Here is a 56,908-nt window from a genome sequence, read left to right as displayed (position 1 = left end):
GGTCTTCAGCTCTCCCCCGTCGGCGCGGGACGAAGTGAGCAGCCGTAGGACATCCGCGGGCACGACGGCCCGCAACGGCCCTGTCGGTCACCCGGACGCGGTCCTCGCCTCCGGGTGACCGACAGGGCCGGCGGCCGTGATACCGGTCAGTCACGATGCTGGCGCATCCGTGCCGCCGACGGGGCACATCCCGGCCGGTCGCCCGCGGGCAGCTCAGGTGCCCGGCTCGGTCGTGGCCCGCTCGATGTCGTACAGGTCCTCGAATCCGGCGAGCTCCTGCATCTGCTCGAAGACGGCGAAGGGCTCGGCCGCGGGACGCGCGCTCGGCCGTCCGGACCGCTGTACCCGGTAGGCGTCCCGCAGTGCGCTGAAGGCGGCGGCCTGTCCCGTGACCGGGTCGATGACCAGTGAGTACCCGAACTCGGCCCACTCCCCCGGCGCGTGCAGGTCGAACGAGGTCAGCAGGGCCACGGGACCGGACAGACGCCGCGGCGCGGCGGCTCGCTGTTCGCCGTTCTCCGGCAGCAGCATGACGACGTCGGCGCCGGAGGCGAAGTACGCCTCGCAGCGCTCGATGGCCGCGTCGAAGCTCTCGTTCTGGACCGCGCCGGTGCGGGCGATGAGCAGCAGGTCCGGGTCCCGCCGTGCCGCCACCGCGGCCCGGATCTTCCCCAGCATCACCTCGACGGGCACCAGGTGCTCCACATGGCGGTGATGACTGGCCCGCTTGGGCGCCACCTGGTCCTCCAGCTCGATGGCATGGACACCGGCGGACTCCAGATCCCACACCATGCGGGTCACGTGCACGGCGTCGCCGAAGCCGACTCCGCCGTCCACCACCAGCGGCAGCCTGGAACGCCGGCGGATGGCGGCCGCCGTCTGGGCCAGCTCCGTCGTCGTCAGCAGCGCTTCGGAGACGGCGAGCGACAACCCGAGGCCGCCGCCTCCGAGGTATCCACCGTCGAAGCCCAGGTCCTCGCACAGGCGGGCGGTCAGCGCGTCCGGACAGTGCGGGATCATCAGGGGACCCTCGTTCTCCACACGCCGCCGGAACGCCGCGCGTGCCAGGTTGTCCATTTCTCACTCACATCCTTCTCGTACGTGCAGTCCGGCACACCGATGCACACGCGCACACGGACACCGCTACCTGATGGCTCGTCAGCTACGGAACGCGCCGCCGCGGCGGGAGTTCCGGCCGACCGGTCCCTGGGTGCACCGTCGTGGCCACGGGAGGGCGTGTGGCTGCGGACAGTCGGGAAGGCCGCAGGGACCGAGCGCACCCCCGTCGCATCGCGGCCGACGCCGGCCCCGCACCTCGCTCATGACACACCCGAAGCCCCTGGCAGCGCGGCCCGTGCGCGGACCGTCACCTGCCGGAACTCCTGGACCATCATGTATGCAACTGTAGACTTACCTCGTCGGCTTGACTACACTGGCCGTGTGAAAAGTGACTTGACTCATCGAGGCCCCCCTCCGCGGAGGGGGGCCGGCCGCGCAACGCGTCGGCTACGCGTGAGGCGATCCTCAGATACGCGGTCGGGGCCTTCACCCGTTCCGGCTACGACGGCGCCGGTGGGCGCGAGATCGCCAAGGGAGCCGGCGTGAGCGCGATGATGGTCAATCGCTACTTCGGGTCCAAGGAGAACCTGTTCGCCGAGGTGGTGGACACCTCCTTCACCCCGCGGACCGTCGTGCCCGACGACTTGACGAGTCCTCGGCCGAACTGGCCCGGCAGGGCATCGAACGACATGTGGAACGTCACCTGGCGGGGTTACTCAGCGGTGATCGGGCGCGGGAGCGCTCCGCACTCGCGCTCTCACTGATCCTCGGCGTCTGGCTGATGCGAAGCATCATCGGCAACACGGCCCTGGCGGCGGGCCCCGGCGGGCTCGAGCGTCAACTGGAAGGCCTGCCGGCCAGCTGCTGGAAGACACCCCACCGAGGACCGGGCCCACGCCCGGCACGACCCCGTCCCGAGCAGGCAGGCTCCGACGCCGTAACGACGCCGACGTGCCGACAGCCTGACACTCCGGCAGCTTCACCGGCAGCGAACCGGGCGTAGCGGCCATGACGGTCGAACAAGTACATACGTATGCAGGAGCAGGCCTATGATGGACTTGGGTCGGTGAGGCGATCGACCCCCCGGCTTCGCCCCCTCACACCGCGACCGGACTCGGTGACCACTTCGAGCCTCGGTGCGGGATCGGGCCACTGACGACATATCAGTTGCCGCGGAACGCAGAATCACGGCTTGTCGCCCACTGCGGCACCGGCCTCCGAGACCCGGCAGCCGGCAGCCCGGCGGGATCCTGTTCCCGCTCGCTGCCGACGCACGGTGCGGCAACCGTTTTCCGGTCCGCGGGACCAGCTCACGCTCATCGGCGCGCGTAACGCCGTACTGAGCCCAGGCGCTGCGCGCTGAAGCCTTCGAAGAGCGCGCGAACCACCATTTCGCGCAAGGAGGAAGTTTCATGACGGAACGAGGACCGCTGGACGGCCGTGTGGCCATCGTGACCGGTGCCGGACGTGGCATCGGCCGAGGTGAGGCGATCGCGCTGGCGGCTGCCGGGGCGAAGGTCGTCGTCAACGACGTCGGTGTGCGGGCTGACGGCCACGGGGCCGCCGCGGGCCCGGCCGACGAGGTGGTCGAGTACATCCGTGCCCAGGGTGGCGAAGCGGTTGCCAGCTATGAGTCCGTGGCGGACTGGGAGGGCGCGGGCCGGGTGGTCGCCACCGCGGTCGAGCAGTTCGGCCGGCTCGACATTCTGGTCAACAACGCGGGGATCGTCCGGCAGCACAAGATCGAGGAAGTGACGGAGGAGGACTTCGACCTGACCGTCGACGTCAACCTCAAGGGCACCTTCGCGATGTGCCGCAGCGCCATTCCGGTGCTCCGGCAGTACGGCGGCGGACGCATCGTCAACACCTGCTCCAACCAGTGGGCGGCGCCGATCGGCAACCCCGAGTATGCCGCGTCCAAGGGCGGCGTCGTGAGCCTGACCTACGAATTGGCCTGGGAACTCGACAACGACGGCATCACGGTCAACGCCATCGCGCCGTTCGCCCTGACCAGGATGACCGAGGACGCCAAGCAGCGCGACGCCGCGCTGGTGGCCTCCGGGGCCATGAGCGCGCGCCGGGCGAAGGCCAAGGAGGCGCGGGCCGACGCCGGTCTGGTCGCGCCGATCGTCGTCTACCTGGCCTCGGACGTGGCGGCCGACGTGACGGGCTGTGTCTTCCGGGCCGGCGGAGGCAAGATCGGCATCTACAGTCACCCCGTCGAGACGCGGACGATCTTCCGGGACGAGCAGAACGGCCCGTGGTCGCACGACGAACTCGTCGATCTGCTGCCCCGGACCGTGCTCGCCGGCGGCAGCAAGGCCCCTCACATCCTGTGAGGTGAGCGCTCGTCGCCGGACCACTCGCGGACCCTGTCCGAGTGGCCCGGCGAGTCCCGCGGCGCGCGGCCGGACGGCCGGCGCGCCGATCGTGACGGCGGTCACCGAGCCGGCGGGCACCGCCCGTCGGGAGCATCGCCGCTCGGCGAGGAACCAACCAGCGCATCTCCTGCCCCCGCAAGGCGATACGCGACCGTCCGCGCGCCGGAGGGCAGGAGGACACGGTCGGCGAGACTCCCCGCGCTCTGCTGCTGCTCCAGGCACACCTTCTTGACCGGCGGGTACCGGCCATTCCGCAGGCGTCTCGGGGCAGGTGCTCGCGGGGTCTGCCGTGGGCCTGCGCCTCCCGGCTCTCCTGCACGGCCAGCGGCTGGGACTCGCCGGGATGGTCAACTCGCTCATCGCCGAGTGCGACACCGACCTGTGGCAGTCGTCCCCGGCGGCAACGGCCGACGTCCTGGCCGGCAGCCGTACGGCGTTGGCCCGTCTGATCAGCGGCCTGGAGAGCGGATCGGTCCGGCGCGGACCGTCACGCCCTGGAGGCCGCCGTCACCCGGGACGTCCCGGTCCTGGGCACCACGGGGACCGGCCGCTCGGGCAAGCGCCGGCTACGACCTGGTGATCGTGGAGACGCCCGGCATCGGGCAGGGCGACGCCGCGATCGTGCCGTACGCGGATGTCTCGCTGTACGTGATGTCCCGGAGTTCGGGGCGGCCTCCTAACTGGAGAAGATCGACATGCCGCGCAGGCGGTCGCGGAGTCGATGTACGCGGAGTTCAAGGATCCGCTGTACGCGCCGCCCGCTCTGCTGCGGCGCGTGGTCGAGGCGCGGCAGCTGGGCCGCAAGAGCGGGCGGGGCTTCTCCACGTACGACGGGTGAGCGGTGCCGACGGGACGGTGCGCGGCGCACGCCGTCACTTCGGCTCGGGGTCTTCCAGCAGGACGCGCAGGACTGCCTCCACGCGGCGGGTGAGGTCGTCGGCGTCGGCCTCGACCAGTGCGGTGTCGCCGATGACCTTGCGCATCAGCCATACTCCGGCGATCACCGACAGGGCCAGCGCGGAGCGCTCTTCGACGTGCTCGCCCGTGAGCATGCCGGCCAGTTCCCGTTCCACATGGCGCTCGATGCCGTCACGGGCGATCTCGGCCGTGCGCGGGTTGGGCGCCGAGCGGAGCATCAGCAGGAACGGACTGAGGTGGTCGGCTTCCGGGGCGGTGCGTTCCACGAGCGACCTGGCGATGTCGCGGCTCAGCGTGGCGGGATCGTCCGTGACGACGGTGCGCGGGGCGAAGGAGACGTCCACCGTTTCGGCGAAGAGCTGTTCCTTGGATCCGAAGTAGCGGTTGACCAGCATCGCCGTCACACCCGCGTCCTTGGCGATGTCCCGCACGCCGGCCCCGTCGTAGCCGAGTCGAGTGAAGGCCTCCACCGCGGATCTGAGGATCGCCTCACGGGTCGCCGCGGCGTTGCGCGGCCGCTTGGTCGCGGGCGGACCGGGTGGCGACTGAGGCGTCTCACTTTCCATGGCCCGCAGTGTAGCCACACGCAACATGGGAGTCTACGGTCGTAGACGAACCGGCTCTGGGCGGCTTGCGCGCACCGCAGGCCGCGAAAGGAGGCGACGCCCCGCGTCCCCCCTTGTGACGCCCCCGTCGCGTGGCTGACGACCTCACGGCCCGCGCCGGCGCCGTGAAGCCGCACGTGAGGCCTGTGCGGGCGGCCCATGGGGTGGCCACAGCGGTGACATGAGCCCGCACGGCACGCCGGTCGCCTGCGCCGTCGAAGCGACCACCATCCTCCCGGCCCTGTCTTCCGGACCGCGCCCCGTGATCGAGGGGTTCGACTTCCTCGACGACAAGCAGAAGCGGGCGGTCCTGTCGGACAATGCACTCTCCGTCTTCCGGCTCCCCGGTGTGGGCGGCACCGGGGCGGACTGGGGTGGTCTCGCGGCCGATGTCTCAGGGATGTCCGGGAGCGGGCCGGGCGCCCCGGCGCGCGGCGGCCGGGGCGCCCGCGTCGGCCAGGCGCTCCAGGATGTTCACCAGAGCGCTCAGTCCCTCGCGTTCGCTGGTGGTCAGCGTCCGGTCGATCGCGGCGGTGAGCCAGGCCTCCCGCGCTTGGAGCCAGCGCTCGGCCTCTTCCCGTCCGCGCGGGGTGGCCGTGATCAGGATGCGGCGGCCGTCGTCGGGGTCGGGGCTGCGTGTGACCAGGCCGTGCTTCTCCAGCACGGTCAGGGTCTGCGCCATGGACTGCGGGCGCATGTACTCGGCGGCGGCGAGGTCGCTCGTCGTGGCGGGTGGTCCGTGGACCACCCGCTGCAGGGCGGCCAATTGGCTGCGGCTGTAGGGACTGGCGCCCATACCCGTCTCCGAGCGGATGCGCCCGCGCAGGCGGTCCATGGAACGGACCAGTTCCAGAGCCAGGTTTGCCGAAGGGTTGTCGTTCAGCGCCACCCGTAAATAATACAGGTTACCTGCACATTAGGGGCGGGAACTCCCGGACCTCCGGCCGGCTGGCGAAAGTCTCAGCGCCGCAGGAAGCCCTCGACGGCGTCCTGGCCCTGGCCCGAGGACGCCAGGGAGGAGATGAGGCCGCTCTCACGGACGAGCTGATGAGGCACGTGGTGGCGGCGAGGGCCTCCGCCGGCGCCTCGGCCAGCGTCCGCGTGATGGCGCGGGCCCGTTCGAGCAGGTCGGCGTCGTCGACGACATCGCCGGCCAGTCCGCAGGTGACGGCTTCCTCGGCGCTCAGTGTCCGGTTGGTGAGGGCCGGCTCCACGGCTCGGCGGGGGCCCAGGAGGCGGGGCAGAATCCAGCCGCAGCCCATGTCGGGGCTGCGGCCCACGGCGGTGTAGGCCATCCGGATCCGGGTGGAGCGCGCCACGACGACGTCGGCGCAGAAGGGGGCCGGGGCGCCGGGCCGGGGCGACGGCGTGGGGGAGCAAGTCCCCTACAGGGCGCTGAACTCGCTCTGCTCGGCCCAGATGGTCTTGCCGCTGGCGCTCTGCCGCGTGCCCCATCGCTGGGTGAGCTGTGCGACCAGGAGCAGCCCTCGGCCCCCCTCGTCGAACGTGCGGGCCCGGCGCAGGTGCGGGGCGGTGTTGCTGGCGTCCGAAACCTCGCAGGTCAGCGAGTCGGAGTTGATCAAACGCAGCTGGATGGGGCCTTGGGCGTGGCGGATCGCGTTGGTGACCAGCTCGCTGATCACGAGTTCGGTGACGAACAGGGCGTCCTCCCGCCCCCAGGCGGTGAGCTGTTCGGCGGCCTTCTGCCGGGCCACCGCCACCGCTGCCGGGTCGACGGGTACGTCCCAGGTGAAGACCTGTGAGGCGTCGAAGGCGCGGGTGCGGGCCACCAGCAGGGCCACGTCGTCGTCGGGACTGTCGGGGAGCACGCGGTCGAGGATGGTGTCGCAGGTCTGCTCCAGGGACGGGCCCGGGTGGGCCAGTGCCTGGCGTAGACGCTGGGTGCCGATGTCGGTGCTCTGGGAGCGGGAGCCGACCAGTCCGTCGGTGTAGAGGACGAGAAGCGATCCTTCGTCGAGGGCGGCTTCCACGGACTCGAACGGTAGGCTGCCCAGGCCCAGGGGCGGCCCGGCCGGCAGGTCGAGGAAATCCACGGTTCCGTCCGGGCGCACGACCGCGGGCTCGGGGTGTCCGGCCCGGGCCAGAGTGCAGAGACGTGTGGTGGGATCGTAGACCGCGTAGAGGCAGGTGGCCCAGATCCCCGTGTCCGGTTCCGTGCCCTCCGCGGGTTCGAAGCTCTGTTCCTGCTGGAGCCTCAGCACGACGTCGTCCAGGCGGGTGAGCAGCTCGTCCGGGGCGAGATCGACGTCGGCGAGGGTGCGCACGGCGGTGCGCAGGCGGCCCATGGTGGCCGAGGCGTACAGACCGTGGCCGACCACGTCCCCCACGACGAGTGCCACGCGGCCCCCGGACAGGGGGATGACGTCGAACCAGTCGCCGCCGACTCCCGCGGTCGTCCCGGCGGGCCGGTAACGGGAGGCGACCTCCACGGCGGCTTCCCGGGGATGGTGCGCGGGCAGCAGACTGCGCTGGAGGACGAGGGCGGTCTTGTGCTCGCGCGTAAAGCGGTGCGCGTTGTCGAGGCAGGTGGCCGCGCGGTTGGTGATCTCCTGGGCGAGCAGCACGTCGTCCTCGTCGTAGGCGTCCGGGTTCCTGTGCCGGTGGAAGCAGGCGACGCCGAGGGTGGTGCCGCGGGCACACAGCGGAACCACCAGAGCGGAGTGCACCGGGCCTGCGCCGGCCCTCTCGGCGTGCACGGATTCGTCGGCCGCCCAGGGCGCCTGGCCCAACGGGCCGGCCGGCCGGCCCGTATCGAGGGCGCGCGCGGGGGGCGAGCCGTGCGGGAAGCTGCACGGTTCTCCCGCTTCGGTGTCCCGGCCGGGAACCGCCCCGGCCAGCACGGATCCCCGGCCCGCGCGGCGCAGCACGACGGGTTCGTCCGCACGGGGCAGAGGCGAGGGCGCCTCCGCCCGGAAGACGGGGTCCAGCAGATCGACGGTGACGAAGTCCGCGAAGCCGTCCACGGCCACGTCTGCCAGTTCCTGCGCGGTACGGACGATGTCGAGGCTGGTTCCGATACGCCGGCCGGCCTCGTCGAGGAAGATGAGCCGCTGCCGGGCTCGGTACTGCGCGGTGATATCGAGGCCGACCGAGGACACGCCGCGCACGGTGCCCGTGGAGTCCGTCAGGGGCGTGACGTGGACAGACCAGGCCCGGGGGCGGGCCTCACCCGGAGCACGGACGGAGATCTCGTGGTGTACGGCGACGCCGCTGCGCAGCACCTCCCGGTAGGCCTTAGCCAGGTCCTGATACGGCTCCCCCGGCAGGATGTCGACCAGTCGGCGGCCACGGGCCTGTTCTTCGGTGACCCCCAACAGGCGCAGCCACTCGCGGTTGGCGCCGACAAGACGCGCCTCTTGGTCGTAATAGGCGGCGGGATAGAGGAGTTGGGACAGGGTCCACTGACTGAACTGCCCGGCCTCGGCGCCCGTGTCCGGCGGCGGGTCCGCCTGTTCGGCCGTCACGATCCATTCGGGGTCTCCCCCGGCACGCCTCAGCGAGTGGGCCCGCAGCCGGGCCTCGACGGTGTGCCCGTCCTTGTGGCGCATGGCCGTGTGGACGGCCTCGCAGGCGCGGTCGTCGGGGACCTGCGCCGTCAGGTCGGACAGGGAGCGGTTCAGCAGGTTCCGCAGGGGGCGGCCGACGGCTTCCGTGTCGGTGAATCCCAGTAGTTCCTGGGCGCCGGGACCCCAGGCGGTGATGGTGCCCGCCGCGTCAGCCGCCACGAAGGCGGAGACGGCCGGGTGTCTGTCCGGCTGGCGTTCCCAGGCATCCGATCCGAGCATGCAGTAACCATCGACAGGGGAAATGGTGACAATTCAGTCAAGCGTATACCGGCTTCCGCGGACGTTGCCCCTCCCCGCGCGAGGAATCCCACGACGGCCCGTTCGGCCTACGGCACCCCCTCCGGAGCTTTGCTCCGGCACGACGGAGCCCGCCTCGACCCGCGGCAGCCTGGCGCCGTGACCCGGGTGCCCGGCCCCCTCGCGTACGCTCGACCCACGCTTCGAGGACGAGTCGGCGCTGCCGGCCTCGCCGGAGCGCTGACTTCGTTTCACCGCCGCCCGGGGTCATGAGTCGAGCGCCACCACCTACGCCGAAGGCATAGGTGGAGATGTTGCCGGGTGGAGCCGACGTGCCGGCGAGACGGCACGGGACCACGTCAGGACGGGCGTCGGGGCGCCGCCAGCGGACGGAAGAGGTCCCATTGCACCGGGGGCCGCGTCAGACCGCGGCGCTCCACGTAACGGTCGGTGGCACGGCTGGTACGGCGCAGCAGCCGCAGCCCGTCGAGCCCCTTGCCCGAACCCATCGGCTCCAGCACCGAAGCCGGGACCAGCAGCCAGCCGTCGTCGGTCTCCTTCAGATCGCCCCGCACCACCGCGTTGGTCAGGTTGTTCAGTCGCTCGTCGTGCCGGTGCACCAGCAGCGAGGCGGGACCGGCGGTCACCGCGCAGTCGGCGGTCACGCGCACCGCGAAACCCTCGGCCGTCGCCACCGGCCGGGTCCGGGCCAGGACGGGCGCGCCGGTCACGTCACGGGCGGCCAGCACCGCCGTAGGGTACTCGGCGAGCTGTGCCGCACCGCGCAGGGGCGCCCCACCGGGCGCGACCGGCCGCACCCGCGGCAGCGGCGGCTCCGCCGAGGGACGCACGAGGACCTCCTCGGGCGTGATGGTGATGACGAGCCGCAGGTAGTACCAGTCCGTCAGACGTCGCAACGGGCGGGCGAGATAGGACTTGCTGTGCGGCTGACGCTCGAACAGCATCCGCCAGTATTCCTCCAGACCCTCGGGCCCGGTGTGTATCTCGTCCGGGCACTCCGCCCGACCGCTGACGAAAATCTGCGGCGGGTTGTCCAGACCGCTGCCCGTCGGGTCGGAGAAGAGCAGGGCGACGCGTGCGTCCCGGCGTACGTTCAACGCCTTCTGCGCGAACGCCAGACACGTGGTCACCACGAGCTTCCCGTCCTCGCGCCGCCACACCGCCGTCGGCCACGCCGTCGGTGTACCGTCGCGGCCCAGGGTCACGAACTCACATGTCCGGTAGGCGTCGAGGACGTCCAGGGGGGCGGATTCGAGTGCCGTCATCATCCTGTTCCTTCGTTCAGCGGGGCCCGCACCGCACGGCAGGCCTCGGCATACTGTCGTCGTCCCACTCCGCGCCACACCAGGCGGACGGACAGCGGGCCCGGCCCAGTACATGGGCCTTCTCCTGCTCGGTGTCCTCCTCCAGGACGGCATCGAGGGCGAGCAACAACCTGTCCTTCGGCATGCCCACCAGCCCCGGCGTCCTACCTGGGCCCTCGCGGCGGCGCTCAGGTGCTCGGAGACCAGGGGAAGGACCAGCCGCTCCGTGTCGTCGAGGTGGTCGCCGAGGACGAGGCGGTGCTGTGACGACTTGGCGTCTCTCCCGTGGCACGGCCCCTCGCCGGAGAAACAACTCCCGACCTCTCCAACACATTTCGACAGTACGCTGAGTATACGTGTGCGGCGCCACGTGTCCGCCGGCATCGGGGGCGAACCGGTGGGCCGACCCCCGCGGCACTTCCTCTCCGGGCCTCAATGCGCGCACACCTTGATCGATACGTACGCCATGCGACTGTTCTGGCTCGTGCTCGCGCTCTTCGCCGCGATTCTCGTCCCGTTCCTCCTCTTCGGGGACCACTTCCAAGGCATTGCCTCGCCGGCAGCGGAGCACCGGCTCTCCACGCCCGGCGCTGTCACGGTGATCGCCGGCCTGCTCGCGCTGGATGTGTTTCTCCCTGTGCCGTCCAGCGTCGTCTCGGCCGCGAGGGGAGCGCTCCGCGGGTTCTTCTGGGGTACGGCCGTCGTCTGGGCGGGTATGACGGTCTCCTGCGTGCCGGGCTGTCTCGTCGGGGCACGCTCGATGTCGCTGACCGGCGGCTGGTGGGCGAGGCGGGCCTGGCCCGCGCCGCCGGCACCGCGCGGCGCCACGGCCTGATCGCCCTCGCCCTGTGCCGCCCCGTGCCGGTGCCGGCGGAGGCGGACGTGGAGGGCGGGGGGCCACCTTCTGATCAGGGGGCCGGCGTCGAGATCGAGCCTCCGTCGACGGGCGGCGGCCACGGCGGACAACGTCTCTTCGTGCCGTACGGCCGGCGCTGCGCGGGCACGGGCACGAGCCGGCGGCGTGCCCCAGACAGTTGAGGGCCACGGCCCACGCGTTCCGTCCGCAGGGGGAGGCTGGTGGTCGCGGCGGATCCGGTACGACAGCCGGCAGGCGGTCGGCCATCTCGTGTGGAACGCGGTTCGTCACACCCCGAGAGGCGGCACCGCACTCTTGAGGCTGCCGATGACCCACCCGTCCCTGCTGCCCAAGCCGGGATGGCGGCTATGGCCGCCCCGGTGGCGTGCATACGGATCGAGGTCTCCGGCACAGGCTCGGGGATCGTGCCCGAGGACCTGCCCCACGTCTTCGACCGTTCCCGGCGGCCGAGAAGTCTCGCTCGCGCCGGACCGGTGGCGGCGGCCTTGGCCTGTCGATCGTGCGCGGTGCCCCATCGCGCTGCGCCGCCCCACGAGCGCCTGCGGTGTAGAGGGAGTCGTGTGGCTCCCGATGAGGCAGAAGGACGGGGAGGCGGGCGCGTGGGCCTGGGGTCCTGCCGCCGCAGGACCCCAGGCGGTGTGCGCTGTCAGAGCGTCGGGCCAGTTCCCTTGACCAGCGGAGTGATGTCGATGCGGCCCTTCTGGAGAACGTCACCCAGCTTCCACGGGGTGGTCAGGTGGTGGAACGAGTCGGGCGGGGTGACCTCCAGACGGGTGGGGTCCTTCTCCGCCTTGGTCGGTTCACCCACGGCCGGCACGTCTCCCCAGTGCAGCCGGGTGTAGGCGCTCTGCCCGGGCTTGAGGGTGATGAGCTCAGCCCGACCACGGTCACGGACGACAAGCGTGGGGACGTCCTTTCCACGGGAGTTGAGAAGTTGCAGCCCCACATACCCCTGGGTCCGGACGGTCTTGTGGGTCTTGTTCGTGAGGACCACCGTCGCGTAGCGCTGCCCCACGCCCGAGTCCAGCCCGTGAACACGTACCGACAGCGAGGAGGTGTCCGCCCACCCCGGCCGGGTCGCCGCTTGCGACGGACCTGCCGTGATGCCGATCAGTGCTACTGCGGAGAGCGCAGACAGAGTGACAGGGGTGAGGAGGTTGCGGGTTCGCTTGCCGAAGAACATTGTCTTTCTCCTTCCAGATGCCTTGTTCAGGCCTTTCTGTAATGTATGAGGCCTTCTGGGGGGAAATGGTTCGGGCACCTGCCTGGTCTTTACGTGACGGAAGACGCTGTTGACCTGCCGTTGGCTACCTCGTGACCATGACGGGTTGCTGCGCAGGCCTACCTCGGCGGTTCGACGGGTCAGTGGAGGAAACCCTCGTAGCGGCGCTGCTGAAGCTGGCTCTCGATCTGCCGCACGGTTTCCAGGCCGACACCGACGATGATCAGGATGCTGGTGCCCCCGAACGGAAAGTTGTTCGTCGCCCCGAACCCGACCAGCGCGATGGTTGGGACGAGGGCGATCACTCCCAGATACAGAGAGCCGGGCCAGGTGATCCGGGTGAGCACGTACGACAAGTACTGCGCGGTCGGCCGGCCGGCCCGGATGCCGGGGACGAAACCGCCGTACTGCTTCATGTTGTCCGCGACCTCGTCCGGGTTGAAGGAGATGGAGACGTAGAAGAAGGCGAAGAAGACAATGAGCAGGAAGTAGAGACTGAGGTAGATCGGGTGGTCGCCCTTGGTGAGGTTCTGCTCGATCCAGGTCTTCCAGCTCGAGTTGCCGCCGGAGAACTGGGCGATCAGCGCGGGGATGGAGAGCAGCGACGAGGCGAAGATGACCGGGATCACACCTGCCTGGTTCACCTTGAGCGGGATGTACGTGGACGTGCCACCGTAAGAGCGCCGGCCGATCATGCGCTTGGCGTACTGCACCGGGATGCGGCGCTGGGCCTGCTCGACGAAGACCACCAGGCCGACCATGACCAGGCCGACGAGGATGACCGCGCCGAACTCGATCCAGCCGTCGGCCAGCGTGCCCTGCTTCTTGATGGCCCACAGCGCGGACGGGAAGGTGGCGGCGATCGAGACGAACATCAGGATCGACATGCCGTTGCCGATCCCGCGGTCGGTGATGAGCTCGCCGAGCCACATGACGACGGCCGTACCGGCGGTTATCGTGATGACCATGACGATGGTGGTCAAGATCGCGTGGTCCGGGACGATGGACGACGCGGCCGAGCAGCCGGAGAAGAGGGCGCCACTGCGGGCAGTGGCGACGAGGCCGGTGCCCTGGAGGATGGCGAGGGCCACGGTCAGGTAGCGGGTGTACTGCGTGATCTTCGCCGTGCCGACCTGGCCCTCCTTCTTGAGGGCTTCGAGGCGGGGGATGACCACGGTCAACAGCTGAAGAATGATGCTCGCCGTGATGTACGGCAGAATGCCCAGCGCGAAGATCGTGATCTGAAGCAGCGCGCCGCCGCTGAAGAGGTTGACCAGCCCGAACAATCCCTGGCTGCCGGAAGTCTGCGACACACATTCCTGCACAACCCGGTAGTCCACGCCCGGGATCGGAACATGCGTGCCAACCCGGTAGAGCACGATGATGCCCAGGGTGAAGAGCAGCTTCTTGCGCAGGTCGGGCGTCTTGAACGCCTGGGTGAACGCGGTGAGCACGGAGAGCCTCCTGCGACGAGCGGCATGACAGCGACGGTTACCGCTCTTGATCGGCGGGAGACACACCTACGTCCACATGCGCCCCCGGTGCCTTTTCGTCAGAAATTACACCAGATAGCTTCAAACATGTAGTCGTGTCTGGAGGTGTGAGGTGGCGACTCAGTCACACATGGTTCCGGGCTCTCGCCGCAGTACCGCGTCGCCCGGGGTCATGACGGGGGGGTGAGGCCCGGCGCGCCCTCCGAGAGCATGGCGAGTTGGGCGAGCCACAGGCGAGCAGCCACGCCTGGTACAGCTGAACACCGGCACCGATACCCAGCCAACCGATCCGGTGCGGCGGCACGGACTCCCCCACGAAACCTCGAAAAGGTGTCCGGCCCATCTCACGTCGGCGAGCAGATTGAATGATCGTTCCGGCGGACCATGCACAACAGCCTGCGCACGGTGGAAGCTGTGTGCTTCGGCAGGTGAGAACCCGGACGGCCAGTGGATGTCCGGATGACTGTCCGAGGTGTCGTACACCCGCATTCTCTCTCGCGCTGTTGTTCGGCTTCGGGTGTTCCCTCGCTCAATGTGAGGGGCGGCACTCGAAGAGTGCATACGTCATCTGACCGGTCGGTCGGGGCTTTCCGTCAGCCGGCGTCCTCCAGCCCCAGGGCAGCCAGGGCGTCGCGCAGAGCGGCTCGGGAGTTGATGCCCAGCTTGGGATAGATCTGGTACAGATGTGTGCCGATGGTCCGATGCGACAGGAACAGACGCTCGCCGATCTGCTTGTTGGTCAGCCCGGTCGCCGCCAGTGTCGCGATCTCGAATTCCTGGGCGGTCAACGCTCCCTTGCCCTGCACGGTGGCCGATGTCGCGCGCCCGCTCGCGTGCAGCTCAGCCGTGGCACGCGCTGCCCAGGGCGCTGCCCCCAGCTTCTCGAACGTCCGGGCCGCCTGGACCAGCTGCTCGCGGGCCTTCTTCGTCACGCGCCGGCGCCGGAGGCGTTCGCCGTAGAAGAGGCGTACTCGCGCGACGTCGAAGGGCCAGTCGTCGACGTCGAGCAGAGACAACGCCTGCTCGAACAGGCCCAGGGCGTCGCCGTCGGACGTTGTCAGGGCCTCGCATGCCAGCACGTGCATGTGGAGGCGGGGAGAGAGCCGCGCCATCGCGGACTCGCGCAAGGCTGCCGTGTGCGTGGCCGCATCGGCGGACCGTCCCGATCTGACAGCCGCTTCCACCAGGTCCAGGGCGCCGGTCATGGCGTGCGGCAGGTACGGAGCCAGAGGTGTGAGCGGGTTCATCGCGGTGGCGTGCCGGAAGGCGCCATCGAAGTCGCCGCTGCCGAGGGCGGCCAGGCACCTGGCGTGGAAGGCAAGCGCGCGGGCGCCGTGGGCACCGCGGGGAACGGCCCAGCCGACGATCTCCTCGGACAAGGCGTTGCTCGTCACCGCATCGCCGCGCGCCCCGGCCACCAGGGCCTGCACGAACTGGAACTTGCAGGCGAAGAAGGGGTATCCGTAGTCCTCGCACAGGCTGAGCCCCTCGGCGGCCAGCTTCACGGCCTCGTCCCAGCGGCCCTTGTAGTAGTCGTCCAGACACAGGTGGATCAGGGCAGACAGATGCCTGCGGACGGGCGCGGTACCCGCACGGCCCTGTTCGACCAGACGCAGGGACGCTTCCCGTACATCCGCCAGCCGGTCCGGGTAGACGGCGCAGGTGCTGACACGGACGACTTGGGTGGCGTCGCCGATGTCGTCGAGCAGAGTGTCGAGGAGTTCCAGTGCGCGGTACCCGGTGCGGGCGGGATCGGCGAAGGTCTGTGCACACACCCACAGCAGGTCGGGGGGTGCAGGTGTCATCCGGTCGAGGGCCCTGAACAGTGGCGCCCACTTCTCTGGGTCACCGCTGTACCAGCACAGCGTGATCAGGGTGAACAGGGCCTCGACGAGAGCGTCGTCGGAGGCGGCGTAGCCGTGTCCGCCCGCCTCGATCGCGCCGACCAGCAAGCGGTGGGCGGTGTTGACGTCGCCCTCCTCGTTGATCAGCAGGAGTGCGGAGGCGGCCGCCGCGTGCAGCGACTCCTCCCGGGTGGCGGGGTCAGCGCGGCGGGCTCCGACCAGCAGGCTCGAGGCGTCCGCCATACCTCCTCCGGCGTCTGTTCCGATGTAGGCGGCCTCCGCCAGGCGGCGACTCTCGTCGGCCGACGACGGACTGAGTCCCGCGGCACGGGTGAGGGCCGCCATCGCGCCCAGCGCGTCACCACGCCCAAGACGCAAGCGGGCTGCCTGCTCGAGAAGTTCGGCGACCGTCTCATCCGGTCCGGTCGTCGCTTCGCCCAGGTGGTGGGCGCGGCGCTCAGGCTGATCGGTGAGGACGGCAGCGAGCGCCCGGTGCGCCCTGCGGCGGTCGGCGGTCGACGCCTGGGCCACCACAGCGAAACCGATCAGGGGGTGCCGGAACGACAGCCTGCGGGAGGCCGCCGAGATCGTCACGAGTCGGTCGCGCTCCGCGGACTCCAGGAGGTCTACGGCGGCACGGCGGCCCGCAGCGGCCTCGATGACGGCGAGGTCCCCGATGCCTTCGAGTGCCGCGATCAGCAGGAGTTCGCGGCTGGCGTCGGGCAGATCGGCCACGCGTGCGGCGAACAGCGCCTGGAGCCGCTCGCTGAGCGGCAGGACCGAGGGTACCGCCGTCGGCGCCGTACGCTGCTCGCGGTCGAGGGCGGTGGGCAGCTCCAGCAGCGCGAGCGGGTTACCGTGTGCCTCCGCGGCGATACGTCGCCGTATCGTATGCGACATGTCCGGGTGTGCTTCGGCGAGCAGCTGGGCCGACGACGCTTCGTCCAGCGGCTGGAGGCGGTACTCGGTGAGACCGCTGGACTCGAAGAAGCTGTCGGAAGTGACCCGGGAAGCCGCGAGAAAGCTGATGCGGCTGCCGACGAGTCGGCGGGCGACGAAACCGAGTACGGAGGTGGTGGGCCGGTCCAGCCACGGCAGGTCGTCGACGACGATCAGCAGCGGGGTGTCCTGGGCGATCCGGCGCAGCAGCAGCAAGGCCGCGGTGGAGGTCAACAGACGGTTGGGCGGTGGACCGCTGCCGATCCCGACCGCGACCTTCAGCGCGTCGCGGTGGCTGGGTTCCAGCAGGTCGAAGGATTCGAACAGCGGAACGAGCAACTGGTTGAGGCCCGCGTAGCTGACGTCCGCCTCGAACTGCACGCCGCTCGACCGCAGTACACGGGTGCCCTCCGACCTGGCCTGCGCCGCGACGGCGTCGAGGAGGACGGTCTTGCCGATGCCGGCTTCGCCCGACAGCAGGAGGGCCGCGCCGTGGACGGAGCCGGAGAAGTGGGACCGTATGAACTCCAGGTCCTTGTCCCGTCCGATCAGTCGCGCCGACGCGGTACGGAACGGGTGGTCCAGGCCGTGCATCGTGGTCCGTGTCTCCAAAGGCTGCGCTGACTAGGGTCTGAGCGCTGTACGTCGTTGCCCGGGTCAACGCTCGGCTCTCCAGCGTATGCAACCAGCTGACGTAAGTGGCGTCCACGTATCGCCTTGGGCCTCTCAGGACACAGCCGACTCGCGCCGTACGGGCTTCACGGCCCTGGACGAGGACTGCGCCAGGTCGGCGACCTGATAGGTCCGTTCAGCGGCTCGGCGCGCGTACCGCGCAGCCCGTCGATGAGGCGATGTGAGCGTCGCAGCGCCAGGACGGGGCGTGCTCGTGCAGCCAGTCGCCGCGGACGGCACCGAAAAGGAGTATCCGGGCGGCCCCGTTGATGCCGACGAGGCCGCCGTGCACGTCGCGCCGACCGTGTGGTCGGCATCGGGCGGAGGTACCGGGGGAAGCGCGGGCGCACCACGGATTCCGGGCATGAAAGCGGCGTCTCCGGGAAGGCGACTCGCAGTCGTGGCCGCGGAACGACCGAGCGTCAGGGGTGAGAGCATCCGCCTCATGGAGAACGCAGACGGTCGTACGGCCCGGTGGTGGGTGGCGCTGCGCCGGACGCCGGTGGCCGTCTGGGACGACGACGTCACCGACTGGGCCGCCGCGCTGACGTACTACGCCGTCCTGGCCCTGTTCCCGGTCCTGCTGGTGATCCTCTCGATCGTGGGGCTGACCGTCCCGACGGCCGAACCGGAGGTCATCGACCGCTTGTCGCAGGCCGCCCCGGTCGCCTCCCGCGCTCTGCTGCGCAGCACCTTGCTGGAGATGGCCGGACAGCCGTCGTCGGCATGGACGCTGATCTTCCTGGCGGGGGCGGGAGCGCTGTGGTCGGGCTCCAGCTATCTGAGCGTGTTCCGCCGGGCGCTGCACGGAATGCACCGGATCAGTGCGGATCGGCCGGTCTGGCGCACCGCTCCGCGGATCATCGCCACGGCCCTCGTCCTGATCTCGCTGCTCCTGACGACCACGGTGGCGCTGTTCCTCACCGGCAGCCTGGCCCGGCGGCTCGGCCGGGTGCTGAACCTGGGCACCGGGCCACAGGTCGCCTGGAACGCGGTGCGCTGGCCGCTCGTGGCCGTGATCGCCGTGGCACTGGTGCTGGTCCTGTACCGCTCGGGCCCCGCGCCCTCCCGCCCGGTGCGGAGGATGGCGCCGGGCGGCGCCCTGGCGGTGGTGCTCCTGCTGGCCGTCTCCTTCGGGTTCGCCGTCTACACCTCGCACGTCACGACCTATCACCGGCTGTACGGTTCGCTGGCCGGTGTCGTGGTCTTCCTGGTCTGGCTGTGGCTGTCCAACCTGGCCCTGCTGGTCGGCGCCCAGTTCAACGCGGAGCTGGCGAAGCCCGCCCGGCGGAAAGGAGCCGAGCGTGCAGCACCTGCCCCTCAGCGCCCACAGTCGCCGCCCGCAGCCTGAGCAGGCCGCTCAGGCGTACCTGTCGGCACGGCCGGGTGGTCCCGCACCACCGACGCTGCTTGCCCCCCGGCCCCTCGGGTACAGCGAGAGATTATGGGTAGTCCGCAGCACCCGGAGCTTACTGAAAGTGATGTGTTCGTGACTCTTCCCGGCGGCGCCGACGATCGCGCTGAGGGCTCGGGTGACGAGCCGAGTACCAGCGCGCGTGAGATCGCCGATGCCGTGGAGTGTCTCGCGAACCTGTGGTCCATGGCCGCTCAGGAGGCGGCTGTACGGCTGTCCCTCCACCAGTTGCGGGCGCTCAGGGTGCTGGAGGCGGCGCCGGAGGTGAATCTCACGGGACTGGCGGAACGACTGGACATAGGACTTCCCACCGCCAGCCGGCTGTGTGACCGGCTGGAGGCGGCCGGGATGCTGGAGCGGGCGCTGCACCCGCGCAACCGCCGTGAGGTGCAGCTGAGGCTCACGGGTCAGGGGCGCAGAGTGCTGGCAGATGTGGCCCGTCGGCGCACCCAGGCCCTGGCCGCTGTGCTGGCGCGCATGGCACCCGTGGACCGAGCGGCGCTGGTCCGCGGCATGAAAGCCTTCTTCACGGCACAGGGCGATGCACCTTCCCGGCCACCGGAGACACCGTAGGTTCAGCGGTTCGGCCGCGCCTCTCAAGGCGTCCCGGCAGGGCGGCCGTTCCAGTCGACGCAGACGACGGCGGCGTCGGCGAGCAGACCCTCGTGGCCCACGTGTTCGAGCAGCCCGGCGACGACCGATCGTGCCGTCTCGTGAGGAGGTGTCCGCCGGGTCGCGCTCAGGATCTGACGCAGGACGCTCTCGCCGAACATCGCTCCGGTCGCCGAGCGGGTGCCGTGGACGCCGGTGCTCAGGACGACCAGGCGGTCGCCCGCTTCGACATGGAACGTCTGCTCTTCGTAGAGGGTCTCCTCGAACACGCCGAGGGGCAGCTGAGCCTCGAGTTCGACGCGTTCGATCGTGGTGCCGCGGAGGCGGTAGAGCTGGGGGGATCCGGCGTCCACGGCGCACACTCTGCCGGTGGCGAGGTCGAAGCGCAGCAGGAGGGTGGAGGCGTACGACTTGCCTCCGTACTGGGAGTAGACGGCCTGGTCCGCGAGGCACGCCTGGTCCGCGAGGCCGATGCCGGCGCGGCGGGCGTTGCGCAGTGCGCCGACGGCGAGGTTGGTGAGCAGCGAGGCGTCGATGCCCTGGCCCATGCCGTCGGTGACGGTGAGGGTGAGGTGGTCGGCGCTGGTGGACCAGTCGAAGTTGTCGCCGCCGATGGCGTAGGCCGGCTCCAGGTGGGCGCCGATGACGTACTCGTCGCGTGCGCACCCCCGGCCCGGGAGGAGCTGCCACTGCATTTCGGCTGCAAGGGTGAGACGACGGGTGCGGCGGGCCTGGAGGTACAGGTCGGTGTCCCGGCCGGCCGTGGTGAGCTCGTGGCCCAGCGCGGTGGCGAAGTCGCCGAGTCGCAGGACCGTGCCCGGGTCGGCGGAGGTGTCGGGTACGCGCACACAGAGCACGCCGAGACGATCACCGCGGACGGTGATGGGCAGGTGGACCAGCTCGGTGGCCGGATCGGTGATGACTTCGACCACCGGTTTCTGCGTGGTGAAAGCGGTACCGGCGGGACCGTCCTGCGCGGAGACCGGATCGCCGGTGTGCGGCAGATGGGTCACGGGTTGCAGGGCGGTGAGACCGTAGTCGGCGAGGAGGAGCATCACGTCCCGGGCGCCGAAGCGCTGCGCCAGCAGGCGGCCGGCGGTGGCCACCAGGGCGTGGGGCGGAGCCGCGCGTAGCTGGGCTTCCACGGACGGGACCGGTTCAGAGGCATTCACTGCGTCTCCATCCTCTCCCCTTGTGACGTCCACGCTATCGCGGTCGCGGGCGGCCTCCGGCCGGATCGGCGCCGCGGTGAGCGACGCGCGCCCTCGGCCCTGCCGGCAAGTGCCTCGCGTGCGTCGCCTTCGGGCTGTGGGCAGACCGGCCGTGCGGCCCGGTGTCCGAGGGGCAACCGCCGCTCCTGGACGTGAGGTCGATCAGCAGGCGGCCGCGACCGGCGTGCTCGGGCGGGGCCGGTCGCCGGCTCGGGGCCGTCGGGGCCGCGACCGCGGTGGGACGGGCGTCGAGGCGGCCTGGCGGGCCTCCCGGTCGCCGCTCGGACGACCCCCGTCGGGGCGGAGCCGTGCCCTGGGAGGTCACGGATCCGCGTCATCCGGGTCCCGCACGAGCGGTGGGCTCGCCGGTCACCCAGGCGACGACGGTGACGACGGCGCCCCGGCCGGGCCGGGTGTCCAGAGTGAAGTCGTCCACCAGCCGCTTGGCCCCGCCGAGGCCCAGTCCGAGACCGCACGCGCTGCTGTAGCCGTCGGTCATCGCGAGTTCCACATCGCGGATGCCGGGTCCGGTGTCGATGAAGGCCAGCCGGAGTCCCCGCCTCGGGCCGTCGGCGAGTGAGGTGACCTCGACCTGCCCTCCTCCGCCGTGGAGCAGGGTGTTCCGGGCCAGCTCACTGGCCGCGGTGACGAGTTTCGTCTGCTGGACGAGCCCGAACCCGAGCCCGGCCGCGAACCGCCGCACCCGGTGACGGACCCACGGCAGATCCTCGTCGCAGCCGATGGGCAGGCTGGTCCTGGCGGTGGGATCGGGGGCCGGCATCATTCGCACCCCTGAGGAACGAGTCGACGGCCCCGGAAGGCCGGGAAGGTGTCCTCGGGCGCCGGGAGCCGCACCGCGGCCGGGCCGCCCGGGAGGCGGGTGGTCATCGCGGTGTCGCACCGGCCGTACGTCGGGGGACCTCGATGCCCTGCCGGGCGAGCGCGTACGCCGGGGCGTCGGCCAGCGAGCTGCGTGTGAGGACCGGGCTCAGGTCGATGCCCAGGTGCACGATCGTCTGCGCGATGGCCGGGCGGATGCCGGAGGCGATGCACTCGGCGCCCATCAGCCGAGCCGCCGCGCACGACGGCCTGGAGCAGCGACTCCATGACCACCTGGCTGCAGGCACTGTCCGAGGTGCCGATCATGGGGATCGCGACGACGCCTTCCCACAGGTTGATCGCGGGGTTGGCCACTTCGAGCAGTTGCCGCCGCCGGCGGCCTATCAGTTCCTCACCGGCCAGGACGGTCGTCTCCGTGATCATCAGTCGCAGCGTGCCCATCAGCAGGGTCAGCGCCAGCAGGGCTTCCTGCGCGTCGTGATCGGGCAGATCCTCGCCGCGCCGCAGCTCGGCGGTGGCCGCCGGCAGGCCGGCGGCCTCGTGCGCGATCCGAGCCGTGCTGACGCCCCTGCGGGCACGTGAGGCGACGATGCGTCCCAGTTGCTCGCGCACCGAGTCGAACCCGGCAGCCGCGACGTCTTCCAGCCGACCGCTCGACGCGACCTCGCCCAGAGCGTCCACCACGACCTTGCACGCCTCCACGGCCTCGTCGCACGAGACGGTGAAGACGGGCCGGAACAGCGGTGCGTCCGCCCTCCGTTGGGCGATCTGTTCGCGACGGCGCTCCAGGAAAGCTCCCTGCGCCCGCGTCACCGCCCCCTCCACGGCCTGCTCCGACACCCGCATCGTCTCCCTCCGCGACAGGCCGCTGCGCCGAGAGGGACGCAACTCCGGCAATTATTGCCTCATGACAAGTATTGGCGTTGCGGGCGCGGTGGAACGACACAGCATCGACACATCCGGCTCGGAACGCGACGGCCGGAGCGACGCGTCAGCGCCCGTGCCAGTCCAGGCACACCACCAGGGCGTCGTCGTCCGGAACGGACCGGCCCCGATGGCCGGTCAGCTCGCGCAGGATGGCACGCGGCACCTCGGCGGCCGGCAGGAGTCGAGTGGACGTGATCGCCCGGGCCAGAGCGGCATCCCCGTAAGCCTCCCCCTTGGGCGAAGCGACCGCGTGCACCCCGTCGCTGACGAAGACGAGCCGGTCGCCCGGCTCGACCTGGAAGTCCTGCGCCACGTAGTCGGTCTCCTCGAACATCCCCAGCGGGAGCTGCGCCTCGAAGTCGACGCGCTCGACCGCTCCGTCACGCAGCCGCAGCAACTGCGGTGAACCGGCGTCCACGACCTTCGCCCGGCCCGTCGCGAGCTCGAAGTCAAACATCAGTACGGAGAGATAGCAGCGCCCCTGGTAGTGCGCGTACACCGCCTGATCGGCCAGTGCTGCCTGGTCGTCGATGGCGATACCGGCTCGCCGGGCGTTGCGCAGGGCGTTGATGGCCAGGTTGGTCAGCAGGGAGGCTTCTATGCCCTCCCCCATGCCGTTGGTGACGTAGAGCATGAGGTGGTCCCCCGTGGCGGACCAGTCGAAGTTGTCACCGTAGATGGCGTAGGCCGGCTCCAGCTGCGCGCCGAGTTCGTACTCGGGGCGGGAACAGGCACGGCCGGGCAGGAGCTGCCACTGCATCTCGGCGGCCAACGTGAGCCGGTCCTTGCGTCTCGCCCGCAGATACACGTCCGTGTCCCGCTCGGCGACCACGATCTCGTGCCCGAGCACCTCGGCGATGTCCGCGAGCTCGCCCAGAAGGCCGGGCGCACCTTCCCCGTCCGGCAGGGTCACCGACAGCACGCCCAGCCGGTCCCCGCGCACGGTGACCGGCAGATGCACGCGCGCGGAGTCACCGGGAACCACCTCCACGAACGGCTCCTGGGCACCGAAAGCACGTCCGGCGGCACTGCCGTGCACCGACACCGGCTCCGCCGTGGATGGCGGCACCGACAGCGGTTGCAGGACGGTGAGGCCGTAGTCGGCCAGATACAACTCGACGGAGCCCGCGGCGTACTCCTCGGAAAGCACGCGGCGCACGGCGTCGAACAACTCGTGCGGCGCCGCCGTGCGCAGGGCGCGCTCGGCGGTCACAAATCTGTTCACGACGGTCAATACACCCATCTTTCGACGGACACACGGTCCCCGCCCGGGCGATGAGGCCACCCGGAGTCGAATCGCCGATCGTCCGAACCATCTCTTGCCGCTCCCGGCACCTAGTACGCTGGCGGCCGTCCCAGTGCCTGCGAGAGTGTGACGGTGACTGTCTTCCGCCCCCGCCCAGAGCCCGCCGAGGTCGCACGCGTGACCTTGACGGCCGTGGAGTTGCTGGAAGTCCTCTGGGGCCGGGCGTCGACCGCGCCCGCTTCTCCGTCCCAGATGCGTGTCCTGCTCATGCTCGAACATCAGGACGGCATCAATCTCCGCACCCTCGCCGACTCGCTCGCCTCCACCCCTCCGTCCACCAGCCGGCTCTGCGACCGCCTGGTGGCCGCCGGTTTCGTCGAGCGAGCGGTCAGCCCGGCCGACCGTCGCGAGGTGCGGCTGCATCTCAGCAGCCGCGGTCGCGGCTTCCTCGACGACCTGCGTGCCCGCCGGGAGCAGGAGTTGCACGCGGTCCTGGAGCTGATGCCCGCCGCCAAGCGGACCGCGCTCCTCGAGGGACTGGAGGCCTTCTGCAACACGGCGGCGCTGCAGATACACGACAACGCGCCGGACGCCGGAGACCAGACGGCCTGAACACAGGGCCGGCCCACCGATCGCCCCAGCCGCTCAGGGCTGGGGCGGCCGGCGCACAGAGCGACCTCCGTCCACCGGAGCATTGCGGATCCTTCCCCGTGCGTCACGATTCCGACACTTTGTTGCCTCACGGCCATTGTTGTCAAACGGCAACAGTAGGGTTCGTGAGTCTCCCGCTTCGGATACCCCGGAGTCGCCCTGACCCGCTGTGAGCAGCCTCTCGGCGCCATCCAAAGAGGAACCGATTACTCCGGGATTCCCGGGTTACACGTGCTCCGCCGCGGCCACCGGCCGGCATCGAGCAGCCCGACGAGCATCTGAGCAGCCGTGGTCGCGGAGCATCCCGCACAACGGTGGCCGGCGAGGGTTGCCGACCTTCCTTCTACCGGTGGCGATGACGAGCTTGGCCGCGATGCCGCGCCTGACCGTCCTCGACGCCCAGGGCCTGTGGAATCGCGATTCGGGACGCCGGAGCCCGCAGGCCCGGCCTCGACGATGTTGTCCAACGCGTGCGTGCCGACGGACGGCATGCCGTCCTGGACGTCTCCCGCCTCAACATTGACGCCGTACTCACTTCCCCCTTCGACGCCCTGCCGGCCGAGCAGCACGAACGGGCCCGCCACGCCGTCGACGAGGCCACCGCGCACGTCGGCACGGCCGAGTTGGTGGACCACGTGCCCGACGAGATGCTCGACAGCCTCGCCGACTCCGCCCCCAGCGCCGGCAGCGGGCCGACGGTCAGCTGGTCGTCGAAGACGACAGTGCCCTCGCTCTCGCCGCCGTCATGCTCGGTCTCACGTCCGAAGTCGAAGCGTCTCGTCGCACGGTGATGGAGCGTGAGCCGGGTTCGGAGGGTCGACAGCACCTTCACGGCGTGTAGTAGGCGGCGTACTGGGCGGAGTGTCCCTCGACGGAGAAATCCTCGAATTCGCCAGCCTTCTCACAGTCGAGCAATCGCTGAAGCGCCGCTTCGGCTTCGGGTAGACACTGAGACGACAGGTATGCCTTGGTTCTGGCGAGTCCGCTCCCGCACAACAGCTGGTCGTCGATCGAGCAGCCGGCGTCCATGCTGGCGGACTTGGCCTTCCAGATGAGCAACACATCATCGAGACTGCCGGCATTGAACAGCTGAACGCAGCACAGTTTCATCAGCTCGGTGTCGCCGTCACCCTGAGCCTGCTGCTCCAGCCGGATGTGTGCTCTGAGCAGCGCGCGAACCTCGTCGAGGCCCGCGCCGACAGGGTGCAGCCCGTAGCGGCGAAGGCACTCGTCCTCGTTCATTGCCATGCCCCTTCTCCGCGGCGGCAGCCAGTGCGATGGATCACACTCGGGAAGGTACGCCCGCCGCGTGTGCCCTCCCGACCCGATCCACAGGCAATGAGTATTGCCCCCCCTTGGTCGAAGCGCATGACCAGACGAAGGCCGCCTCTGTGTCCGGCGAACCCCAGCCGTACGATCAAGTTCGACGGGTCGTTCGACGATGGCATCGGGGACCCAATGTCAGAGGCAGCTCGGTGGCTCAAGGACTGGCATGCCGCGCACCGGCATGGACTTCACTCTCGTGGGATCAGCGTCGCGGTCAAGCAGCCGGGAACACCGTCCCGAGGGCGCCCGAAGGCAGCGGCCGCGGCCCTCACTCTGGAATCAGACGGGTGTCTTGGCAAGGTGTACGTATGGGAATCAGGAAGTGCTTCACTGCTCTTCATCGACTTCCAGACCGAGTCCACCTGGCAAGGTCAAGAGGTCCTTACTTCGCAGGACGACCTGCCACGGCTCTTGGCTCCGCTCGTAGAACTCGTAGAAGCAGCAACGGAGCGAGGGTGAAGAGCAAGCTGAGCAGCTGTCCGACATCGTCGCCTCCCCGGCACGCCGGGCAACGTCGTCCGCAACGAGCCCTTCACCGCTCGCAGGTCAGTACCGCTGTGCCTTGGTGAGGCGGGGAGTGAGCTGTGCGTCCGCAGGCTGCCGGCTGAAGGCGATGGGTTGTTGTTTCTCGCCCGGGTCGAGGTTCTCCGCGCCGACGAATCTCGTCTCGACGACCTTTCCGGAGGCGTCCACGAAGTCGATCTGCACGGCGTACGAGGCCCTGTTGTCGGTCTTGTTGGTGATCGTGACCAGCACGGCGAGCAGCCCCCTGGTCTCGTTCCTGGGCAGGCCCGTCATGCCGACCTCGGACACCGCGTTGCCGCGCCCCTCGACGTTCTTGAGCACCTTCTCCGCAGCGGCACTGGTGCGGGCGAGCTCGGCGTCGACGGATGCCTCGAACTCGGAGGCGCGGGCACTTGCAGAGGAGGCCGCCGCCGAAGCCGAAGCATGAGCGGAGGCGATCGCGGAAGCCGCCTGGGAGGCCAGTGCCGACGGCGGCAATCCGGAGAATGACGCCGTATCGGGGCTGCTCGTCGTCGTCGGCGGCGGCGGTGAGGAGCCGGTGTCCTGGCTGCCGCCGCACCCGGTGAGTGCGACGGCGCAGAGAGCACAACCGAGTGCCGCCACGACGGCTCGGTGGCCGCGGCCGGGGTGGTCTCGCAGCATCCCGTCATCCTTCGCGCCTGGCCCAGTCGATTCAGTTCATCGTCGGCGCCGTGCGAGCGGTGCGCGATTCTTCTTGGGCCGTTCGTGTGCCCGGGTGCCGTCAGCGGCATGGCCGCGGGCGCAGTGTTCAATGCAGACACGGAAGATGCTCGACCACGACGAGGCCACCCCGGACGCCACCGACGAAGACCGCTGGCGCGAGGTCCCGCTCGCCGCCACACTGGAAGGCGCGATCTTTGCCGGGGTCACAGCGGCCGTCGACGGCGCCGGTGCCACCGCCCGCCGAGGGCGTGACAGCCGGGGTTTCAGTTCGCGGCGCCGTCGGTGTAGCCCGCGTCAGCCAGAGCCGGCTGCAAGCGATCGGGGCGGTTGCTGATGAACCCGTCGGCGCCACCACGGGCGAACCCGACCGCGCTCTTCGGGTCGTCCACCGTCCAGAGGAAGACCTTCAGCCGCTGCCCGTGCGGGCCCTTCAGGGCATGGGCCGCCCGGAGGTACCCGGGAGTCACCTTGAGGTACTTCATGTTGATCTGGTCGGCCACCTTCGCATACCGCGCCAGGTCCTTCACCGTCGGTTCGCGCGACAGCAGGGCGGTGCGCGCCTCGGGGGCACGAGCGCGCACGGTCTGCAGGGTGCCGGTGTCGAAGGCCTGGATGATCAGCCGGTCGGTCACCCGGTCGCCCTCGAGCCAGCCCAGCCGGCCGAGCTCCTTCACCGTGTCCTCGGCGAGCCGCGGGTAGATCTCCGGCCACTTGATCTCGAGCACCAGATTCTGGCCGTTCCTGTCCACGCGGCGCATGTACTGCTGAAGGGTCGGTATCTTCTCCCCGGCCCACCGCCGGCCCTTCCAGCCGCCGGCGTCGAGCGTGGATATCTCCGCCCAGGTGAAGTCCCCCACCTTCCACGGCGCACGCTTCGGGAACTTCTCCTCGACATCGGTGGTGCGGGCCAAGGTCTTGTCGTGGATGACCACCAGCGTGCCGTCCTTGGTGCGCTGGACGTCGTTCTCCAGCCAGTCGATGCCCTGTGCTCGCGCCGTATCCACCGCTACCAGGGTGTTCTCCGGGGCCGCGTAGGCGCCGGCCCGGTGGGCCACACTGACCACACCCCCGCGGCCCGTCGCGTCCGTCTCCGTGGAGGTCACCAACAGTACGGCGGCCAGGCTCAGGACCACTCCTGCCACGCATATGGAGATGCGCGCGAGCATCCAGTCTCCTCATGGGTCGATGGCACAGATTCTCACGGCACAGCTGAGACAGCCGGTAGTGCCAGGGAGAGGAGAGAATACCTACCGCCCGCCGAGGCACCGGCGACGGCCCGGGACGATCGGTCACGCCGACAGCGGCGACGCCGTCCTACCCGGCGGCAAGGTCGGGCGCGCAGGTGCGGAGGCATCGAAGGAGCGGGCCTGCGCCGACCAGATGGGCAGAAACACCAACGCAACCGTCCTGCTGCCGGCACCAGGGGCGTTGTCACGTTGTACAAGGTGGAGTCGACCGGCGGTGCAGTCGCCGAAGTGGAGTGCGTTCGCGTCCCGGTAGGAGCCGAGGGTCGCCAGATGACCGGCGCCCTCGACGAGTTGGAGACCTACTCCGCAAGCGGCTCACAGCACTGCACTACCAGCACCGCGTCTTCCACCGATCCTCGCCGGGACGGGCCTGGCCAGGGGCCCGGTTACGTCTTCTTGCGCAGCAGGCTGGTGATCTGCCGGCCCGTGGCCTGCGTGAGCCGGGCGCCGGGGTGGCGTTGGAGGCCCAGGGTCCGGGCCAGCCGGCGTGCGTACAGGTCGACAGCCGACTCCGCGAGCTCCGCGTAGGACTGGGCCGCCTGGCGTGCCGCGCGCCAGCCGCCGAGGCAGAGCAGGGCGCTGACCGGAGCGGCCGGCCACCACCACAGCGCGGGAATCAAGTAGAGCAGGCCCCACCCGGCACGCCGCGCGGCGGCGGTCAGGGCGTCGCGGGCCGCCTGGAGATCCGCCCGCGCCGGCGCCGGCAGCAGCATCCACAACCGTGGCCACGCCGTGGACAGATCGAGCTGGTAGGCGTTCAGCACCCGCTGGTCGACCGCGGCGAGGCGGTCCCCCATCCAGGTCGGCCGTCGGGGCGGGGCGTAGCCGATGCGGTTGCGGGCGTCGTTGAGCACGACCGTCTCCGCCGGCGCGGTGTCGTACGGGGACCGGCCGGAGCCGGACGGCAGTGGTAGCTCCTCGCCGCGGTCGGCCGCGCGCCGCACGGCGTCCTCGTAGCGTTCCTGCGCCTGCTGCCAGCGCCGGGCCCGTCGCCGGGTGAGCGCGTCGGCGATCCGGCGCAGGGGTGCGGGCCACTCGCCGAGCCAGAGGCGTTCGACCCCGCCCCCGAGATACCCCGCGAGCAGGCCGGCGGCGGCGGAGGCGGCCAGGACGAAGGCCGCGCCGAGAACGACCGTGCCCGCGCTGTGGGTCGCCGGGTTCCCCGCGAGGGCGTCGAGCCGGTCGCTCAGGCGGCGGACGTCGGCGGGGTGGCCATGGCCCAGGACCGGAGCGGCGGCGACCACGGAGACGTACAGCAGTCCGGGCACGACGAGCAGGGTGTTCCAGGTGTCGGCCAGTTTGCCGCTCAGTGCCGTCAGGAAGGGATCCATCGCCTTACAGCCTCCTCAACCGCAGCGGCCCGCCGGTGACATGGCAGATCGGATCACCGCTTGCCGCCATCGTCACGTCGAAGGCGTGGACGAGCCGGGTGCACCGGCTGTCCCGGCCGCGCGGGCAGAGGTAGAACTCCTCGACGGGGTGTCCGCCGTGGTCGGTGCCGGTCAGCGGTGGGGGGCCGCCGCGCAGGGCGCCGGGAACGCCGCAGCGGCGCAGCAGGTCCTCGATCTGCGTCAGCAGTACGGGCACGTCCGCGGCGCCGCCGAGGTGCAACGCTGCGAGCAGCCGGTCGAGTTCGGGCTCCTCGCCCCTGCCGCGGGCGAGCCGGCGCAGGCGGTCGCCCTGTTCGCAGATCCAGGCGAGCTGCCGTGCGTGCCGGTCGTTCATACCCTTCCCTCCCCGTCCCTTCTGTGCCAGGGGCGCGGTAGGCGATCGAGGCCAAGGCGGGGATCGGTGCGCCGCTTTCGCCGGGTGGCCCCCCTGCCGCCGATTGTCGCCGTACGGTACTGCCACGGAGACGTGCGGCCGAAACGCGGGGGCGAGGATGCGGCAGTCACACGATGAGCTGATCCGGGCTCTGGAAGCGCGCGTCGCCCTGTTCGCCGCGACGATGGACGCGGACGCGGTGCTGGCGCCCCAAGCCCTCGCGCAGGCACGGGCGTTGATGGACTGTGTCCCCGACCCCGCCCGGGACCCCCAGGCGGTGCGGACCCTGGCCGGGCTGTATCGCGCCCGGTCCATCGCCCTGCCCGGTGACGAGGGTGACGAGGCCGCCGCGATCGCCGCCGCGCTGGAGGAGTTCGCCGGCCCCGGCGACGACGGCGCGCTGGGGCCCGTAGTGGCCGGCTCGTCACCGGCGTCCCTCGTCGAAGCATTGGACCGCTGGCAGGAACTGGACCGCATGGCCGTCGAGTTGACGACCGCCGCCGAGAACTCCTCCCACGCCCCTGAGTCGGCGGAGCTGCTCGCGCGCGCCGTGGAGGCGGCTCGCGTGGCCGTCGACGCTGTCCCTCGCGAGCTGCCCCCGTTCCGCGCCGAAGCGCTCACCCGGCTGGGCCGGGCGCTCCAGGCGCGCTATCGCAGGGACGGCAGGCTGCACGACCTCCACGAGGCCATCCGGGCCCTGCGGGAGGCCGAGGTGGCCCACGGAAGCGGTCACCCGAACCGGGCCACGCTCGTCACCCTGCTCGGCGTCGCGCTGCGCGAGCGCTACGAACGCGACGGCGCCCTGGAGGATCTGGAGGAGGCCGTCCGCTACGCCCGCGAGGCGGTGGCCTGTGTCCCCGACGGCGACCCCGGCCGACCCGGCCGGCTGCACAACCTCGGGATCGCCCTGCGGCTGCGTCACGAACGGCTGGGCGATGCAGCGGACTTGACCGAGGCCCGAGGGCTGGCGCTGGAGGCGCGGGCTGCCGCGCCTCCCGGTCACCCCGCGTTCGGCATGGTCCGGCTGGGACTCGGCAACACGGCGACCGACCAGGACCGGATCGCCGCCTACGAAGAGGCGCTGTCCGCTCTGCCGCCCGCTGACCCGGCCAGGCCCCGCCTGTTGCAGAGTCTGGTGGGCGCCCTGATGGAGGCCATGCCGGCGGGCGACGGCCCGTCCTCTGTGATGCGGCTGGAGCAACTGCTCGACGAGGCCGCCGACGCCCTGCCCGACGACCACGCCGACCAGGCCGCCCTGCTGTACACGCGCGGTCGGCTGCGCACCGCGGCCGTCCTGCACATCGGCCGGGTGCTGAGCCAGGTCCCGGCCCGGCTCCTGGAGGGGGCCGCCCAGTGCCACCAGGCTGCCGCGCTCCATCCGGCGGCGCTGCCTTCGGTCCGGTTCCGGGCGCTGGTCCACTGGGCGCACCTGGCCGTCGTCGCCGGGCGGTGGCGGGAGGCCGCGCGGGTGTACGGGCACGCGGTGGAGATGCTGCCGTCGCTCTCCCACCGGCACCTGTCGTTCACCGACACCGAGCACGCCCTGACCATCTCCTCGGGACTGGCCTGCGACGCCGCCGCCGCGTGCCTGGCCGTCGACGACCCGGAGCGCGCGCTGGCGCTGCTGGAGCTCGGTCGCGGCATCCTGCTGGGGCGCGGACTCCAGGGCCGCGACGACATGTCCGAGCTGTACCGGCAGGACCCGCGGACCGCGCGCCGGCTCGCCGAGCTGCGCACCGCGCTCGACGACCCCGACGCCCGCCCCGGCCCGCACGGCATCGGCCTCGCGGGCCGGCCCGACGACGACGCCACCGCCTCCGACCTGCGGCACCGGTACGCGGCCGAGTGGGACCGGCTCGTCGACCACGTCCGTACGACCCGTCCGGGCATGCGCCACTTCATGCGACCGCCGCCCGTCTCGGAGCTGCTCGCGCAGGCGGCGGCAGGACCGGTCGTCGTGGTCAGCGTGAGCCGGATCCGCTGCGACGCGCTGCTGCTGACCACCACCGGACTGCGGGTGCTGCCGCTGCCCCGGCTCACCCACGCCGACGCCGAGACCCACGCCCGGCGCTTCCTTTCCACACTGCGGACCTTCACCGACCCGCGCCGGGACGTCCTGGACGACCCCGCCCGGCAGGACGCTCTGGACGCCACCCTGTGCTGGCTGTGGGACACCGTGGCCCGGCCGGTGCTCGACGCGCTCGGCCTCGACGGCCGGCCCGACGGCGACCTGCCACCTCGGTTGTGGTGGGTGCCCACTGGCCCGCTGACCGTCCTGCCGCTGCACGCCGCCGGGCACCACCGCACCTCCGGTGCCGGAGCGCCGCCCACCGTCATGGACCGTGCCGTGTCGTCGTACGCGCCGACCGTCCGCGCCCTGGCCCACACCCGGCACCGGGCGGGCGCCGCACGGACGCGCTCGCGCCGACCGGACGGCCCGGCGCGCTGCCTGGTGGTGTCCGTGCCAGACGCGCCCGGCACCACCGCGCTGGACCGGGCCGCCGAAGAGACGTCCGTGCCACGGGCGGCCGGCGCCGTCGTCGAGGTGCTGGAGGGGGCGTCCGCCACCCGGGTCCGGGTCATGGGCGAACTGCCGCACCACCGCTGGCTGCACTTCTGCGGTCACGGCGTGACGGACCCCGACAGCCCCTCCCACAGCCACCTGGTGCTGCACGGACCGGAACCACGGCTCACCGTCGCCGACATCTCCCGGCTCGACCTGCCCGACGCCGAACTGGCCTACCTGTCCGCCTGCGGTACCGCCGGCACCGGCACGGCCCTCGCCGACGAGGCGCTGCATGTGGCGAGCGCCCTGCAACTCGCCGGCTACCGGCACGTGGTGGGCACCCTGTGGGAGGTGGACGACGAGGTGGCGCTGCGCGTCGCGGGGGAGGTGTACCGGGCGCTGGGGTCCGGACCGACGGCGGCCCATGAGGTCGCCCACGCGCTGCACCGGGCCGTCCGTGCCGTGCGCGACCGGTACCGCACCAGCCCCTGGTTCTGGGCGGCGCACATCCACGTCGGCGTATGACCGCGCCGACGTACGAGCGGGAGCGCGAGGGAGGAACGTCACCGCATGTGGAGCAAGAAGAGGAAGCTGCGGAACGCCGTGCGAGCGGCCTACACCTACGATCACGCCATCTCCGAGGAACTGGCCCGCCGGGCAGCCGAGTCGGGCGATGTGCAGGGCATGACCGTCTACGGCATCGGACTCGGTGACGCGGGCCGGACCGAGGACGCCGTGCACTGGCTGGAACGGGCGGCGGCCGCCGGTGAGCGGCTGGCCCCGCTCGCCCTGGCCACCCTGTTCATGGAGCACGGCGACTTCGCCCGGGCCGGCCACTGGCTGCGGCACGCCGAGGCCACCCAGACCCCCTTGGACGTGCGGATGTCCCTGTTCAAGGTGTGGGCCCGCAGCACGATCCCGTTCGACCGCCCGCCCCGCCCGCCCGGCGCACCGGCCACCCCGGCCGAGCTGGGCCGGGCCGCCGAGCGGGGCGGCGGCCTGACTCTCGCCGAGTGGAACGACCTCCACTACACGATGCTGCGCAAGGGCCACGGACCGAACGTCCTGCTGATGCTCGCACCCGACCTGAGCGCCAAGGCCAACGCCTGGTTCACCTTCACCACGCCGGACCCCGCGGCGATGGCGACGTCCTCACCCCCTCCCTCCCCCGACCCCCGCCTGCGCGAGGCCGAGGAGTGGTACGCCCAGGGGTGCCGGTACGCGGCCCAAGGGGACCACGTGCGGGCCGAGCACCACTACCGCAAGGCGGCGGCGGCCGGGTACGGCGACGCCTGGCTCAACCTGGGCGTCTCGCTCCGGCAACTCGGGAAGCTCGACGAGGCCGAACGTTGCTACCACAAGGCCATCGAGCGCGGAGAACTCGCCGACGGCTGGAACAACCTGGGCAACTTGATGCGGCAGCGCGACCGCATGGACGAGGCCGAGAACTGTTGGCGCCGGGCAGCGGCGGTGGGCAGTCCCGCCGCCCGGGCCAGCCTGGGTGTCTGCCACTTCCAGCGCGGTGAACTGGCCGAGGCCGAGCGGCTGTTCCGGGAGTCCGCGGCTGCGGGCGACCTCTCCGGCATGATCAACCTGGCCACCCTGCTGAAGCGGTCCGGGCGCCTGGCGGAGGCCGGGCAGTGGCTCCGCAAGGCGGCGACGGCACCGACTCCCGCCTCACCGCCCACACCGGCCGACTCACCTCCCACGCCAGCCGACTCACGGCCCGACGGTTCCGACCGCGACGCCGTCACCCGCTGGCTCTCCGGAGCGGCCGACGGGGCCGCGGGTGCCGCGAGCGACACCGGGGACACCGCGGGGGATGGCCTACGGCACCCCGACGTGGACGGCTGACGACGGCTGGGCCGGGCCGCCTGCCGCCGTCCTTTGTTCCCTCACGGAAAACGCCACCTTGCGTTCACGGACGGGCCAATCCCTTCGTTGCGGCGCCCCGCGCAGGAGCACCTCGGCGGAGTCCCGGACGCCGCGGACCCCGGGCCGTCCCCGGGTACGACGACGGTCGCGTCGGGTGAACGATGTTTCCCTCCCTGTTGACGTCGGCATCGTGGCTGACGGGCCGACCGAGACGGCGACGGAGCCCTTCCCCTGACGCGACCCTGACCATTTTTGCCCTGCGCCCCGATCGCCCCTGAGCGGTCCCCGACCCGACCCGGAAAAGCCCCTGACAGGGGCACCACATGGGCGACAGTTCGCCTAACGTGACGACGGTGCCCCGGCCGGGTCCGCACGCCTGACACAACCGCGCTCTTCACGAGGAGGATCCATGCCGTTCAGGGGCAGATCCGCACTGCGGCGCATCGCCGCGCGGGGCACCGCCATGGCCGTGGGAGCCGCCATGGCTGTCATCACCGGCCTCTCCGCTGCTCCCGCGGTCCACGCGTCGCCGTCTGCCACCGGGGCCCTACGGTGGGCACCGTGTGACGACCAGGCGAAGCCGGGAGCCGAGTGCGCCACTCTTTCGGTGCCCGTCGACTGGGCCCACCCGGACGGGCCGAGACTCGACCTGGCCGTGGCCCGCCGCACGGCCACCGACCCCGGCGCACGCGTCGGCTCGATGGTGTTCGGCCCCGGCGGGCCGGGCGACTCGGGTGTGGAGATGGTGGTGGGCCGTATCAGCCGGTTCAGCCCCGAGGTCCGCCGCAGGTTCGACATCGTCAGCTTCGACCCGCGCGGCGTGGGCGGCAGCAACCCGGTGACCTGCTCCGGCGACCTGCTTGCCGAGCGGCCGTCACCGGAGCTGAAGAGCCAGGCGGACTTCGACACCACCTTGGCGTACAACAGACGGCTCCGTGCCGACTGCCGGGCCCGTACCGGCCCAGTGTTCGACCACCTTGACACCGCCCAGACGGTCCGGGACTTGGACGCCCTCCGGGCCGCCCTCGGCGAGCGGAAACTGACCTTCCACGGCAGCTCGTACGGCACGCTGCTCGGGGCGCAGTACGCCGAGACCTACCCGCGCCGCGTGCGCGCGATCGTGCTGGAGAGCGTCATGGACCACAGCGTCCGGACGACCCGCGACTTCCTGCAGTCCGAGGCGGCCACGGCGGAGGATTCGTTCCAGGAGTTCGTGAAGTGGTGCGACGGCGCCGCGGACTGCGCGCTGCACGGTCGCGACGTCCGCGCCCTCTGGCAGGGCCTGTTGGCCCAGGCCGGGCGCGGTGAGCTGGAGGACCCGGCGAGGCCGGGCACCTCGCTGTCGCCCTCGGACCTCGTCAACAAGATCGCGTTCCGGAAGTTCTACCAGGTCGACTACGCGGGCCTGGCCACGGCGATCGCGGGGATGGACGCCAGCAAGCCCCTGCCCGCGTCGCCCACCTCGATAGCGCCGCTGCATCCGGCAACCCCGGTCTTCTGCTCGGACTGGCACCTGCCAGTGCGCAACTACCAGGAGTACGCCTCGCTCGTCGCCATGATGAACACGACCGCGCCTGACCTGCCTTACCTGCTGCCGATCCACGTGGCAGCGGCGTGTCTGGGCGCGCCGACCGCCAACCCGCAACACCGCCTGGACGCACACGGTGCCCCGCCGATCCTGGTGTCCAACGCGCTGCACGACCCCGCCACCGGCTACCCGTGGGCGGTGTCGGTGGCCCGGCAGCTCGGCCGTAGCGGCGTGCTCCTCACCTACGAGGGCCAGGGGCACGGCAGCGTCACCAGCGGCCCGTGTATGGAGGACACCGTGGACAGCTACCTCACCGACCTGGCAGTCCCCCCACGGGGCACCAGCTGCCCCGCCGTGCCGTCCTGACAGCTTGCCGATCCGGATCCGCCTGGAAGGCGGATCCGGTAGAGGAACCACGCCGTAGGCACCGCCACGGCTGAACCAGTACTGAACCAGTACGGCTCGACCGGACCGATCGACGCCGTCCACCCCGGTGACTGCCGGGCGGCGAAGAAGAGCGGCCGGCGCCGCCCCGCGACACTCCAGCAGGCGCTCGAGGCACTCCGCCGACAGGTCCCGTCGTGCATGCACTGCCGGTCAGACACCGCCCTGGGCGTGGACATGACGTGACGGCAGGGGCCCACGGGCCCCGCCGAAGACCCTGGAAGGCCCCCGCCCGCCCCCATGACCCGGGGCAGCCCGGCGTCCGGCTGCGCTGCTACCTGGACCCTGGACCCTGGGCCAGGGCGTCACCCCCCATCGGAGTCCTGAGGTCGTGTGGAGGTCCCGCGTTGGGGAGAGAGCTGGTGAGGTAGTGGGTCCGGGGCGCCCGCGTTGCCGACGGGGCTGGCTGGGCCAGCGAGCCGTGGACCTGTCAGGGGGGAGCGCGTCTGTATGTCGTCGGCTGGAGGTATCACGTCATCTGCCGCTGTCAGGCGGGGGAAGAGGTGCTCCTCGAAAGCGTCCATGGCAAAGAGAAGCGCCATCATCAGGGCGGGCACGAGCAGAGCGAGCACGATCACAGGACCTCCCGCCGGATGGTCGGCCTGTGCAGCCGATGTCGACTCAGCATGCGGCCGAATGGCGTACCGCGCATGTCATGCACGGAAGCGCAGCTTGTGCTAAAGCAATGGCAGACTCCGCCACCTCGCGAACCGTGTTTCTTCCACAAGCCCCACTGGTTCAGGTGATCGCTTCCTGCGTTGGAGAACCCGAAGGGCATGGGGCACAGCCGGGCCTGATCGTCATGGACGTCGCAGCCGCCGACGACCAGACCGCCCTGGCGTTGCAGGAGGCGATCGCCGCCCGGTGGGCGGCCGCGACAGCCGAGCGCACCACGGGGAGCCTGGTCAGCCTCGAGTTCGGCTGCGCTGCTGTTCGGACCTGCGTCAGCCACTCGACTCGGATGCGGAGCAGACAGCAGCAATGCAGTGAGACCGCGTCGGCCTGCCGTGGTCGGGGCTCGCCCAGGCACGTTCCGGTCCGTGGTCTCGGGCTGCGGTGAATCGGGGGTCGGGCCGGTGGCCGGGGTCGCGGGGGCGTGGTCGGGGTGGACTTGGCCTCTACCGGTCACTCGGGTGGCGGGCCGCCCGGGGGAAGGCATGGCGCGCCATGACGTGCACCCTGCCGGAACCGATGCTCGCCGCCCCCCCGTGGCCGTCCCGGTCCTGCCGGCGGAGTGGGCCGGAGAAGGGAAGTGGCACGGTTCTCGGACACTCGCAACTTGTCTCAGTACGGGTCTGATACTGGTGGACTCTCCTGTTCAACTGTCGTCAGTTCTCGTGGAGACAGCCTGCTGGTGACCGTGTGTGGTCGGCGGCGACGTATCAACTCCGGGTCCTTCGGCTTCGGGTGCGAGGCAATCACAGACCGCCCCTCGTCCGGGGCCGGTTCATCGAAGCCCCGAGGTCCTCACTTCGACGAACACCGCGGGCGAAGGCCTTATCGGGACTGCTCGTGCCGGGTGAACGCGGTGACCAGGTCGTGGACTGGGCCGTTGCCGGAGTCGCTCCCGTGGGTCTTGGCACCTTCAAAGGTGGCAGCCTCGGTGCTGCGCGGGAACATGGCCTGCTCGTATTCGGTGAGCGCGGCCTCGATGTCGTCGGGGTGCGCGGCGAGAGCCTTGCCGAGTTCGGCGCCGTCGAGCATGGCCAGGTTGGCACCTTCGCCGTTCGGGGCCGAGAGGTGGGCGGCGTCGCCGAGCAGGGTCACCCCCGGCACCCGCTCCCACCGGAGCCCGGTCGGCAGAGCGTGGAGAGGGCGCAGGACCGGCGCGATGTCGCTGTCGGTGATCAGCGCGGTGAGCTTCGGCGCCCAGCCGTCGAACTCCTGCGCGATCCGCGCCGTGGCCACGGCGGCGTCGGCGAAATCGATGGCGGCGAACCAGTCCTGCGGCTCGGACAGCCCCACGTAGGCGTGCAGCGTGTCGCCCTTTTCCCGGTGCACGAAGAGCTCTCTGCTCGGCGTGAGCGCCATCATCGACCCGCCGCCGACCATTTTTGCGACGGCTGAGTGCCGGGTGTCGGCGTCGAACAGGTACGTCTCGACGACCGACTTGCCCGTGTACTCGGGTATGGCGGTGGTGAGCAGCGGCCGGACCCGTGACCACGCGCCGTCCGCGCCGACCAGCAGGCTCGTGACGACGGTGCTGCCGTCGGCGAACGTCACCTCGTGGCGGCCCTCGCCGAGGCTACGAGTACTGCTGACCTTGTGCCCCCACCGGACGGTGCCGGCCGGGAGTGAGTCGAGCAGGATCTGTCGCAGCTCGCCGCGCATCACCTCGGGGCGTCCGCCCGTGCCGTCGTCGGCTTCCTCGAACAGGACGGTCCCGTCCGGGGCGAGGACCCGCATCGCCTGGCGGCCCTCCTGGACGATGGCGTGGAACTCGGTTATCAAGCCGGTTGTTTCCAGGGCGAGTTGTCCGTTGTAGTCGTGGATGTCAAGCATCCCGCCCTGCGAGCGCGCAGCCGGAGACGGCTCCGCCTCGTAGACCGTGGTCGGTATGCCGTGGACGTGCAGGACGCGGGCGAGCACGAGGCCGCCGAGCCCGGCGCCGATGATCGTGACTCCAGTGGGCATGGGAGCTTCCTTCCTGATCGTGGACCGCTGGGCGGGCACCCGGCAGGTCACATCGGGAGTGCCGGTTCCAGTAGGTCGGGTGATGGGGTGCCGGTGGCCGGCGCCGATGATGGTCGGTGCCGGCCAGCTCCAATGTCCCGGCCACCACCGACAGGTCACCGACAGATCACCGACCACGACCGACAACCACCCGACAGCGGTCCCGGTCCCTGGCGGCCTCAGGCGAGAAGAAGCAGCTCGGGTGGGACGCCGCCGAGCTGAGCAGCGCCGGCCGACCACCTCGCCGCGCACGGCTCGGTCCTGTGAGATGTTCGCCGGTCCGCTGACCGGGATCCACGAGCGCACTGGGCACGGTCGCTCGGTGTTCCCCTGCGCAGTCGCCTGCTGTTCGCCTTCTTCGCCGCGATGGCGGAGACCGAGCGGGCGAGCATCCGGGGACCACGCTGTAGGGGCTCGATGCCGCCGCCCGCAAAGGCAAGTACGGCTCCGCCCCCCGTTCGCCACCGACGACATGTCCACACCGTGCTGCGCCGCCGGGCGAACGGCGAGCCGGTCGAGCAGATCCAGCCCGATCTGATCCTCCAGCGGCCGCATGGGGCACCGTGTTATGCGACCTGCAGGCGTGTCCGGGGCGGCGATGTCTCGGACGGCTCCTTGCGCCGGCAACAGCGGCGAGCCCACGGCCTGTGTCCGCGCCGCGCCCCCATGGGTCGGTGGCGCAAAGATGCCGTTTTCCAGTTCGGACCGTCGTGTACTGCCGGCGGGGTGGGCCCTCCTGCGGCGGCCGCCTTGGGCGCGCGGCGATCGGCGATGAGGAGGAGGACAAGTCTGGGGCGCCCCAGGCCGCAAGCCTTGTTCCCGCCCCGGGCAGACCATCCGACCCACCACATGAATTTCAGAAACGGCTCCTTGACCCGGTCATGGTGATCTGACCTCACATCAGGCATTCCCCGCACCGTCGACGCGAATAGCGAAACTTTCGGAGACTTGGGCGTGGCGCAATGCACCATCAAGCTACGAGCCATCTGCCGCACGACCCGTTGACGCCCCTGTCCTACGCCCGTACCGTCTGCGCATCCAATCGGAAACCCGCACGAAACTTTCGGGAGCAACCATGCCATCCAGCACGTCCTCCCGTGCCCGCAGGGCACTCGTCCTGGGTCTCACCGGTCTGCTTGCCGCGGGCGGCCTCGCCACCACCTCCGGCACCGCCGAGGCCGCCGGCAGCACGCTCGGCGCGGCAGCCGCCGAGACGGGCCGCTACTTCGGCACCGCTGTCGCCGCGAACCACCTGGGCGAAGCGCAGTACGCCTCGACGCTCGACGCCGAGTTCACCTCGGTGACCCCCGAGAACGAGATGAAGTGGGACGCGGTGGAGCCCAGCCGCGGCTCGTTCAACTTCTCCTCCGCCGACCAGATCGTCAGCCACGCCCAGAGCCGGGGCATGAAGGTGCGCGGCCACACCCTGGTCTGGCACTCCCAGCTTCCGGGCTGGGTCAGCGGCCTGAGCGCCACCGACCTCAGAACGGCGATGAACAACCACATCAACCAGGTCATGGCCCACTACAAGGGCAAGATCCACTCCTGGGACGTGGTGAACGAGGCGTTCCAGGACGGCTCCAGCGGCGCCCGCCGCAGCTCGCCGTTCCAGGACAAGCTCGGCAACGGCTTCATCGAGGAGGCGTTCCGCACCGCCCGCGCGGCCGACCCGGCGGCCAAGCTCTGCTACAACGACTACAACACCGACGGCGTCAACGCGAAGAGCAATGCCGTCTACACCATGGTCAAGGACTTCAAGGCGCGCGGCGTCCCCATCGACTGCGTCGGCTTCCAGTCCCACTTCAACAGCGCCTCCCCGGTTCCCGCCGACTACCAGTCCAATCTCCAGCGCTTCGCGGACCTCGGCGTGGACGTGCAGATCACCGAACTGGACATCGAGGGTTCCGGCACCAGCCAGGCCACCAGCTACAGCAACGTCGTCAAGGCGTGCCTGGCGGTCACCCGCTGTACCGGCATCACCGTCTGGGGCATCACCGACAAGTACTCGTGGCGCTCCAGCGGCACTCCGCTGCTCTTCGACTCGAACTACAACAAGAAGCCCGCGTACACCACCGTGCTGACCACGCTCGGCGGCTCCTCCGGCGGGGGCGGCACCCCTGGCGGCGCCACCTGCACCGCCACGTACAGCAAGCAGGAGGAGTGGAGCGACCGCTTCAACGGCAAGGTGACCATCACCGCGGGCAGCTCGCCCATCACCAGCTGGTCCACGACGGTCACCGTCACCTCGCCGCAGAAGACCATCGCGACCTGGAACGGCTCGCCCACCTGGGACAGCAGCGGCAACGTCATGACCATGCGCCCCAACGGCAACGGCAGCCTCGCCGCAGGCGCCTCGACGAGCTTCGGCTTCACGGTGATGAAGAACGGCAACTCGGCCGCCCCCGCAATCGGGGCGTGCACGGCGTCCTGACCTGCACAGAGCATCCCCCTGTCGGCCGTACGCCCGCCAGCCGGGTCGTACGGCCGAGTCATGAAGGACGAACACGACAGGCACGAAAGCCCGCCTGGCCGTTTGGCCGTATGGGATTGCACCCAACCAGGCCCTCTCCGACAAAGCGTTCACCGAGCCCCGGCTCTGCGCCAACATGGACCGCCTCACCTTCGGCGGCAACCTCATCGAGACCAGCGGCGACTCCTACCGCCTTGCCCACCCCAGAACTCGCCAGCAGGGCGGCGTCAGCGTTGATCGTCGTCAGCGGCGGTGGGAGGCGGTGGCGCGGGGGTTCGATTCGAGATGCCGATCCGGACGATGAGGAGGGCAGGCGGCTGCGCGGGTCATGTCCCGTGAGATGTTGCTGCGCTCCGCAGACCTACCGAACCGGTGGGCTGCCGAGGTCGAGCCCGAGCTCGATCCTGTGTGGCGGCGGCTCGCGGGTATGGCCAACACCCGCATCTGCTGTCTCAGGGGACCTTCCCGGCGTCCGCGGTGTGCTCCGGCGTCCGCGTTGCGCTCCAGGCCGTATCGCACCTCGCGGCCCGGTGCATCACCTTCGGCGAGAACGGCAGCGCTCTGCCCGGGTAGCAAGGGAAATGGCTGCTGAGCCGTCGCCCGCTGGATGCGGCCCGTGGCCTACCAGAACATGCCGTAGGAGCCCCTCCCCGAACCGCTCCAGCGTGCCAACCCGTGGAACCTCCCTCAGCAAGCGGACGGTGGCTCCTGACCGTTGACCGGAACTCAGCCTCACGAGCGGGGTACGACCGCCCCGCCACCGAGTCGACGGCAGAGCCCTTGACGATTGCGAGCACATGCTCCTATTCTCACGGTAAGGCTCCGGTCAGACCGTGAGTCGACGGGCCGGGCAGCCGACAGCTGCACCAGCTACGTCCGGAAGCCTGCCCCATCGCCGCCCACGAGGAAAGCTCGCGAAGGATCCGTCATGTCGCATCTCACCCTGCCCACCGCCGACAGTGCCACCGCAGCGGCGATTCGTCCGCTGCGTGACGGCGCGATCGCCGCGGTCGCCGTGATCGCCGCCCTGGTGACGCTGTACGCCGTCTTCCTCGACCAGGGGCAGCTACTGTCCCCGGCGTTGGGGAAGGTTGCCACCACGGCGAACTACCTGCACGAATTCGCCCACGACGGTCGCCACCTGCTCGGCGCCCCCTGTCACTGACCGGCCGCGATCATGAGTCCCGTCATCACACTGCTGGCCCGAGGCGCGACCTCAGGAGGCGTCGCCGGCCTGCTGAGCGGAGCTTTCTCCTACCTGCTCGCCGAGCCATCGATGGACCGGGCGGTGCGGCTCGAAGCAGCCCGCGAGGCCGCCGAGCACTCCGCCACCGATCACCACGCCGAGGTCTTCTCCCGAGCCACCCAGCACGTCGGTCTCGTGGTGGCGACCACCGCTACAGGCCTGGCCCTGGGGGTGCTCTTCGCCGCGGTCCACCTGTTCCTGCACCGAAGGGCCCCACATGCCGACGCCTGGCCGCGCGCGATGCGCCTGACCGCGGCGGGATTCGCGGCCGTGTGGTTGCTGCCGTTCGTGCGCTATCCGTCCAGCCCACCCGGCGTCGGCGATCCCGGCACAGTGGGTCAGCGCACCCTGGCCTGGTTCGCGGCGATGGGTATCGGCCTGATCGGCGTGGTCCTGGCCTGGGCGCTGCACAGCCATCTGGAGAGTCGTGGAGCCGGCGCACCGACCCGGCAGCTCTGCGTCGCCGCGGTGCTCGTCGCAGCGACAGCGGCACTGTTCACTCTGCCGGACAACACCGACGCCATGGACGTCCCTGCCGGGCTGTTGTGGGAATTCAGGCTCTGGTCGGTCGCCACCGCACTGCTGCTGTGGGCCGCACTGGGCGCGGCGTTCGGCCTGCTGGGCGAGCGGGCCGCCCGCCGCGCCCTCCTCCCGGCACCCGAATCCGGGGCTGCCCGGGCTCGCACCCGACTTGCGGCCCGATAGACGCGACAGAGCGCTCCGCCCCGGCCTCGCCACGGCGCGAACCATGACCTCGGCAGCGCCTCATACCTAGAATGAGTAGAATTATCCGTTTTGCTAATATATGGAAGGTTGTTGCCATGGACGGTCTTGCCGATATGGGGGGCACCCCGGGGTGGGGCACCCTCCGTCCCCCGAAGCGTGACGAGCCGGTTTTCGCGGAATCCTGGCAGGGTCGCGCGTTCGCGCTGACGCTTCTCTCCAGCCGCCTTGCCTTCGGCGGCTACAACGCGGACGCCTTCCGGCACGCGCTCGAGCGCCTGGACCGCACCGCCTACCTGGACGACGGTTACTACGGGCGCTGGCTGAACTGCGCGGAGCTGATGCTCACCGAGAGCGCCACCCTGGCGCCGGGCGCCATCGACGCCCGCGCCCGCAACCTGCGCGGCGGCCAGGTGGAGGAACCTCCCGTACCCGAGCCCCGACCGGACTACGCGCCGACCGCGGCACCGGTCGGTGCGGGCTCGCTGCGCCCAGTGGACACCCCGCCGGCGTTCGCCGTCGGCGACCGGGTACGGACACGTGCCGTGTCGGTGCCCGGACACACCCGGCTGCCGGCCTATGTGCGCGGACACGTCGGCGTCGTCGAACGCATACAGCCGGGACACGTGCTGCCGGACACCAACGCTCACTTCCAGGGCGAGAACCCGCAGCACGTCTACTCGGTGCGATTCGACTCGCGCGAACTGTGGGGCACCGACGTTGAACCCTTCGCACTCACCGTAGAGATGTTCGAAAGCTACCTGGAGACCAACGCATGACCACCGATAGCGGTACGGGCCAGCGCCCACCCGTGTCCCTGCGCACCGAGGCGCTCGAGCAGCTGCTGACCGAGCGCGGCCTGATCGACCCGACCGTGATGGACGGGATCATCGCCACCTACGAGACCAATGTGGGCCCGCTCAACGGCGCCAAGGTCGTCGCCAAGGCGTGGTCCGATCCCGAGTACCGGCAGCGGCTGCTCGAGGACGGCACCGCGGCCATCAAGGAACTGGGCTTCTCCGGCGCGCAGGGCGAACACATCGTCGTAGTGGAGAACACGGAGACCACCCACAACGTGGTGGTGTGCACGCTTTGCTCGTGCTACCCGTGGCCGGTGCTCGGTCTGCCGCCGAGCTGGTACAAGGACCCCGCCTACCGCGCGCGTGTGGTGAAGGAACCACGCGTGGTTCTCTCCGAGATGGGACTGGAGCTCGACGACGACGTCCAGATCACCGTCCACGACTCCACCGCCGAAGTGCGCTGGCTGGTCCTGCCCGAGCGCCCGGCCGGTACCGAGCACCTGTCCGAGGAGGAACTCGTGCCGCTGGTGACGCGAGACGCGATGGTCGGCGTGGCCAAGGTGGTGGCACCGTGAGCGCGCCGCTGGACATCGAGGGCCCGGCCGCTCCGCCGCGCTCGAACGGCGAGTTGGTGTTCGCGGAGCCGTGGGAGAGCCGCGCCTTCGGCATGGCCGTCAGCCTGTACGACGCCGGTGCGTTCACCTGGCCTGAATTCCAGACAGCACTCGCCGCCCGGATCGCGGCTTGGGAGGAGGCGGCGGCGCCGGACGAGCCCTACAACTACTACCAGCTCTGGCTGGCCGCCCTGGAGGACGTGCTCGCGGGCCTGTGTGCCGTGTCCACCGAGGAGGTCACCGCGCGCGCTCACGCCCTGGCGCAACGCCCCGCGGGCCACGATCACATCGACGACCACGACCACCCTCACCCGCACTGACTGCGGCGCCCTGAGTGGCACGGCCCTGATTCGCGCCCTGTGTCGTAACGGACCCAGGTGCAACGACAGGGCCGTCGCCAGAACCTGACGACCAGGGACGTCAGGACACCCTCTCCGTCACCCGGCCACTCTGACCTACCGCCGCCCACCCGGGCCGCCTTCCGCCGTCGTGCTGCGGAGTTTGTCGTAACCGCCACTCCCTCGGCGTCGGCGTCGGTTCCGCGGGATGGCTGATCACCGCCTACGCCGTCGCCTACGCCGTTCTCGGCCCCGTCATGGCAGCGCTCACCGCGCGTTGGTCGCGCCCACGCTCTTCCTCGCCGGGCTCGCATATTCATCGTGGGCAACGTCCTGACGGCTTTCGTCCCCGTTTTCGGTGTAACCCTGATCGCGCGGGCCGTCGCCGGACTCGGCGGCACCATGGTCAGCCCCACGGCCGTCGCGGCGGCCGCCGCTCTCGCGCCGCCGGAGCGCAGAGGACGCGCCATCTCGACCCGCCGCAGGATCAGCCGCCGACGCCCTCGGCTGGTTCCGGCCGGCCTCAGCGCGGCGATCGCGCTCGGTGCTCCCCCAGGCACGGCGATCGGAAGCGTGACTGGCAACTGGCGGGCCACAATGTTGTTCGTCTCCGCCCTGGGCGTACTCGCCGCCGCCGGAATCGCCCTGGTCAATACCGCGACCGTCCCTGGTCCAGCGCGCACGTGGGCACCACCGTCGTGGCGCTGGTCGTGTGGGGCGTCTGCGCATGGGGCCTGCTGACACCCCAGCCCCACCGCCTGATCCAGGCCATGCCGACGGCGGCGCCCAGGCTCACCGGCCTCAACACCGCGACGGTCTACGTCGGCGTCTCCCTCGCACCGCCGGTCGGGCAGGCCGGCATCGCATGGCTCGGCGACCACGGGCTCGGCACCCTGGGCGCCGCGTTGATCGCCCTCGGCCTCATCACGGCGGAGACGGCATACGTCATCATCCGCTGCCACCGGGACCACAGAGCCGGGGCGCACGTGGAATCTCTCCCTGTGGCGACAGCCCCGCTGTCAGCGAAGCTTCTTGACCGCGGCAGCCCCTTCCGCCGACGTGCCAAGCGTGGCGCGCGGCAACGAACCTCTTCCCCCCGCAAATGCGCGCTGCTCCTGTACCGGGGGGCAGGCGCGTTCCTGCCTCCACGGAGAGCAGGGCACGCGCCCATCCGCATACGGCCGACCCACAAGGCAAGGCGGCTCGAGCAGCACGGCGGCGAAACCGGCCGTGTCATCCGTGGCCAGGACGTCGAGCAGAACACCACGCGTACCCGGGCAACGAAGGGATCCTTCCACGGCCGGTGTTCCTGCGATTGTCCAGATCCGCGGCCCGGTCCAGGGCCTTGTTGGCCGCCGCCATCGGAAATGTCGCCCGTCCTACGTCGTCCTCGACGTCAACCGGCGGTCTTGCCGACGGCATCAGGGCACCTACCTGGCGCGGATCGCCGGTGGCGCCATGCGGATCGCCGGAACCGCGATAGGGATCCCGCGCGAAGGCGGAGCCCGTCGACGACGCGCTGCGGTGTACGCGCCCGGCCACCGCCGAGTTGAGGCCGCAACCTCGAGCGGTCCCCGCCGCCCCGAGGCCCGTCGCCGAGGACCGAGGCGTGGGAGTCATCCGCGGTAGGTCCCTCAGCAGCCTGGGCCAGAGTTCCCTGATGGCCGGCGAACAGTTCATGGAGCTCGCCGATCGGGCGATGGTGACCTCTCGCGGCTTTGGCTGCTCATGGCCCCGTGCGACGGCCAGGCCCGGCGCGGCTCGGAGAGGCCCGCGATCCTCGTCTCTGCGCGGCCACCGTCGGCCCTCACCTTCGACGCTACCTTCATCGAGACCGCCACCGACTCCTGGCGAATGACGGGTACTCGATCACGGGCCGAAACCCCGGCAAAGCCCGGTTGACAGGGACTTTAGCCCTCACTGTCGAGAAGGCGTGGCGGCCCGGTTCGGCTCCGTGTCGCATGGGGCTCCTGATACACGCCCTCGCCGGGCCCGGACGCTTCGGCGTCCGGCCCCGGCGCTGACCGGTCGGTCGGGTTTCCGGCCGAACCGGCCTCGTGTCGCAGAGGTTCACCGACCCCCCTCCTGGCCTGCGGCGGCCCCCAACTGCCGTGCCGGGGCTGTCGACTCATGCCGAGCTCGTGGCGCGGCGACTCGTCAGACGGGGGCGCAGGGAGACCAGGACGGCCGCCACAGCGGCCCACAGGGCGAGCGTGATCACCGGAGTCACGACGTGCGCGCCGTCGAAGTAGCTCAGGTCGGTGATGGTCCGGACGGCGGCGCCCGGAGGCAGCAGCGCGGAAATGGCTCGGGGTACGGCGGGCAGCAGGTCCGCGCCGATGCCGGCGCCGCTCGTGGCGTTGCCGACGGTGAGCAGCAGCAGGGTGGCGACCGGGACACCGAGGGGGCCCAGGTAGGTACCGAAGAGCTTGGTGGTGAACGCGGCGGCAGCCGACAGCAGGGTGAGGGTGAGGACGAGCGGGATGAACGGGGCCGGTACCGCACCCATGACGGGCCCGGCGATGGTCGCCGCCACGGCGCCGATTGCCAGTGACGCTCCGCTCAGCATCCACAGCCGGTGACGCAGATGCAGGACATTCGCCAGGAACAGAGCGTTCTGTCCGAGGACGAATCCGGCCAGGGTCACGCCGAAGGCCACGTAGAAGCCAGCCAGTCCCCGCGCGTCGAAGTGGCTGAAGGGCACGACATCCGCGATGGTGACGTGCTGGCCCGCACCGTGGGCGTAGGCCCCGACGAGGGTCTTCACCGCCGACGTGGTCGAGGTGCCCGATGCTCCCGCGATCTCCAGGTCCAGCCGACCGGGACCGTCGCTGCTCAGCGCGGCGACCACGTCGTGATGCTCCAGTGCGTGGCGCGCCGTCTCGGAGTTCGCGACCGGGTGGACGTCGACCGTGCTACCGAGGGCCTGACGTATCTCGCCCGAGAGGTCCGGTCCGGTGACGGCTATCGGAACATGATGGGGCTGGGGATCACGCTGCAGGCCGACGTAGCAGGTGATGAAAGCGGCCACAATGATCAAGGCGATAAGAATCGGCTGCAGCCAGGCCCTCGCGGGCGGTCGTCGGGCGGCGTCGCGGGGCTCGGGAGCGAGTTCGGCCGACCTGCGGGTGCGGAGGGATGCGAGGCGGGTTGCCATGGGGAGGCTTTCTGGTGGAGGGCGCGAGGGGATGTGAGGGGTGGAGCGCGCGGGTGCAAATAAGAGCATATGCTCCTATCTCTCGAACAGCAAGGCGTGCAGCCCTGCCACCAGCGGGCGTCAGGTCGGCAGCACCGCCACTCACTGCAGGCATGCGCAGCGAACCTGTCGCATTTATGCGCACTTCCTCGTATCATGGTAAGGGAAACTTTGGAGGAGACCATGACAACCGCGCGGAAAGACTCCAGCGACTCGTGCAACAACCTGGCCCTGCGCAAGGCCGCCCGCTATCTGGGCGCGACCTACGACAAGGCCCTTGCGCCCGTCGGTCTTCGCGCGACGCAGTTCAGCATCCTGCAAAAGCTCAGCACCCGGGGTGAGATGACGATCACCAGCCTGGCCGAGGCGATCGCCATGGACCGCACGACGATGGCTTCCAACCTCAAACCACTCGCTCGCGAGGGCCTGGTGACCGTCGAGACGTCGGCGGCGGATCGTCGGGCACGGATCGCCGCCATCACACCGGACGGCCGCGACCGCATGAAGGCAGCGCTGCCCCTCTGGCAAGAGGTGCAGGCTGAGTTCGAGGAGAGCTTCGGGGCCGATGAGGCAGCCCGACTGCGCACCTCGCTCGGCGCCGTCCTGCGCACCGGCTTCCAGCCCTGGGCGGAGTAGGCGCCGGCCCCCGCCCGCGTCGGTACCGGAGGTCGGGTACGGCCTGGATGGCATGGCGGATCGCCGCTGTGCTGAGCAGGCCGCCGTGCGTCGAGCTGCGCACCCCTTGCCAAAAGCACCTGGTGCCGCCGTTGAGCTGAACGGGCCGCCCTACGTCGAGGTGCGCACTTGCCAAAGACAGCCGGTGCCGCCGTTGAGCTGAGCGGGCCGCGTGTCGCGGTCCACGACTATGCGCATCGCTCGGCGGCGGCAGTGCCCTGTTTGCGTGCGCTCGCATGCCGGTGACCGGTACGCCTGTATGGCGGTCGGCACGCCATCGCGCCGACCGCCATGCAGAACTCCAGTAGGGCGGCAGGGTCCGTCAGCGGCCAGGGGCGCGCTGCTTGACCTCCTGGAGGACCCAGCCATTGCCGTCCGGGTCACTGAAGGTGGCGTAGGAACCATAGTCGGCACGGGCGGGGTGAGGGCCCGCGGTGCGACCCTGGCCTGGGAGCTCGTGGGTGACGTCACCCGCCTCATGGCCGTGGTAGAGGAGGCCGCCGGCGTCGTGGAAGATCTCGCTCACCTCGACGCCGCGGCTGATCAGTTCAGCGCGGGCCTCCTCGATGTCGTAGACGACGAGGTACAGACCCTGGGCCGAGCCCGGAGCGGCAGTGGTGAGGCCGACGCCGAGCAGGATCGAGCACTCGGACCCCGGGGGCGTCAGATGGACGGCGCGCCAGTCCCCGGTGGGAGCGGCGTCAACATCCAGCCGGAATCCCGCCGCCTCGTAGAACGCCTTGGCGCGATCGACGTCGGAGACGGGCAACACGATGAGTTCGAGCTTCAGATTCATGAGAGTACGTCCTTTGTTCATGTTCGATCACCTGTTGGTGCGGTCGGCAGGCGGGCGACCCCGCCTCCCGACAGATCGGGAGCCCCCCCGCTGTGTGATCACGGATCGAGCGAGCCCGGGAACCGGCACGAGATCGTGCGTGCCGTCAGAAGGTGCAGTGAGATCGATGACAGCCGGTGACGGTCACACCGTGTCCCTCAGGGCCTCGTTCCTTCGAGCCGCAGATTGCTGATGTCGATCGAGACGAGCAGTTCGTCATAGAGCGGCGACCCGGCAGCATCCAGTCGGTAGGCGCGCCGCGTGGTCGGGAACCGCACACCATCGACGTCGACGAAATCGTGCACATACTGTGCGGCGGCCAAAGCACCCGCGATGTCGACTTGATAGTCATGGCGACGCAGTAGGTTGTCCGGCCCGAAGTAGAAGTCCTGGACTCGGCTGTGGCCCGCGAAGGATGCGGGAAACGTCGCCCGCAGGCCTCGCCGGCGCTCACCGTCCTCCCAGAGCGGTTCCAGTACCGAGACCTGGACACCGGGCATGGCAAGGAAGAACGGGGTGGTGAGATAGGTCCACAACGCGTATCCGTTGAAGTAGGCACGATCCAGTGGATCCCAGGGCGTCGACAACGTGTGGCCGTCGAACGACGCCCGGGGGTCGAGACGCTCGGCCACGATCCGTCCGTCCAGCTTCTCGATCGCGATGCGGTCCGGTGTGAAGTCGGTGCGTTGGTCGGACGCACCGAACGGGTAGACCGATGCGTGCTGGGCATGCGCGGTGACGGTCATTTCCCGGGGGTTGGCATCCTGGACCACGCCCTTCATCGCCCAGAGCCGGCCGCCGGTGACGATCGTGGCTCTCACCGTCTGCACCAGCCGCCACCGCTCCAGCCCTCCGTGCGCCGCGAGCACGTCGTGCAGCAACGAGCTTCCTTGTGTGTCCTGCGCGTGCATGGTGATAGTGCTCCGCTCGGTAAGTCGGGTAACAGATGCCGGGCTTCGTGCCGGGGCTCGCCGACGGCCGGCGGTCGGCGTGACGGTGGTGCCGCATCCCTGCGGAAGCGGTGCCGACCGCGTATCACGTCAGGACCAACCCGTCGTCCGGCGCGGCACAGGTGCGTTCAGCCCAGATAGAAGTCCTTGCGGGCGGCGATGAACGCCTCGATGGTCTGAGGAGGTAGGCCGGTCACGCGTTCCACATCATCGGAGGCGCGGTCGTAGCGGTTCTCCCGGTGCAGGCGGCCCATCGTCGCGACGTGGTTCTCGATGTGCGCCGGCAGGCCCATCTTCGAGAGGCTCTCGGTCCGCCACCGGTCGAGCGGCACGTCCACATAGGACACCGGGCGCCCCAGTACCTGCGAGAACGCTTCAGCCATCTCGTTCATGTCGACCGTGCGGGGTCCGGTCAGTTCGTAGACGGCTCCGATGTGCGGCGCCGGATCGGCGAGCACGGTGGCTACGACGCGCGCGACGTCGTGAACGGCGACCGGCGAGGTACGCCCCGTGCCGAACGGCAGCGCGATCGTGCCGTTCGCCTGGATCGACCGAGCCGCCAAGGTCGTGAACAGCGGGTTGTCCAGGAACGACGTCGGCCTGATGTGTACGACCGGCAGGCCCGACCAGTTGAGTACCTGCTCCGCCAGCCAGTGCAGTCGCTGCTGGTACGACTCCGCGGTGCTGGTGGCGGTCATCTGGGACACCGTCATCTGCGACATGCCCACCAGACACTCCAGGCGGCCGTACTCCTTCGCCACGGTGGCCACCACGGTCGTGGCCACCAGGTGGTCCGGCGACACGGGCATCGCGAAATACATCCTGCTGACGCCCTCCAGTGCGGCCGCCACAGTCTCGGGCCGGGTCAGGTCGCCGACGACGACCTCCGCGCCGAGCGCGCGCAGTTCGGCCGCGCGATCGTCGTCACGGCGGACCATCACCCGCACGGGCACGCCCTCGTCCCGCAGCTGCTCGAGAACTGTGCGGCCGACACCACCGGCGTTGGCGATGAGAACTTTGCTGGCACCCATGGGTCAATCACCTTCTGGACAATCGAGGGAAGTTTCAGGGAACGCGACGCGACGAATCGAGCGCCGGCCGCGCGCACAAGGAGGAACGTGGCCGTTGTGCGCAGGCGTGCGCTCGCCGGCGCACAAGCCTGCGTGGAGTACGTGCCAGGCTGCCCGACACAATAGGAGCATATACTCGCAACTGCGGATCGGCAATGGCTGCCGTTGGAGACACCCCCGGAACGCCGACCCGGCAGCAAGCGCCCGGCCACAGCCGGAGTGCATCCCGCCCCACGGACACCTGGCGCACAACGAGCGCGTCGCCGGTCAATGCATTGCACGCCAACCCTGGCATGCCACCCCTTGCCGTCGACTCCTCTCGCCAAACAGCCGCTCCGCAGGGAGGTAGTCAGCCCAGGAAGCCACCACGAGCCGATCCGGCAGCGATGACTCCGCTCTCCGCTTTACAAATAGGAGCAAGTGCTCTTATCGTGTTCGCGAAAGGTTCCTCGACAACGCAAGAGGCGTGCAACACCGGCCTCCGGCTGAACGCTCCCCCCTCTGCGCGGAGCAGCGCTGCGGGCATCGATTCAGTCCGGGCGCGGTCATCGTCGATCACCACCGGCCCCTACACCCAGGCGCTCCCCACACCGCCGATACGGCGCTTACCGATTGGACGGACGACATGCCGACTACTTCCAGGATCAAAAAGGTCCGCTTCCTGACCGCGGCCGTCGGCACGGCCGCAGTCATCGCGAGCACTCTCGCCATCGGTCCGGCATCCGCGATCGTCTCGGATCACGGTGCCCGGCCCGGCGCCCATAGCCGCACAGAGATCATTCACCTGGTCGCCAAGCAGACTCAGGCAGCTGACCTCGATCTGGGCAAGAAGGGTCTGAGCCTCGGGGACGAGCGCATCGTCGCCGAGGATCTTTACCGGGACGGGAAGAAGGTCGGCGATCACAGCGTGGTGTGCACCTACACCCACCTGAACCCGGAGGAGCTCCAGTGTCTCGGCACCTACTCCCTGCCCGAGGGACTGCTCACCGGACAGGCGATCCTTCATCTGCCGGCCCCGTCCTCCGTCGACCTGGCCATCACCGGTGGAACCGGCGTCTATGACACTGCACGCGGCTACATCACCACTGTTCCCGCCGGCGTGTCCGAGCGACAGCTCACCGTCCACCTCAATCGCTGAGACGACGGCGACCGACTCCGTCACGTCGCCGCCACGCTCAGGCCGGCAGTCGGCCGTGCACGGCGAACGATGACGCGCCGCTGATATGAGCCGCTGGAGACCTACCGCACAGCACGGGGGTCTCTTGTCTCGGTGAAGCCACGGCAGCGGCGGCACCCGCTCTGTCCTGCCGCTAAAGGCTTACCGTCACCGGCCCTGCCGACGCGCGGTTCTGTCGCAGGTGCCACCTTCGGCCCCACCGGCAACGAAGATCTGATCGGATCGTTGCGACGTCGCCAGACCGCTGGACGAGGTATTCCCCGAACACTACGCGAAACGACACCGCACTCCCCCGAACAGCCAGCCCACTGATGTGGAAAGCCTTCGCTGGAGGCCTTGGGGCGAGGAGGCACGGACGATCCCACCGGACCGGCTGATCCAGTACCGTCTCAACCGAGCACCGCGAGTCGCTCGGCCGTGCACTCCACGGGTGCCGGCACCTCATGACGCGTCAGGTGAAGGCAGAGACAGGCGGGCAGGCACCTCGCTGCCGTCTCGCTGCTCACTCGGCTCGGCATGGCCCGGGACCGCCGCGTAGCGACAGGCCCGGCCGTCGCCGCGCCATGCTCAATGACGCGGCGACACCAGGAGTTGTACCCTGCCTCGGCCCAGCTTCGGACCTATGAGGCCGGGTCAGGCAGGCGTGATGTTCTCCGCCTGCGGGCCCTTCTGACCCTGGGTGATGTCGAAGGTCACCGCCTGGCCTTCCTGCAGCTCGCGGAAGCCAGAGGCGTTGATGTTGGAGTAGTGCGCGAAGACGTCCGGTCCGCCGCCGTCCTGGGCGATGAAGCCGAAACCCTTTTCGGCGTTGAACCACTTGACGGTTCCACTGGCCATGCTGGTACCTCTCAGTCGACGTCAGGAACCGCACCGCGCGGTCCCGGAGGTGATCGCCCTGGCCCGGCACTGCACAGCAAAACGCCCACGCCAAGGCGCGGGCAGGTACGGCGAACCACGACAGCTGGAAATGACGCTACACGGCGAAACGGGCCTGCACCAGCAAGTAAGGGCCGCGATCCTCATCGGACTTCGGGAAACGGTCTGGTGTGCCCGTACCGTCGGCGCCAGCTCGCTACCACAAGCTCACCGGCCACCGCTTCTTCGGCCCCTACGCCGAACCTGCACGAGCCTTTTGATTGCCGCCGAGGCACGTGAGGGTCCGTACGGGTCATCTGCCCCCTCCCCACTCTGCACAGCCGTTCAGGCCGGCCATCACGGTGCCGGGCCGAGTTGCGACCCGCTGGAGTCGGGTCAGCGGACCAGGTCGTCGATGTCCAGACCGTCGGGACCCTGGATGCAGCGGTCGCCATACGGCGAAAACCAGGCTCCCCCGCTCAGCCGACGGGCCGCGCCCTGCACCGAAGCGATGACAGCTTCGGCCGCACGGCCGACCAGACGACGCTGTTCGTTCGCCTACGTGCTGCTGGCCGACGGCCGCCGCATCATCGGTTGTCGGCATCGCCGCCTGTCGTGTCGGGCGGGTCCGTGGAGCGTCGAGCCCCCGAGCCCCTGGCCTTCAGGTCTTTCGGCGGCCGCCTACTGGTAGCAGCCGCCGGTGCACAGCACGGTGATTGTGCCGCTGTCGCTGACTGCTGTGGAGGGGGCATGGTGGGTGGTGGCGGGGGTCTTGCTGGTCTCCCAGGGCATGGGGGCGGCCATGGCCTGGGGGACGAGTGCGGCGAAGGCTGCGGTGGTCATGAACACGGCGGCCATCGCGCGCTTGCGCAAGCGCATCTGGACTCCTCGATCGACTATCGGCCAGTGAGGTTCGGCGGCCGGCATGCTGCTCGGACAGGCCGACACGGTTCGCTGCCAGTCTCACTGTGAGCGAAGCACCGAGCCAGGTTTGCCGCAGGAGTCCGGCACTTCTCCATACGATCACCGCGAACGACGAACTGCGTTCCGGACAGACTCGACGACGGATGCGACGACGCGGTCACCCTCCAAGGGCGGCCGAGGCACGTACCCGTTCTGGTCTTAGGAAAGGGGCCAGTTGCGCAGGGCGGCGTCGGCCATCTCTTGGAGTTCGTCGCGGCCGACACCGCTCGCTGCCTGTACGGCGATGCCGTAGGCGAAGGTGGTCAGGTAGCGGGCCAGTAGCCCTGGATCGGTCTCGGGGGGCAGGTCGCCGTCGTCGACGGCTCGCTGGAACCGCTCTCGGATGCAGGAGTAGCCGTTGTTGCGCCAGGTGACGAGGAGGTCGCGGACTTCCTGACCGGAGTTGCTGGTGGTCAGGGCGCCCTGCACGCCCAGGCACCCATGGGGATGGGCCGGGCGGGTGGTGGTTCGAACGGTGCCGGCCAGGATTGCGGTGGCGACGCCGAGGGCGGTCGGCTCCTCCAGGGCCCGGACCAAGTAGGCGCTCGGTCCTTCGGTGTAGCGCTCCAGGGCCTTGCGGAAGAGCTCCTCCTTGTTGCCGAAGGCCGCGTACATGCTGGTGGTGGAGATGCCCATCGCATCGGTCAGGTTGGCCAGGCTGGCCCCCTCATAGCCGTGCTTCCAGAAGACCAGCATGGCTCGCTCGAGAGCTTCGTCGGCGTCGAATCCTCGGGGTCGGCCGATGGGGCCGTTCTGTTTGGTCTCCACCCCCGCAGCCTACCTCTTCCGCATCGATCGATGCAGAAGTGCTACCGTTCGACTTCCGCAGCGATCGCTGCAAAAGTCGAAGGGGCTGCTGCCGTGGGATTGCTTGAGGGAAAGACCGCTCTCATCACCGGGGGCAGCGCCAGAATCGGCCTGGCCAGTGCCGTCCGGCTGGCGGCCGAAGGCGCGCACGTGTTCATCACCGGCCGACGCAAGACCGAACTCGGTGCGGCCGTCGAAGTGATCGGTTCAGCGGCTACCGCCGTGACCGGCGACATCTCGAACCTGGCCGACCTCGACCGGCTCTACGAGACGATCCGCAGCCGGGGGTGGCCTGGACGTCCTGTTCGCGAATGCCTCCGTCGCCTCGCTCGCGCCACTGGAGCAGATCACCGAGGATCACTTCGACACCCTCTTCGGCATCAACGTCCGGGGCATGCTGCCTGGGCCAACGAACTCAAGGGACGCGGCATCCGGGTCGACACCATCACGCCCGGCCCGACCGACACCCCTGCGCTGTCGGGGCTCACCCCCGACCCGGAGCGGTTCAAACAACTGCTGGCGACACGTGTGCCGATGGGCCGGATCGGGTGCCCGGAGGAGATCGCCGCCGCCGTGACCTTCCTCGCCTCCGAACAGAGCAGCTTCATCACCGGTTCGAGCCTGTACGTCGACGGAAGCCTGAACCAGATCTGAGAGGCGGAGCCACCGTGGAGGGCGTCGCGTCTCATCCACATCCGGTCGCGGCCCCGTTCCGGAGCTGCCCGGCAGAAGGGTCACCCCTCATGTCCGACAGTGATCTGCGCGCGTTCTACCTGCGCTATATCGAGGCGCTCAACGCCCACAAGTTCGATGGTATGGACGAGTTCATCGACGACCGGACCACCCTGAACGGTGAGCGGGCCACCCGGGATGACCTCATCGCGGTTCAGAAGCATGACGTGGACGCGGTTCCGGACCTCCGTTGGAACTCAAGGAACTGCTCTTCGACGGTGACCGTCTGGCTGCGCGCCTGATCAACACGGGCACCCCGGTGAAGAAGTGGCTCGGTGTGGATCCCACCGGCGCATCGTTCGAGATCGTCGAGTACGCCATCTATCAGGTTCGCGACGGACGGTTCGTGCACATGACCGCCCTGCACGACGCCGGCGAACTCCTCCGGCAGCTGACCGGCTGACCTCCGGGGATCAGCGCCGACGACCCAAAGACCAGTTCGGACATCGCCAACGGCCCACTCGGGCCACATAACTCGTGAGGATACTCATGACCATCACGTTGATCACCGGAGCCAACAAGGGCATCGGTTTCGAGACGGCCAGACAGCTTCTGGCGTTGGGCCACGTCGTCTACATCGGCGCTCGTAACGTCGAGCGTGGCGAGAAGGCCGCGGCGGAGCTTGGCGCACGATTCGTGCAACTCGACGTGACCGACGACGCGTCGGTGAGCAGCGCGCTGGCGACGATCGACTCGGCCGAGGGCCGTCTCGACGTCCTGGTGAACAACGCCGGCGTGTTGGGACACGGAGTAGCCGACGGTCCCACGGCTCTCCGGACCTTTGACACCAACTCGGTGGGAGTTGTGCGCGTCACGGAGGCGGCG

At 70.1% G+C, this 56,908-nt stretch carries 48 protein-coding genes and 8 pseudogenes (1 of these 56 running past the window's edge); 30 read left to right on the top strand and 26 right to left on the bottom strand.

Annotation, left to right across the window (positions count from 1 at the left end):
• Positions 1-213 precede the first annotated feature (213 nt).
• On the bottom strand, positions 214-1,077 hold the full coding sequence (locus ACGFRF_RS27795) for an oxaloacetate decarboxylase (RefSeq protein ID WP_393744453.1): 864 nt from the start codon (positions 1,075-1,077) through the stop codon (positions 214-216).
• 443 nt (positions 1,078-1,520) lie between these two features.
• Here ACGFRF_RS27795 and ACGFRF_RS27790 point away from each other — a divergent pair.
• From ACGFRF_RS27790 to ACGFRF_RS27765, 6 genes and pseudogenes are all read left to right on the top strand, one after another.
• Positions 1,521-1,601: pseudogene (locus tag ACGFRF_RS27790) on the top strand (hypothetical protein); the annotation flags it as partial.
• Entirely contained in the window at positions 1,602-1,823 is a 222-nt protein-coding gene (locus ACGFRF_RS27785; protein WP_393744690.1) for a hypothetical protein, read from the top strand.
• Complete coding sequence (locus tag ACGFRF_RS27780; protein WP_393744451.1) at positions 1,751-2,062, top strand: hypothetical protein; 312 nt, start codon at positions 1,751-1,753, stop codon at positions 2,060-2,062. The genes ACGFRF_RS27785 and ACGFRF_RS27780 overlap by 73 nt, the downstream gene beginning before the upstream one ends.
• A gap of 409 nt (positions 2,063-2,471) precedes the next feature.
• The gene (locus tag ACGFRF_RS27775; protein ID WP_393744449.1) at positions 2,472-3,398 is read left to right on the top strand and encodes an SDR family NAD(P)-dependent oxidoreductase; all 927 of its coding nucleotides are present in this window, start codon (positions 2,472-2,474) and stop codon (positions 3,396-3,398) included.
• A 316-nt stretch (positions 3,399-3,714) separates the two neighbouring features.
• Positions 3,715-4,117: pseudogene (locus ACGFRF_RS27770) on the top strand (hypothetical protein); the annotation flags it as partial.
• A gap of 23 nt (positions 4,118-4,140) precedes the next feature.
• A pseudogene (locus ACGFRF_RS27765) lies at positions 4,141-4,278 on the top strand (3-hydroxyacyl-CoA dehydrogenase family protein); the annotation flags it as partial.
• Positions 4,279-4,312: 34 nt separating this feature from the next.
• On the opposite strand, the gene ACGFRF_RS27760 reads toward ACGFRF_RS27765, so the two are convergent.
• The 5 genes and pseudogenes from ACGFRF_RS27760 to ACGFRF_RS27740 all read right to left on the bottom strand — a co-directional run bounded on the left by ACGFRF_RS27760 (position 4,313) and on the right by ACGFRF_RS27740 (position 10,073).
• Complete coding sequence (locus ACGFRF_RS27760) at positions 4,313-4,924, bottom strand: TetR/AcrR family transcriptional regulator (protein ID WP_393744447.1); 612 nt, start codon at positions 4,922-4,924, stop codon at positions 4,313-4,315.
• Positions 4,925-5,357: 433 nt separating this feature from the next.
• The gene (locus ACGFRF_RS27755; protein WP_393744445.1) at positions 5,358-5,852 is read right to left on the bottom strand and encodes a MarR family winged helix-turn-helix transcriptional regulator; all 495 of its coding nucleotides are present in this window, start codon (positions 5,850-5,852) and stop codon (positions 5,358-5,360) included.
• Between the two features lie 190 nt (positions 5,853-6,042).
• Positions 6,043-6,282 (bottom strand): annotated as a pseudogene (locus ACGFRF_RS27750) (enoyl-CoA hydratase/isomerase family protein); the annotation flags it as partial.
• 66 nt (positions 6,283-6,348) lie between these two features.
• Positions 6,349-8,769 carry a SpoIIE family protein phosphatase gene (locus ACGFRF_RS27745; RefSeq protein WP_393744443.1) on the bottom strand — a complete coding sequence of 807 codons (2,421 nt, stop codon included), beginning with the start codon at positions 8,767-8,769 and terminating at the stop codon, positions 6,349-6,351.
• 377 nt (positions 8,770-9,146) lie between these two features.
• Positions 9,147-10,073, bottom strand: coding sequence for a pyridoxamine 5'-phosphate oxidase family protein (locus ACGFRF_RS27740; protein ID WP_393744441.1), 927 nt, complete (start codon positions 10,071-10,073; stop codon positions 9,147-9,149).
• A gap of 505 nt (positions 10,074-10,578) precedes the next feature.
• Between ACGFRF_RS27740 and ACGFRF_RS27735 the strand changes: the two genes are divergently transcribed.
• Positions 10,579-10,947, top strand: coding sequence for a hypothetical protein (locus tag ACGFRF_RS27735; RefSeq protein WP_393744439.1), 369 nt, complete (start codon positions 10,579-10,581; stop codon positions 10,945-10,947).
• Positions 10,948-11,369: 422 nt separating this feature from the next.
• Positions 11,370-11,494, top strand: a pseudogene (locus ACGFRF_RS27730) (ATP-binding protein); the annotation flags it as partial.
• A gap of 141 nt (positions 11,495-11,635) precedes the next feature.
• Here the strand turns inward: ACGFRF_RS27730 and ACGFRF_RS27725 are convergent.
• The 3 genes from ACGFRF_RS27725 to ACGFRF_RS27715 all read right to left on the bottom strand — a co-directional run bounded on the left by ACGFRF_RS27725 (position 11,636) and on the right by ACGFRF_RS27715 (position 17,081).
• Positions 11,636-12,172, bottom strand: a complete 537-nt coding sequence (locus ACGFRF_RS27725) for a DUF4232 domain-containing protein (protein ID WP_393744437.1) — start codon at positions 12,170-12,172, stop codon at positions 11,636-11,638.
• A 179-nt stretch (positions 12,173-12,351) separates the two neighbouring features.
• Positions 12,352-13,665, bottom strand: a complete 1,314-nt coding sequence (gene secY, locus ACGFRF_RS27720; RefSeq protein WP_393744435.1) for a preprotein translocase subunit SecY — start codon at positions 13,663-13,665, stop codon at positions 12,352-12,354.
• A 632-nt stretch (positions 13,666-14,297) separates the two neighbouring features.
• Entirely contained in the window at positions 14,298-17,081 is a 2,784-nt protein-coding gene (locus tag ACGFRF_RS27715) for an ATP-binding protein (RefSeq protein ID WP_393744433.1), read from the bottom strand.
• 523 nt (positions 17,082-17,604) lie between these two features.
• Between ACGFRF_RS27715 and ACGFRF_RS27710 the strand changes: the two genes are divergently transcribed.
• The gene (locus tag ACGFRF_RS27710) at positions 17,605-18,510 is read left to right on the top strand and encodes a YihY/virulence factor BrkB family protein (RefSeq protein ID WP_393744431.1); all 906 of its coding nucleotides are present in this window, start codon (positions 17,605-17,607) and stop codon (positions 18,508-18,510) included.
• Positions 18,511-18,603: 93 nt separating this feature from the next.
• Positions 18,604-19,146: a MarR family winged helix-turn-helix transcriptional regulator gene (locus ACGFRF_RS27705; protein ID WP_393744429.1), complete on the top strand. Its 543-nt coding sequence runs from the start codon at positions 18,604-18,606 to the stop codon at positions 19,144-19,146.
• Between the two features lie 23 nt (positions 19,147-19,169).
• On the opposite strand, the gene ACGFRF_RS27700 is transcribed toward ACGFRF_RS27705, so the two are convergent.
• From ACGFRF_RS27700 to ACGFRF_RS27685, 4 genes and pseudogenes are all read right to left on the bottom strand, one after another.
• Positions 19,170-20,357 carry a PP2C family protein-serine/threonine phosphatase gene (locus tag ACGFRF_RS27700; protein ID WP_393744427.1) on the bottom strand — a complete coding sequence of 396 codons (1,188 nt, stop codon included), beginning with the start codon at positions 20,355-20,357 and terminating at the stop codon, positions 19,170-19,172.
• Positions 20,358-20,730: 373 nt separating this feature from the next.
• On the bottom strand, positions 20,731-21,177 hold the full coding sequence (locus ACGFRF_RS27695; protein WP_393744656.1) for an anti-sigma regulatory factor: 447 nt from the start codon (positions 21,175-21,177) through the stop codon (positions 20,731-20,733).
• A 103-nt stretch (positions 21,178-21,280) separates the two neighbouring features.
• Positions 21,281-22,082 (bottom strand): annotated as a pseudogene (locus tag ACGFRF_RS27690) (STAS domain-containing protein).
• A 145-nt stretch (positions 22,083-22,227) separates the two neighbouring features.
• Positions 22,228-23,388 carry a PP2C family protein-serine/threonine phosphatase gene (locus ACGFRF_RS27685; RefSeq protein ID WP_393744425.1) on the bottom strand — a complete coding sequence of 387 codons (1,161 nt, stop codon included), beginning with the start codon at positions 23,386-23,388 and terminating at the stop codon, positions 22,228-22,230.
• A 198-nt stretch (positions 23,389-23,586) separates the two neighbouring features.
• On the opposite strand from ACGFRF_RS27685, the gene ACGFRF_RS27680 reads away from it, so the two are divergent.
• Both ACGFRF_RS27680 and ACGFRF_RS27675 read left to right on the top strand, forming a co-directional pair.
• Entirely contained in the window at positions 23,587-24,021 is a 435-nt protein-coding gene (locus tag ACGFRF_RS27680; protein WP_393744423.1) for a MarR family winged helix-turn-helix transcriptional regulator, read from the top strand.
• A gap of 509 nt (positions 24,022-24,530) precedes the next feature.
• Positions 24,531-24,851, top strand: a complete 321-nt coding sequence (locus tag ACGFRF_RS27675; RefSeq protein ID WP_393744421.1) for a hypothetical protein — start codon at positions 24,531-24,533, stop codon at positions 24,849-24,851.
• 37 nt (positions 24,852-24,888) lie between these two features.
• Here the strand turns inward: ACGFRF_RS27675 and ACGFRF_RS27670 are convergent, their stop codons facing one another.
• On the bottom strand, positions 24,889-25,308 hold the full coding sequence (locus tag ACGFRF_RS27670; RefSeq protein ID WP_393744419.1) for a hypothetical protein: 420 nt from the start codon (positions 25,306-25,308) through the stop codon (positions 24,889-24,891).
• Between the two features lie 624 nt (positions 25,309-25,932).
• On the bottom strand, positions 25,933-26,553 hold the full coding sequence (locus ACGFRF_RS27665) for an FxLYD domain-containing protein (RefSeq protein ID WP_393744417.1): 621 nt from the start codon (positions 26,551-26,553) through the stop codon (positions 25,933-25,935).
• 108 nt (positions 26,554-26,661) lie between these two features.
• Between ACGFRF_RS27665 and ACGFRF_RS27660 the strand changes: the two are divergent.
• Positions 26,662-26,839 (top strand): annotated as a pseudogene (locus tag ACGFRF_RS27660) (DUF4235 domain-containing protein); the annotation flags it as partial.
• Positions 26,840-26,858: 19 nt separating this feature from the next.
• On the opposite strand, the gene ACGFRF_RS27655 reads toward ACGFRF_RS27660, so the two are convergent.
• The 3 genes from ACGFRF_RS27655 to ACGFRF_RS27645 form a co-directional block, all read right to left on the bottom strand.
• Positions 26,859-27,761 (bottom strand): glycerophosphodiester phosphodiesterase, encoded by a 903-nt coding sequence (locus ACGFRF_RS27655; protein ID WP_393744415.1) that lies wholly within the window; start codon positions 27,759-27,761, stop codon positions 26,859-26,861.
• Between the two features lie 467 nt (positions 27,762-28,228).
• Entirely contained in the window at positions 28,229-29,173 is a 945-nt protein-coding gene (locus tag ACGFRF_RS27650) for a hypothetical protein (RefSeq protein ID WP_393744413.1), read from the bottom strand.
• A gap of 4 nt (positions 29,174-29,177) precedes the next feature.
• Positions 29,178-29,567 (bottom strand): hypothetical protein, encoded by a 390-nt coding sequence (locus tag ACGFRF_RS27645; RefSeq protein ID WP_393744411.1) that lies wholly within the window; start codon positions 29,565-29,567, stop codon positions 29,178-29,180.
• Between the two features lie 157 nt (positions 29,568-29,724).
• On the opposite strand from ACGFRF_RS27645, the gene ACGFRF_RS27640 reads away from it, so the two are divergent.
• From ACGFRF_RS27640 to ACGFRF_RS27620, 5 genes are all read left to right on the top strand, one after another.
• Positions 29,725-32,637, top strand: a complete 2,913-nt coding sequence (locus ACGFRF_RS27640; RefSeq protein ID WP_393744409.1) for a CHAT domain-containing protein — start codon at positions 29,725-29,727, stop codon at positions 32,635-32,637.
• A 45-nt stretch (positions 32,638-32,682) separates the two neighbouring features.
• Entirely contained in the window at positions 32,683-33,966 is a 1,284-nt protein-coding gene (locus ACGFRF_RS27635) for a tetratricopeptide repeat protein (RefSeq protein ID WP_393744407.1), read from the top strand.
• A gap of 430 nt (positions 33,967-34,396) precedes the next feature.
• Positions 34,397-35,881, top strand: coding sequence for an alpha/beta hydrolase (locus ACGFRF_RS27630; RefSeq protein WP_393744405.1), 1,485 nt, complete (start codon positions 34,397-34,399; stop codon positions 35,879-35,881).
• A gap of 81 nt (positions 35,882-35,962) precedes the next feature.
• Complete coding sequence (locus ACGFRF_RS27625) at positions 35,963-36,145, top strand: DUF6233 domain-containing protein (RefSeq protein ID WP_393744654.1); 183 nt, start codon at positions 35,963-35,965, stop codon at positions 36,143-36,145.
• Positions 36,146-36,572: 427 nt separating this feature from the next.
• A complete protein-coding gene (locus ACGFRF_RS27620) occupies positions 36,573-37,019 on the top strand; it encodes a DUF6207 family protein (protein ID WP_393744652.1) in 447 nt (148 codons plus the stop codon).
• A gap of 437 nt (positions 37,020-37,456) precedes the next feature.
• Here the strand turns inward: ACGFRF_RS27620 and ACGFRF_RS27615 are convergent, their stop codons facing one another.
• Positions 37,457-38,593, bottom strand: coding sequence for an FAD-dependent oxidoreductase (locus ACGFRF_RS27615; RefSeq protein WP_393744403.1), 1,137 nt, complete (start codon positions 38,591-38,593; stop codon positions 37,457-37,459).
• Between the two features lie 1,114 nt (positions 38,594-39,707).
• Here ACGFRF_RS27615 and ACGFRF_RS27610 point away from each other — a divergent pair.
• The 6 genes from ACGFRF_RS27610 (at position 39,708) to ACGFRF_RS27585 (ending at position 44,805) form a co-directional block, all read left to right on the top strand.
• Positions 39,708-41,063: an endo-1,4-beta-xylanase gene (locus ACGFRF_RS27610; RefSeq protein ID WP_393744401.1), complete on the top strand. Its 1,356-nt coding sequence runs from the start codon at positions 39,708-39,710 to the stop codon at positions 41,061-41,063.
• A gap of 967 nt (positions 41,064-42,030) precedes the next feature.
• Complete coding sequence (locus tag ACGFRF_RS27605) at positions 42,031-42,267, top strand: CbtB-domain containing protein (RefSeq protein ID WP_393744399.1); 237 nt, start codon at positions 42,031-42,033, stop codon at positions 42,265-42,267.
• A gap of 12 nt (positions 42,268-42,279) precedes the next feature.
• A complete protein-coding gene (locus ACGFRF_RS27600) occupies positions 42,280-43,053 on the top strand; it encodes a CbtA family protein (RefSeq protein ID WP_393744397.1) in 774 nt (257 codons plus the stop codon).
• A gap of 116 nt (positions 43,054-43,169) precedes the next feature.
• A complete protein-coding gene (nthB, locus tag ACGFRF_RS27595) occupies positions 43,170-43,850 on the top strand; it encodes a nitrile hydratase subunit beta (protein WP_393744395.1) in 681 nt (226 codons plus the stop codon).
• Positions 43,847-44,446, top strand: coding sequence for a nitrile hydratase subunit alpha (gene nthA / locus ACGFRF_RS27590; RefSeq protein WP_393744393.1), 600 nt, complete (start codon positions 43,847-43,849; stop codon positions 44,444-44,446). Before nthB ends, nthA begins: the two co-directional genes overlap by 4 nt.
• A complete protein-coding gene (locus ACGFRF_RS27585; RefSeq protein ID WP_393744391.1) occupies positions 44,443-44,805 on the top strand; it encodes a nitrile hydratase accessory protein in 363 nt (120 codons plus the stop codon). Before nthA ends, ACGFRF_RS27585 begins: the two co-directional genes overlap by 4 nt.
• 2,146 nt (positions 44,806-46,951) lie before the next feature.
• Here ACGFRF_RS27585 and ACGFRF_RS27580 read toward each other — a convergent pair.
• Positions 46,952-47,863: a hypothetical protein gene (locus tag ACGFRF_RS27580; protein WP_393744389.1), complete on the bottom strand. Its 912-nt coding sequence runs from the start codon at positions 47,861-47,863 to the stop codon at positions 46,952-46,954.
• Between the two features lie 327 nt (positions 47,864-48,190).
• Here ACGFRF_RS27580 and ACGFRF_RS27575 point away from each other — a divergent pair, with 327 nt between their 5' ends.
• Positions 48,191-48,655 (top strand): MarR family winged helix-turn-helix transcriptional regulator, encoded by a 465-nt coding sequence (locus tag ACGFRF_RS27575; RefSeq protein WP_393744387.1) that lies wholly within the window; start codon positions 48,191-48,193, stop codon positions 48,653-48,655.
• A 361-nt stretch (positions 48,656-49,016) separates the two neighbouring features.
• On the opposite strand, the gene ACGFRF_RS27570 is transcribed toward ACGFRF_RS27575, so the two are convergent.
• The 3 genes from ACGFRF_RS27570 to ACGFRF_RS27560 all read right to left on the bottom strand — a co-directional run bounded on the left by ACGFRF_RS27570 (position 49,017) and on the right by ACGFRF_RS27560 (position 51,510).
• The gene (locus tag ACGFRF_RS27570) at positions 49,017-49,490 is read right to left on the bottom strand and encodes a VOC family protein (protein WP_393744385.1); all 474 of its coding nucleotides are present in this window, start codon (positions 49,488-49,490) and stop codon (positions 49,017-49,019) included.
• 197 nt (positions 49,491-49,687) lie between these two features.
• Positions 49,688-50,410 carry a hypothetical protein gene (locus tag ACGFRF_RS27565; RefSeq protein WP_393744384.1) on the bottom strand — a complete coding sequence of 241 codons (723 nt, stop codon included), beginning with the start codon at positions 50,408-50,410 and terminating at the stop codon, positions 49,688-49,690.
• Positions 50,411-50,607: 197 nt separating this feature from the next.
• Positions 50,608-51,510, bottom strand: coding sequence for an NAD(P)H-binding protein (locus tag ACGFRF_RS27560; protein ID WP_393744382.1), 903 nt, complete (start codon positions 51,508-51,510; stop codon positions 50,608-50,610).
• 664 nt (positions 51,511-52,174) lie between these two features.
• Here ACGFRF_RS27560 and ACGFRF_RS27555 point away from each other — a divergent pair.
• Positions 52,175-52,687, top strand: coding sequence for a hypothetical protein (locus ACGFRF_RS27555; RefSeq protein WP_393744380.1), 513 nt, complete (start codon positions 52,175-52,177; stop codon positions 52,685-52,687).
• A gap of 672 nt (positions 52,688-53,359) precedes the next feature.
• Here ACGFRF_RS27555 and ACGFRF_RS27550 read toward each other — a convergent pair.
• The 3 genes from ACGFRF_RS27550 to ACGFRF_RS27540 all read right to left on the bottom strand — a co-directional run bounded on the left by ACGFRF_RS27550 (position 53,360) and on the right by ACGFRF_RS27540 (position 55,312).
• Entirely contained in the window at positions 53,360-53,563 is a 204-nt protein-coding gene (locus tag ACGFRF_RS27550) for a cold-shock protein (protein ID WP_037751662.1), read from the bottom strand.
• A gap of 699 nt (positions 53,564-54,262) precedes the next feature.
• On the bottom strand, positions 54,263-54,460 hold the full coding sequence (locus tag ACGFRF_RS27545; protein WP_393744377.1) for a hypothetical protein: 198 nt from the start codon (positions 54,458-54,460) through the stop codon (positions 54,263-54,265).
• A 243-nt stretch (positions 54,461-54,703) separates the two neighbouring features.
• Positions 54,704-55,312 carry a TetR/AcrR family transcriptional regulator gene (locus ACGFRF_RS27540; protein WP_393744375.1) on the bottom strand — a complete coding sequence of 203 codons (609 nt, stop codon included), beginning with the start codon at positions 55,310-55,312 and terminating at the stop codon, positions 54,704-54,706.
• A 93-nt stretch (positions 55,313-55,405) separates the two neighbouring features.
• Between ACGFRF_RS27540 and ACGFRF_RS27535 the strand changes: the two are divergent.
• The 4 genes and pseudogenes from ACGFRF_RS27535 to ACGFRF_RS27520 all read left to right on the top strand — a co-directional run.
• Positions 55,406-56,005 (top strand): annotated as a pseudogene (locus tag ACGFRF_RS27535) (SDR family NAD(P)-dependent oxidoreductase).
• Positions 56,006-56,094: 89 nt separating this feature from the next.
• Positions 56,095-56,325, top strand: coding sequence for a hypothetical protein (locus ACGFRF_RS27530; RefSeq protein WP_393744373.1), 231 nt, complete (start codon positions 56,095-56,097; stop codon positions 56,323-56,325).
• Positions 56,274-56,486, top strand: coding sequence for an ester cyclase (locus tag ACGFRF_RS27525; protein WP_393744371.1), 213 nt, complete (start codon positions 56,274-56,276; stop codon positions 56,484-56,486). The genes ACGFRF_RS27530 and ACGFRF_RS27525 overlap by 52 nt, the downstream gene beginning before the upstream one ends.
• A gap of 86 nt (positions 56,487-56,572) precedes the next feature.
• On the top strand, positions 56,573-56,908 hold the beginning of the coding sequence (locus tag ACGFRF_RS27520; RefSeq protein WP_393744369.1) for an SDR family NAD(P)-dependent oxidoreductase. It continues 351 nt past the right edge of the window; 336 of the gene's 687 nt are visible here — the first part of the coding sequence; it begins with the start codon at positions 56,573-56,575; its stop codon lies off the right edge, out of view.

Source organism: Streptomyces sp. NPDC048521 (assembly GCF_043199855.1).
In the GTDB taxonomy this organism is placed as follows: Bacteria; Actinomycetota; Actinomycetes; order Streptomycetales; family Streptomycetaceae; genus Streptomyces.
The sequence above is the reverse complement of the archived record's forward strand: the minus strand, read 5'-3'. Positions and strand labels throughout refer to the sequence as shown.

Coding starts and splice junctions, on each gene's coding strand:
- ACGFRF_RS27795 (WP_393744453.1), bottom strand. CDS start 1,077: ATGGACAACCTGGCACGCGCGGCGTTCCGGCGGCGTGTGGAGAACGAG.
- ACGFRF_RS27775 (WP_393744449.1), top strand. CDS start 2,472: ATGACGGAACGAGGACCGCTGGACGGCCGTGTGGCCATCGTGACCGGT.
- ACGFRF_RS27760 (WP_393744447.1), bottom strand. CDS start 4,924: ATGGAAAGTGAGACGCCTCAGTCGCCACCCGGTCCGCCCGCGACCAAG.
- ACGFRF_RS27745 (WP_393744443.1), bottom strand. CDS start 8,769: ATGCTCGGATCGGATGCCTGGGAACGCCAGCCGGACAGACACCCGGCC.
- ACGFRF_RS27740 (WP_393744441.1), bottom strand. CDS start 10,073: ATGACGGCACTCGAATCCGCCCCCCTGGACGTCCTCGACGCCTACCGG.
- ACGFRF_RS27735 (WP_393744439.1), top strand. CDS start 10,579: ATGCGACTGTTCTGGCTCGTGCTCGCGCTCTTCGCCGCGATTCTCGTC.
- ACGFRF_RS27725 (WP_393744437.1), bottom strand. CDS start 12,172: ATGTTCTTCGGCAAGCGAACCCGCAACCTCCTCACCCCTGTCACTCTG.
- ACGFRF_RS27715 (WP_393744433.1), bottom strand. CDS start 17,081: ATGCACGGCCTGGACCACCCGTTCCGTACCGCGTCGGCGCGACTGATC.
- ACGFRF_RS27710 (WP_393744431.1), top strand. CDS start 17,605: ATGGAGAACGCAGACGGTCGTACGGCCCGGTGGTGGGTGGCGCTGCGC.
- ACGFRF_RS27705 (WP_393744429.1), top strand. CDS start 18,604: ATGGGTAGTCCGCAGCACCCGGAGCTTACTGAAAGTGATGTGTTCGTG.
- ACGFRF_RS27695 (WP_393744656.1), bottom strand. CDS start 21,177: ATGCCGGCCCCCGATCCCACCGCCAGGACCAGCCTGCCCATCGGCTGC.
- ACGFRF_RS27670 (WP_393744419.1), bottom strand. CDS start 25,308: ATGGCAATGAACGAGGACGAGTGCCTTCGCCGCTACGGGCTGCACCCT.
- ACGFRF_RS27665 (WP_393744417.1), bottom strand. CDS start 26,553: ATGCTGCGAGACCACCCCGGCCGCGGCCACCGAGCCGTCGTGGCGGCA.
- ACGFRF_RS27655 (WP_393744415.1), bottom strand. CDS start 27,761: ATGCTCGCGCGCATCTCCATATGCGTGGCAGGAGTGGTCCTGAGCCTG.
- ACGFRF_RS27650 (WP_393744413.1), bottom strand. CDS start 29,173: ATGGATCCCTTCCTGACGGCACTGAGCGGCAAACTGGCCGACACCTGG.
- ACGFRF_RS27645 (WP_393744411.1), bottom strand. CDS start 29,567: ATGAACGACCGGCACGCACGGCAGCTCGCCTGGATCTGCGAACAGGGC.
- ACGFRF_RS27640 (WP_393744409.1), top strand. CDS start 29,725: ATGCGGCAGTCACACGATGAGCTGATCCGGGCTCTGGAAGCGCGCGTC.
- ACGFRF_RS27635 (WP_393744407.1), top strand. CDS start 32,683: ATGTGGAGCAAGAAGAGGAAGCTGCGGAACGCCGTGCGAGCGGCCTAC.
- ACGFRF_RS27630 (WP_393744405.1), top strand. CDS start 34,397: ATGCCGTTCAGGGGCAGATCCGCACTGCGGCGCATCGCCGCGCGGGGC.
- ACGFRF_RS27620 (WP_393744652.1), top strand. CDS start 36,573: ATGTCGACTCAGCATGCGGCCGAATGGCGTACCGCGCATGTCATGCAC.
- ACGFRF_RS27615 (WP_393744403.1), bottom strand. CDS start 38,593: ATGCCCACTGGAGTCACGATCATCGGCGCCGGGCTCGGCGGCCTCGTG.
- ACGFRF_RS27610 (WP_393744401.1), top strand. CDS start 39,708: ATGCCATCCAGCACGTCCTCCCGTGCCCGCAGGGCACTCGTCCTGGGT.
- ACGFRF_RS27605 (WP_393744399.1), top strand. CDS start 42,031: ATGTCGCATCTCACCCTGCCCACCGCCGACAGTGCCACCGCAGCGGCG.
- ACGFRF_RS27600 (WP_393744397.1), top strand. CDS start 42,280: ATGAGTCCCGTCATCACACTGCTGGCCCGAGGCGCGACCTCAGGAGGC.
- nthB (WP_393744395.1), top strand. CDS start 43,170: ATGGACGGTCTTGCCGATATGGGGGGCACCCCGGGGTGGGGCACCCTC.
- nthA (WP_393744393.1), top strand. CDS start 43,847: ATGACCACCGATAGCGGTACGGGCCAGCGCCCACCCGTGTCCCTGCGC.
- ACGFRF_RS27570 (WP_393744385.1), bottom strand. CDS start 49,490: ATGAATCTGAAGCTCGAACTCATCGTGTTGCCCGTCTCCGACGTCGAT.
- ACGFRF_RS27560 (WP_393744382.1), bottom strand. CDS start 51,510: ATGGGTGCCAGCAAAGTTCTCATCGCCAACGCCGGTGGTGTCGGCCGC.
- ACGFRF_RS27555 (WP_393744380.1), top strand. CDS start 52,175: ATGCCGACTACTTCCAGGATCAAAAAGGTCCGCTTCCTGACCGCGGCC.
- ACGFRF_RS27550 (WP_037751662.1), bottom strand. CDS start 53,563: ATGGCCAGTGGAACCGTCAAGTGGTTCAACGCCGAAAAGGGTTTCGGC.
- ACGFRF_RS27545 (WP_393744377.1), bottom strand. CDS start 54,460: ATGCGCTTGCGCAAGCGCGCGATGGCCGCCGTGTTCATGACCACCGCA.
- ACGFRF_RS27530 (WP_393744373.1), top strand. CDS start 56,095: ATGTCCGACAGTGATCTGCGCGCGTTCTACCTGCGCTATATCGAGGCG.